The following is a 56290-nucleotide window of genomic DNA, read 5'->3' as shown; positions in this document are numbered from 1 at the left end:
TGAAGCCGAACAAGCGCATTTTCGACAACTCGAAGATCAGCGACCACTTCGCCATCATCCCCACGCTGCAGGCGCCGAAGTCGCTCTCGGAGCCCGAGCAGAAGCTGTACGACCTCGTCGTGAAGCGCTTCCTCGCCGTTTTCTTCCCGGCGGCTGAATATCGCGTCACCACGCGCATCACCGAAGTCGCCGGACATCACTTCAAGACCGAAGGCAAGGTGCTGGTCGAGCCGGGCTGGCTGCAAGTCTATGGCCGCGACGCGGGCGGCGACGACGCCAACCTCGTGCCGGTGAAGAAGGACGAGAAGGTCAAGACCGACAAGATCGCGGCGCACCAGCTCGTGACCAAGCCGCCCGCGCGCTACAACGAAGCGACGCTGCTCTCGGCCATGGAGGGCGCGGGCAAGCTCGTGGACGACGAAGAGCTGCGCGAGGCCATGGCCGCCAAGGGCCTGGGCACGCCGGCCACGCGCGCGGCGATCATCGAAGGTCTGCTCGGCGAAAAGTATCTCGTGCGCGAAGGCCGCGAACTGATCCCGACGGCCAAGGCGTTCCAGCTCATGACGCTGTTGCGCGGTCTCGGCGTGGAGGAACTCACCGCGCCCGAACTCACCGGCGAATGGGAGTACAAGCTTGCGCAGATGGAGCGCGGCAGGCTCCCGCGCGACGCGTTCATGCAGGAAATCGCCCGCATGACGCAGACCATCGTGAAGCGCGCGAAGGAATACGACTCGGATACGATCCCCGGCGACTACGCGACGCTGCAAACGCCGTGTCCGAATTGCGGCGGCCAGGTGAAGGAAAACTACCGCCGCTTCGCCTGCACGAAGTGCGAGTTCTCGATCTCGAAGATTCCGGGCGGCCGTCAGTTCGAAATCCCCGAAGTCGAAGAACTGCTGCAGAACAAGACGATCGGTCCGCTCTCGGGCTTCCGCAGCAAGATGGGCCGGCCGTTCTCGGCCATCCTCAAGCTCTCGTTCGACGACGAAATCAAGAACTACAAGCTCGAGTTCGATTTCGGCCAGGACTCTGGCGCCGAAGACGGCGAAGCGCCCGACTTCTCGCAACAGGAGCCGGTGGGCGCGTGCCCGAAGTGCAAGGGACGCGTGTACGAGCATGGCATGAGCTACGTGTGCGAGCACTCGGTCGCGAATCCGAAGACTTGCGACTTCCGCTCGGGCAAGGTGATCCTGCAGCAGGAGATCGCGCGCGACCAGATGGCGAAGCTGCTGGCTGAAGGCCGCACCGACTTGCTGACGAACTTCAAGTCGTCGCGTACGGGCCGCAACTTCAAGGCTTTCCTCGTCAAGCAGCCGGACGGCAAGATCGGCTTTGAGTTCGAGAAGAAGGAGCCGAGCGCGAAGACGGCGGCCAAGACGGCCGCGAAGAAGTCGACCGCTGCGGCTGAGGCAACGAACGAGGCCGCGAACGACGCGGGGCAGTCGGCTGAAGAAGGCAAGGCGAAGCCCGCGCGCAAGACGGCGGCCGCCAAAGCCGCCCCGGCGCGCAAGACCGCCGCCCGCAAGACGCCGGCGCGCAAGACGGGGTCGTAAAACGCTCCTGGCGTGGGCCGTCGCCGGCCCGCCGCCCGCTCCCAGCACGCAAAAAGGCGCTGCTTCTCACGAAGCTGCGCCTTTTTTATCGCCCGATGAACGGCAATATTGGCCTTATAACGGCGAAATCGCCGAAGTGCGGGTACGCGCCGCTGAAGCGCGCGCGGCCTTCGGCGCGCGCTCGCCGTCCCTGCCGTCGCGCTCGCCGTCGTGCAGCGTTGCGCCCGGCGCAGGCTGCACGCCATCGTAGTCGTCGCTCGCAACACCATTGCGCGCCGCCAGGGCGGGGCGCGCGAGACCATCCTTGACCCACTGCTCGCCGAGCTGGCTGTTCGGCGTCTGGCTGAAATGCTCGACGAGATGGTCGATGAACGTGCGCACCTTGGCCGGCAGGTGACGCCGGCTCGGATACGCGACGTTGATCTCCACCTGCGGCAGACGATAGTCGCCAAGCAGCCGCACAAGGCGCCCGCGCGTCATGTCGCGGCCGATCAGGTAGCTCGGCAGGATCGCGATGCCCATGCCGAGCAGCGCGAACTGACGCAGCATCTCGGTGTTGTTCGCCACGATCACGTTGGTCGGGCGCACGCGGATCTCGCCGTCCGGACCCGTGAACACGCGCTCGTCACCCCAGTACTCGGAGGGCAGCGAGAGGCTCGGGTGCTCCATGAGGTGCTCGGGGCGGGTGGGCGTGCCGTGCTTTTCGAGGTACGCGGGCGTGGCGCACACCGTCATGCAACCCGTGGTGAGGCGGCGCGTGACGATGCTGGCGCTGCGCATCTGGCGCGCGGTGACGACGCCCAGATCGAAGCCCTCTTCGACGAGATCGACCTGACGGTCCACCAGCGTGACGTCGGGAATGACCTGCGGATAGCGCTGCGTGTAGGTCTGCAGCACCGGCGCGAGGTTGTGGAGCCCGAACACGACCGGCGCGACGATGCGCAGCGTGCCGACAGGTTCGTGATTGCGCGCGACGACCATCTGTTCGACATCCTCGAGCTCATCGAGGATCTGGCGGGCGCGCTCGAGATAAACCTGACCCGATTCGGTCAGGGAGAGACTGCGGGTCGTGCGATTGAGCAGACGCGTGCCGAGTCGACCTTCCAGGTCGGCAACATGCCGCGTCGCTACCGCGTTGGAGATATCCATCGCAGAGGCGGCCCGGGCGAAACTGCCCAGGTCGGCCACTTTGACGAATACTCGCATCGACTGCAAATGATCCATGAGACAACTCCTGCCTGTTGCTACCCCGCTGTCAATCAGCGGAGGAAACCGCGAATTCTCCTACGACAGCGGAAATCCTGCAGAAGTTGCCTCCGAAGCCCTTATTTTCTTTGTGAATTCTTCGACTGCACCCCAAAATGCATCAACAGAGGTCGTATTGTTACTGTGAACGAAACAATTTTGCGCGATGCAGCGAAATAGGCGATCGAACGCTGAACAGACGGGGCTGTGCAATGCACCAACGCATTCGACCCTGAAAATAAAAAATGGCCGCCCGTAGGCGGCCATTTAGTTAGCGAGCGCTCACATCACCGAGTTACAGCCGCCTTTCCAGCGTCTCGCGAGCGTCCTTCAAGACTTGCGGCAAGCCATGAGCGAGTTTGTCGAACAGTTCGGCGTGCAGCGCGAGTTCGGCGCGCCAGGCGTCGGCGTCGACCGAAATCACCTGTTCGAACTGCGCCTCGCTAAAGTCCAGGCCACTCCAGTCGAGATCGCCGTAGCGCGGGGAGACGCCGAATGCGTGCTCGTCGCCCGTGGCCTTGCCTTCGATGCGGCGCACCATCCACTCGAGCACGCGCATGTTTTCGCCGAAGCCCGGCCACACGAACTTGCCATCCGGCCCCTTGCGGAACCAGTTCACGCAGAAGATGCGCGGCACCGTCGCGCCGGCCTTCGAAAGGCGTTCGCCCACGTCGAGCCAATGGCCGAAGTAGTCGGCCATGTTGTAGCCGCAGAACGGCAGCATCGCGAACGGATCGCGCCGCACGACGCCCTGCTGCCCAGCGGCCGCGGCCGTGGTCTCGGAGCCCATGGTCGCGGCCATGTACACGCCCTCGGTCCAGTCGCGCGCCTCGGTCACGAGCGGCACCGTGGTCGAGCGGCGGCCGCCGAAGATGAACGCATCGATGGCCACGCCCTTGGGGTTCTCCCACTCGGGATCGATCGACGGGCACTGCGACGCGGGCGCCGTAAAGCGCGCGTTCGGATGCGCGGCCTTGCGGCCAGTTTCCTTGCCGATGGCGGGCGTCCAGTCGTTGCCGAGCCAGTCGATCGCGTGCGCGGGCGGCTCGTCGGTCATGCCTTCCCACCAGACGTCGCCGTCGTCGGTGAGCGCGACGTTCGTGAAGATCACGTTCTCCCTGAGCGTCGCCATGGCGTTGAAATTGGTCTTCTCACCGGTGCCCGGCGCCACGCCGAAGTAGCCGGCCTCCGGATTGATCGCGTAGAGACGGCCATCGGGGCCGGGCTTGATCCAGGCGATATCGTCGCCGATCGTGGTGATTTCCCAGCCGTTCATGGCGGGCGGCGGAATCAGCATGGCGAAGTTGGTCTTGCCGCACGCCGACGGGAACGCCGCCGCGACATGGTACTTTCGGCCTTCCGGCGAACGCACGCCGAGAATCAGCATGTGCTCGGCGAGCCAGCCTTCGTCGCGGCCCATGGTCGAAGCGATGCGCAGCGCGAAGCACTTCTTGCCGAGCAGCGCATTGCCGCCGTAACCCGAGCCGTAGCTCCAGATCTCGCGGCTTTGCGGGAAGTGGACGATGTACTTCGTCTTGTTGCACGGCCACGGCACGTCCTTTTCGCCCGCGGCGAGCGGCGCGCCCACGCTGTGCACGCATGGCACGAACGGGCCGTCTTCGCCGAGCACGTCGTACACGGCGCGGCCCATGCGCGTCATGATGCGCATGTTCACGGCCACGTAGGGGCTATCGGAAAGCTCCACGCCGATATGCGCGATGGGCGAGCCGAGCGGGCCCATCGAGAACGGCACGACATACATCGTGCGGCCGCGCATCGAGCCTGCGAACAGGCCGTCGAGCGTCGCGCGCATTTCGGCAGGCGCGACCCAGTTGTTGGTGGGGCCGACGTCCTCTTTGTTGGGCGAGCAGATAAAGGTGCGGTCTTCGACGCGCGCGACGTCCGAGGGATCGGAGCACGCGAGATACGAATTCGGGCGCTTCTGCGGATTGAGGCGGCGCATCGTGCCGGCTTCGACCATCTGCGCACACAGGCGGTCGTATTCCTCCTGGGAGCCGTCGCACCAGACGACGCGATCCGGCTGCGTCTGCGCTGCGATTTTCTGCACCCAGTCGATCAGTTTCCGGTGCCGGACCCAAGCGGGCACCTGTGCGGCGGCCTGGGCTTGGTAATCGGGATGGTTCATCGAGCTGTCTCCGTTTTTAGGGCTGTAAAAGGGATCGGCCCTTTTCAACGCTGCACGCGAGAGGCGCAACTCATGCGAACCGGATGTCGATGCAGATCGACAATGCGAATCGGTCCGCGCAGTTGGGCAGGTCGTCAAGGTCCTTTAACCTGGGGGTTCGAAACCGTCTGTAAAGCGGCTTGCATCGAAGCCCGACAAGCTGTTAAAAGGTGCAAATTCGCGGCTGATTACCGCGGCAAAATCCTGCGCGCGTAGCCTCGGGCTTGCGCAATTGCAATGCCTGCTGCCGCTCGCGGCGAGCGACGTGAAGGCTCCCTGTATTCATACCAGCCTTCCCGGCGCTGCATAGTGGGATAACCACCAGATGAACACCGAAGTCGCGCTACGAAAGGCGCGATGCAACACACGCAAAACAACCCGCTGCCATGAAAATTGCCATCCTTGACGACTACCAGGACGCCGTCCGCAAGCTCGACTGCTTTCAACTGCTCGCCGACCACGAGGTCAAGGTTTTCAACAACACGGTGCGCGGCCTCGGCCAGCTCGCCAGCCGCCTCGCCGAAGTCGACGCGCTCGTCCTGATTCGCGAACGCACGCGCATCACCTCGCAACTGCTCGACAAGCTCCCGCATCTGCGCATGATCAGCCAGACGGGCAAGGCCGGTCCGCACATCGACATCGAGGCCTGCACCGAGCGCGGCATCGCCGTACTCGAAGGCACCGGTTCGCCCGTCGCGCCCGCTGAACTCACGTGGGCGCTCATCATGGCCGCGCAGCGCCGCATTCCGCAGTACGTCGCCAACCTCAAGCAGGGGGCGTGGCAGCAGTCGGGCCTCAAGACCTCGGCGATGCCGCCCAACTTCGGTCTCGGCCAGGTGATGCGCGGCCAGACGCTCGGCATCTGGGGCTACGGCAAGATCGGCCGGCTCGTGGCCGGCTACGGCAAGGCTTTCGGCATGCGCGTGCTGGTGTGGGGCCGCGAGCATTCGCTCGAAGCAGCGCGCGCCGACGGTTACGAAGCCGCTTCAAGCCGCGAGGCGCTGTTCGAGGAGAGCGACGTGCTGTCGCTCCATCTGCGCCTGCACGATGACACTCGCGGGATCGTCAAGCAGGAAGATCTGCTGCGCATGAAGCCCACGTCGCTGCTCGTCAACACGAGCCGCGCGGAGCTGATGGAAGAAAACGCGCTGCTCGGCGCGCTTTCGCACAACCGGCCGGGCATGGTCGCGATCGACGTGTACGAAAGCGAGCCCATCCTGCAGGGCTACAGCCTGCTGCGCATGGAAAACGTGATCTGCACGCCGCACATCGGCTATGTGGAGCGCGAGAGCTACGAGCTGTACTTCGGCGGGGCGTTCCGCAACATCCTCGCTTTCGACGCGGGCGATCACGTGAGCGTCGCGAACCCCGAAGCGCTGCAGGGCGGCCGCCGCAAGTAAGCGCGGCTGGACGGGCGGCGCGCGCCGCCCTTCGTGCGTCTTTCCGGTTGCGTTTGATCCGGCCGCGTGCGCTCAGGCGTTCGCGGCCGCTTCCATGACCTCGGGCAAACGCGCGAGGAAACGCTCGCCGTCCACGCGGCCGAGGTTGTAGGCATGCTGCATCTGCTGCGGGCTCGTGTAGTCCCAGCTCGAGATCGGCACCCTGGCCGACGGCTGCACGTAAAGGCGCTGCTGCACCCCCTGCGCCGCCCGATGCCGCACCACGAACATCTGCGGACGCGGATAGAGCCGCGTCACCATCACCAGCACACGGCCCGGCGTGTCGTCGAGCGCGCCGACCGGCACGTTGTCGACCATACCGCCATCGAGCACGGGACGGCCGTCGCGCCGCAGCACGGGCGTGAACGGCGGCGTGCATGACGACTGGAGGATGAGATCGGCCAGATCCTCCACGCTCGCGCATTCCTGCGCCGTCACGAACTCCGGATGAAACCCGAGCCTGCGCCCGAGCGTCGGATGCAGCGTCTTGCGGATGTGCTTTTCGATGTTGTACGCGATGAGACCCGCCGCCACGGCGCTGCGCGCGCCGAGCCAGCGCGGCACATGCGACACGCCGATGCGGATCTCAGGCGCGTCCTGGAGCCGCGTGAACGGCTCGCCGTAGATGTCGAGCAGCGCCTGGCGATAGATGCGGTAATGCGGAAACACCGACTCGCCGCGCAGCAGATTGCCCCAATAGGCGTTGCGCTTGTTGTGGCGCAGCGCATCTTCGTAATAGCGCATGACCCAGTCGGCGTCGCGCGTGTAGAGCATGCACGCGGTGGCCGCGCCCGCCGAAATGCCCGTAATGACGCGCGGGCGAATGCGCAGTTCGGGCTGGACGATGTCCCAGAATCCCGCCTGCCACCAGCAGCGATTGCCGCCGCCGGCGAAAACCACCTGATCGAACATGCCTTCTGCGTCCTTCGAAGCGACCGAAACCGATCGGAAGCGCCAAGCTTAATCGAGCAGAGCGTAGGTCGAGGTCGCGTGAACCGCCATCCGGCCGTCTTCGTCGTAGAGTTCTATTTCACCGAACACCAGATTACGGCCCATGCGCAGCACGCGCGCCGTCACGAGCACGTCGCCTTTGCGCACCGCGCGCATGAAATTCGTGTTCAGCGCGACGGTCGTCATGGGCTTGAAGCCGCCGAGCGCGGCCGTGATCGCGACGATCATGGCCGTATCCGCCGCCGCCATGAATACCTGCCCGCAGATCACGCCGCCCGAATGGCGCAGTTCTCCGGAAAACGGCAGGCGCAAGGTGGCGCTGTCTTCCGAGACTTCGACGGGCTTCATCCCGAGCGCGCGCACCCACGGGGCCAGCACGCGCTCCAGCAGCGCGTCGATTGCATTGTCGTCCATCGTTTGCCTTTGTGGATTGCCGTGCGACGTTTCCAGCCGATTGCAGCCAACCTCGGCCAGCTTGGGCTTCGGGGAACAGGCGGTGCACAGCGACTGGCTTGGTAACCTAGTTTGACCCAGCAGTGGCGACATCATACCGGGACAGCACGGCGCCCGTGGTAAAGGCACAAAAGCCCCACGCAGACGGGGCTTACGCCGCATCGACAAACTATTTTCAGATAATCTGCAGAAGGGGCTTGCCAAGCCAAAAAAAGTCCTGCATAATCTTTCTTCTGTTGGGGGCGTTAGCTCAGTTGGTAGAGCAGCGGACTCTTAATCCGTAGGTCGAGTGTTCGAGTCACTCACGCCCCACCAGCGAATTCAGCCAAAAAGCCCGATCCTTGCGATCGGGCTTTTTGCATTTCTCCGCGGCCACTGGCCTGAATTACTTCACGCGCCTGACGTGACGCGAGGCCTGCTTCGGACGCGGCAGCCAGCGGCCGAGCGCCTCGAAGCCGTCGAGCTGGCGCAGCAGCGTGTCGACGGTCGAAAGCTGGACGTGAGTCAGATGGTTTTGCTTCAAAAGCGCATGCAGGCGCTTGCGCCAGTACGCGACACCCATCACCGGCATTTCGAAATCGCCAGCCAGCGACGGCGGCATCACGCGCGCGATGTGCGCGATTTCCTGTTCGACGAATGTCATGGCTTTCCCCGTTGGTCCCGCCGTGGTTTCTTATCGTATGAAGTACTGTAGGACGCTCCGGGGCGCTCGCCAGCCTACCCGTATGGATAGGTAACAAATAGTCCGACTAAATTGGGGATGGACGCCGCTGAAACCGACGCCTGGCCGCCCGCTTTTCGCGCTTCGCCGTTCGCCGGCGGGCCAGTCATTCACTTTCCAGGCTTGCCAGGTCCGTAACGGCATCGACGGCGAAAAACTTCGGAATCCAGACAATCGAACTCCGATCCACCCGTCTCGCTTTTCGGACCATTTTCAGCGTCACGCTCGCGACCCGGATCCTCTAACCGCCAGCGCTCAGAGGAACGGCTTGCCGTCCACCTGTTCATAGACGACGTTGCCGTCGTCGTCTTCGAACTGCTCCAGATAGTTACGGGCACCACACAGCGGACACCGGAACAAGGGCCCCTGCCCTTCGTTCTTGATCACGACCTCGCTCTGTTCCCACGGGGTGCCGCACGACTGGTTGCGGCAAACGAATGTACTCGACATGCAAACTCTCCTGACTGTTACGGGTGCAAAGCCTACCGCAAGTGCGGCCCGCGCGCCGCAAATCTCCGACTCCCGCCGCAATTACGCTCCCAGGCTGTTCACTTCCTGAGCAGTTGGCCGCCCTTCTGTTCCGGGCTGACGCAATCCTTTCTCCGACCTGAAGGCTCGCACGCAGCGCATTCGCGCGGCATGCACACGCTGGGGCGCGACTGCCTGGCGGCGCGCCGCGCTGGCATGGTTCTCGCGTTAGCGTGCCGCGGTAGCGCGGCCTCGCCGCATCCATCCAGATCGAGATCGAGAACACAGAGGAGCACGCAGATGAATCACGCGGACATGCAATTCCTGACCACCGAATTCCCGTACAAGAAGCAGTATGGCAACTTCATCGGCGGCGAGTGGGTCGCGCCGCTCGGCGGCGAGTATTTCGACGATATTTCTCCGATCACCGGCCACGCGTTCACGTCCATCCCGCGCTCGCGCGAAGCCGACATCGAACTCGCGCTCGACGCCGCGCACAAAGCGAAGGCGGCATGGGGCAAGACCTCGCCCACCGAGCGCGCCAACATTCTCAATCGCATTGCCGATCGCATCGAGCAGAACCTCCACAAGCTCGCGGTGGCCGAGACCATCGACAACGGCAAGCCGCTGCGCGAAACGCTCGCCGCCGACATCCCGCTCGCCGCCGACCACTTCCGCTATTTCGCGGGCTGCGTGCGCGCGCAGGAAGGCGGCATCTCCGAGATCGATCACGATACGGTCGCGTATCACTTCCATGAGCCGCTCGGCGTGGTCGGCCAGATCATTCCGTGGAACTTCCCGATTCTCATGGCCGCGTGGAAGCTCGCGCCGGCGCTCGCGGCCGGCAACTGCGTGGTGCTCAAGCCCGCCGAGCAGACGCCCGCGTCGTTCCTCGTGCTCACCGAACTGATCCAGGACCTGCTGCCGGCCGGCGTGCTCAACGTGGTGAACGGTTTCGGCCTCGAAGCCGGCAAGCCGCTCGCCTCGAACAAGCGCATCGCCAAGATCGCCTTCACGGGCGAAACCACCACGGGCCGCCTCATCATGCAGTACGCGAGCCAGAACATCATTCCCGTGACGCTGGAGCTGGGCGGCAAGAGCCCGAACATCTTCTTCGCCGACGTGCTCGACCACGACGACAGCTATTTCGACAAGGCGCTCGAAGGCTTCGCGATGTTCGCGCTCAACCAGGGCGAAGTGTGCACATGCCCGTCGCGCGTGCTCATCGACGAGAAGATCTATGACCGCTTCATGGAGCGCGCTCTCAAGCGCGTAGCGGCGATCCAGCAAGGCCACCCGCTCGACACGAAGACGATGATCGGCGCGCAGGCCTCGCAGGAGCAGCTCGAGAAAATCCTCTCGTATATCGACCTCGGCAAGCAGGAAGGCGCGCAATGCCTGATTGGCGGCGAGCGCAACAGCCTCGCCGGCGAACTCGGCGAGGGCTATTACGTGAAGCCCACTGTCTTGCGCGGCCACAACAAGATGCGCATCTTCCAGGAAGAGATTTTCGGACCCGTGGTGTCCGTCACCACCTTCAAGACCGAAGAGGAAGCACTGGAAATCGCCAACGACACGCTCTACGGCCTCGGCGCAGGCGTGTGGACGCGCGACGGTACGCGTGCGTACCGCTTCGGCCGCGCGATCCAGGCGGGGCGCGTGTGGACGAACTGCTACCACGCTTACCCGGCGCACGCGGCGTTCGGCGGCTACAAGCAGTCGGGCATCGGGCGCGAGAACCACAAGATGATGCTCGACCACTACCAGCAGACGAAGAACCTGCTCGTGAGCTATAGCGAGCAGCCGCTCGGGTTCTTCTGACCGCACGGTGCACCCGGCGCGTCGCGCGCGGCGTCTTGCGGCCCTGAGGCCGCAGCTGCGCGCGACGCCTCCTTCATTGCACCTTGAGAGGAGCGTCACGACATGGTCGAACGCGTTACCGCCACGCCGGCCGCGCTCGCGCTGATCGAGCAGTTGGCGCGCGAGCACGGGTCCCTGCTCTTTCACCAGTCGGGCGGCTGCTGCGACGGCAGCGCGCCCATGTGCTTTCCCGTGGGCGAGTTCATGATCGGCAATGCCGACGTTCAGTTGGGCGAAATCGGCGGGATGCCGTTCTATATGACCCAGGCGCAGTTTGAATACTGGCAGCACACCCAGCTCATCATCGACGCCGTGCCAGGCAACGGCGGCATGTTTTCGCTCGAACGACCCACGGGTCTGCGCTTTCTCACGCGCTCGCGGCTCTACGACGACGAAGAGAACGCGTGGCTCGCGGCGTATCCGGTGAAGCGCGTGAGCTTGTGACGCTCGAGCGCCCGGCACGCCAGGGGCGTCGCGCGGAGCGCGGTGCTATCTTGGTTCGCAGGCGCTGCGCAATCGCGCGCCCATCGCACCAGGAGACGCCATCATGCAAAACCACGACGTGAAACTCCTCACTCTCGAGCCGATGGACCTGCTCGCCGTCAGCCACGTGGGTCCGTACATGAAGATCGGCGATGCGTTCTACACGCTCGCGCAATGGCTCGGCGAGCGCAACGTGCGCACGTCGGGCTCGAAGATGGTGGGCATCTACTACGACGATCCCAATACGGTCGCCGAGTCGAAGCTGCGCTCGAAAGCGGCGCTGCATCTGGGGCACGAAACCGACGTGGAAATCGTGGCGCCGGTTGAAAAGTTCCAGCTGCGCGGCGGCGAGCACGCAATGGTGCTGTACAAGGGGCCGTATCAGGGGTTGGGCCAGGTATGGATGTGGTTTTACAACGAAGGGCTGAATAAGCTCGGACGCACGCCCGACTTTTCGGCGCCTTCGTTCGAGGTTTATCTGAATACGCCCGATGAGGCGGCGCCGGACGACTTGAAGACGGAGCTTTATATCCCGCTCGCATGAGGGATGCGATCCGCACGGTTTGAACGATGCCGCCGGGCCATCTTACAGCGGCATCTTCGTTTCCGATGCGAGGGTTCTAAGGTTTTAAAAACGTATGTATACGTAAACGTAGTAATAGTTAACAAGCCCCTGGGTATTCTGTGGATAACCCCGGAAAACCATTGAGTAAACAGGGCTGTGGAAAAACCATAACCTTGCGGACGTTAACGGAACAACACGAGGCAGCTGCTGGCAACTTTTCCACAGTTTGCGTGCAGACGAAGTTATCCAAGATTCATGCACAGTGATTTCCAGGGGTTTTCCGGTGGTTATCCGCTGGGGGCTGTGGATAGTGCAGGACGTGAATTTCCGCTGTCTTCCCCACGCAAAAATGGCGCCTTCAAAGGCGCTTTTTCGCTGCTGTAAATCGCGATGTTGAATCGGACCTCGCAATCTCGAATTTACGGTCTATAACTTCTGCGAGTGGGCCAGTGTCGACTATTGTTCAAATTGCGCCATGGTCCGGGTGTCGCTCGAAAAGGTGAAATAGTGAGAATCGCGAAGGCCATCGAGGCCTGCTCCGTCACTCATGGAGGCTCCGGATGAAACGCCGTGAACTGCTGGCCGCGCTGGCTGCGGGCGCAATGACCCAGGTTTCCACCGGCCAGGCGCGGGAGAGCCCGGCGAAGTACACCGATGAGATCGCACTGCCCAAGCCCAAAGTCTCCGGCACGGTCTCTCTCGAGGATGCCATCCAGCGGCGCAGGTCTGCGCGCAGGTTCAGGTCCGACGCGCTGCCTGTCGAGACCATCGGCCAACTGCTGTGGGCCGGCCAGGGCGTGACCAGCCCGGACGGCAAGCGCGCGGCGCCTTCGGCCGGCGCTTTGTTTGCGCTTGAACTCTACATGGTGACCGCCGCAGAGGTGATGCACTACGTGCCTCAAGGCCACCGCGCGCAGACGCGAGCGACGCCCGACATGCGCCCCAGGCTGCAAGCGCTTGCACTCAACCAGGCGTCTGTCGGGGCGGCGCCAGCCTTGATCGTGGTGGCTGCCGATCCCGGCCGGCTCAAGCAGCGGTATGGGGGGAGAGCCGGTGTCTATAGCGACCTCGAGGCCGGACACGCCGCCCAGAACATGCTGCTGCAGGCCGTCGCGCTCGGGCTTGTCACTGTGCCCGTGGGCGCCGTCGATGGGCCGCAGGCAGCCAGGGCGCTCGATTTGCCTGCCGGCCAGAGCGTCGTCTATGTCATCCCGGTGGGCTTCGCGGCTTGACTTGCGGCGTGAGGCCGTACAAAAACAAACGCCCGGGAAACCGGGCGTTTGTGGTTCAAAGGCAGCAGCAGACGATCAAACGTCGATATTCCCCGCCCGCAGCGCATTGCTTTCGATAAACGCCCGACGCGGCTCGACATCGTCGCCCATGAGCGTCGTGAAGATGCCATCTGCGGCGATCGCGTCCTCGATCTGCACGCGCAGCAAACGGCGCACCGTCGGGTCCATCGTCGTTTCCCACAGCTGCCCGGGGTTCATTTCGCCAAGCCCCTTATAGCGCTGCTTCGACACGTTGCGCTCGGCATCGGCGATCAGCCACTTCATCGCGCTCTTGAAGTCGTTCACGGCCATGCTGCGCTCGCCGCGTTTGATCACGGCGTTCTTGCCGATCAAGCCCTTGAACGTATTGGCCGTATTCACGAGCTGCTGATAGTCGGCGGTGAGCTGGAACTCTTCGTCGATCACCGAAACCTTCACGTTGCCGTGATGGCGGCGCTCCACGCGCAGCGAACGTTGCTCGCGCACCTGGTCGTACATCGGCACCACGCTCACTTCAGGCTTGAGCGGATCGTCGCGCAGCTGCGCTTCGAGTGCACGCGCCGAAGCCTCGGTCGAGGCTTCGCTCGACAGGTCGATCGCCACGCCGTCCATGATCGCTTCGAGCGCGCGCTCGTCGTACAGACGCGAGAGACGATCCACCACGCCGCGCGCAAGCTGGTACGAGCGCGCGAGTTCGCCGAGCGCGTCACCGGAGATCGGCGTCGCGCCTTCGTTCGGCACGAGCTCGGAGCCTTGCAGCGCGAGACGCAGCATATGCGCGTTGAGCTCCGAATCGTCCTTGAGATAACGCTCGTCCTTACCCGCCTTGAGCTTGTACAGCGGCGGCTGCGCGATATACACGTAGCCGCGTTCGATCATCTCCGGCATCTGGCGATAGAAGAACGTGAGCAGCAGCGTGCGGATGTGCGCGCCGTCCACGTCCGCGTCGGTCATGATGATGATGCGGTGATAGCGCAGCTTGTCGAGGTTGTAGTCGTCCTTGCCGATGCCGCAGCCGAGCGCGGTGATCAGCGTGACGATCTGCTCCGAAGACAGCAGCTTGTCGTAACGGGCCTTTTCGACGTTCAGCACCTTGCCGCGCAGCGGCAGGATCGCCTGGAACTTGCGATCGCGGCCTTGCTTGGCCGAGCCGCCTGCCGAGTCGCCCTCGACGATATAGACCTCCGACTTCGCCGGATCCTTTTCCTGGCAGTCCGCGAGCTTGCCCGGCAGGCCCACGCCGTCGAGCACGCCCTTGCGGCGCGTCATTTCGCGCGCCTTGCGCGCAGCGTCACGTGCGCGCGCGGCGTCGACGATCTTGCCGCAAATGGTCTTCGCGTCGTTCGGCGTTTCGAGCAGGAACTCTTCGAGCGCCTTCGCCACGACGTCTTCGACCGGCGCGCGCACTTCCGAGGAAACCAGCTTGTCCTTCGTCTGCGAGCTGAACTTCGGCTCCGGCACCTTCACCGAAAGCACGCACGACAAACCTTCGCGCATGTCGTCGCCCGAGGTTTCCACCTTGGCCTTCTTGGCGATTTCGTTGTCGGCGATGTACTTGTTGATCACGCGCGTCATCGCCGCGCGCAGGCCGGTCAAGTGCGTGCCGCCGTCGCGCTGCGGGATGTTGTTCGTGAAGCACAGCACGCTTTCGTTGTAGCTGTCGTTCCACTGCATCGCCACTTCGACGCCCACGCCGTCCTTCTCGCCTGAGATGTAGAAGATGTTCGGGTGCAGCACAGTCTTCGCCTTGTTGATGTACTCAACGAAGCCCTTCACGCCGCCCGCGAAGGCGAAATCGTCTTCCTTGCCGGTGCGCTGGTCGGTCAGGCGAATACGCACGCCGTTGTTCAGGAACGAGAGCTCGCGAATACGCTTGGCGAGAATGTCGTAGTGGTACTCCACGCTGCCGAAGATGGTTTCGTCGGCCATGAAGTGCACTTCGGTGCCGCGATTTTCGGTGTCGCCGAGCAGTTGCATGGGCGAGACCGTGTGGCCGTCGCGCTCTTCGAGCACACGGTTCTGCGGCACGCCACGGTGAAATTCCATGAAGTGCTTCTTGCCGTTGCGGCGCACCGTGAGGCGCAGGAAGCTCGAAAGCGCGTTCACGCACGATACGCCCACGCCGTGCAGACCGCCCGAGACCTTGTAGCTGTTCTGGTCGAACTTGCCGCCCGCGTGCAGCTCGGTCATGACGATTTCGGCGGCGCTGCGCTTCGGATCGTGCTTGTCGTCCATCTTCACGTCCGTGGGAATGCCGCGGCCGTTGTCGGTGATCGAGATGGAGTTGTCCGCGTGGATCACCACGCGGATGTCGTTACAGTAGCCGGCGAGGGCTTCGTCGATCGAGTTGTCCAGCACTTCGAAGACGAGATGGTGCAGACCGGTGCCGTCCGACGTGTCGCCGATGTACATCCCGGGCCGCTTGCGCACTGCCTCCAGACCTTCGAGGATCTGGATCGACGAGGCGCCATAGCTGCTGTTGTCGGGTTGCGAGTTGTTCGTATCAGTCATGGAATTTTCCGGTTCTGCGTACTGCCTGTGTTACTGCTCGAGACTTTTTCAAAAAGCCATAAAAACGCCAAAGGGGCGCAGCGCCCCCTGGTGTTCTTCTTCTGTCGCGCTTTTTAGATGCGCATCGGCATCACCACGTACTTGAATTCCTCGTTCTCGGGAATCGTGATGAGCGCGCTGGAGCTTGCGTCGCCGAGGCTCACTTCCAGCGTGTCGACCTTCAGGTTCGCGAGGACGTCGAGCAGATACGTGACGTTGAACCCGATGTCGATGGTGTCGCCCTGATAGGCGATTTCCAGTTCTTCCTGCGCCTCTTCCTGGTCGGCGTTGGTCGACATGATCTTGAGCTGGCCCGGCTCGATGATGCAGCGCACGCCCTTGAACTTGTCGGACGTGAGAATCGCCGCGCGTTGCAGCGAGCGTTGCAGTTCTTCGCGCCCGATCTGGAAGGAGTTCTGGTGCGCCTTCGGGATCACGCGCTGGAAGTCCGGGAACTTGCCTTCCACGAGCTTCGAGACGAGCTCGACCTGGCCGAACGTGAACTTCACCTGGGTCGAACCGATGTCGATCTTCAGCACGTCGTCGATGTCTTCGAGCAGGCGCTGGAGTTCGAGGATAGTCTTGCGCGGAATGATGACTTCCTGGCGCGCGAACGAGCCTTCGATCTTCATCGACGAGAACGCGAGGCGGTGGCCGTCGGTGGCGACTGCCATGAGCTGGTCGCCGTCCACGACGAGCAGCATGCCGTTCAGGTAGTAACGGATGTCCTGCTGCGCCATGGCGAAATACACCATGCCGAGCAACTGGCGGAACGTCTTCTGCGGCACCGCGAGGTTCGCGCCGAAGTCCCTGGCCTGCGCCACCGTGGGGAACTCGTCCGCGGCGAGCGTTTGCAGCGCGAAGCGGCTCTTGCCCGACTGCACCGTCAGGCGCTTGTCCGCGAGCGTGAGCGTGACCTGGCCGTCGGGCATCGCGCGCAGGATGTCGAGCAGCTTGCGTGCGGCGACGGTCGTGGCCACCTGGTCATTGCCGACGCCGAAGTCGGCGGTCGTGGTGATCTGCAACTCGAGGTCGGTCGACAGGAACGAGACGTCGGAACCGGTTTTGGTGATCAGCAGATTGGCGAGGATCGGCAACGTGTGGCGGCGTTCGACAATGCCGCTCACCGTTTGCAGCGGCCTCAGCAGGTTATCGCGTTCGGTCTTGACCAGTTGCATAGAGTTCCTTCGTTGATGTGACGGACTGCGCGCCCGCCTGGCGCCGGTTTTGCCGACGTGACCCCACGAAAGTCACGCGGCTTTGGCGCCGCTCAGGCGGTTAATACGGCACAGGCCGCTGCGTGGTTCCCGCCCCGGACCGCCGGGCGGTTAAACCCATATTGTGCCTGAAAACGGACCACTTCCCTAAATTGGGGGCGATCCGCGAAATAAACAGGGCAAAACTTTTGGGATGCGACCGGGAGCCCCGCCATTGCGCTGCCGCCGATGCCTGTTACCCCTTCAGCGTCTGCTCGAGCACGTGCAGCTCATGATTGAGCTGGGCGTCCTTGGTGCGTTCGTCGGCGATCTTGCGCACGGCGTGCAGTACCGTGGTGTGGTCGCGGCCGCCGAACAGCTCGCCGATTTCCGGCAGGCTCTTCTGCGTGAGCTCCTTGGCCAGATACATGGCGATCTGGCGCGGGCGCGCGATGTTCGCCGGGCGCTTCTTCGAATACATGTCGGCGACCTTGATGCTGTAGAAGTCCGCCACCGTCTTCTGGATGTTTTCGACCGAAATCTGGCGGTTCTGCACCGTCAGCAGGTCCTTGAGCGCTTCCTTGGTCAGCTCGATCGAGATTTCGCGGCCGTGGAACTTCGAATACGCGAGGATCTTGCGCAGCGCGCCTTCGAGTTCGCGCACGTTCGAGCGCAGGTGCTTCGCGACGAAGAACGCCACGTCCTCGTTCAGGCTCACGCCTTCCGATTGCGCCTTGCGCATCAGAATGGCCACGCGCATCTCGAGCTCCGGCGGCTCGATCGCCACGGTCAGGCCCGAGTCGAAACGCGAGATCAGACGGTCGTCGATACCCGAGATTTCCTTCGGATACGTGTCGCTCGTGATGATCACCTGCGCCTTGTTGGCGACGAGCGCCTCGAACGCGTAGAAGAACTCTTCCTGCGTGCGCGACTTGCCCGAGAAGAACTGAATATCGTCGATCAGCAGCAGGTCGAGCGAGTGGTAGTAACGCTTGAAGTCGTCGAACGCCTTGCGCTGGTAGGCCTTCACCACGTCGGACACATATTGTTCGGCGTGGATGTAGCGGATGCGCGCACCCGGCTTGTCGAGCAGAAGCTGGTTGCCGATCGCGTGGATCAGGTGGGTCTTGCCGAGGCCCACGCCGCCGTAGAGGAACAGCGGGTTGTACGAGATGCCGGGGTTGTCGGCGACCTGGATGGCGGCCGCGCGCGCGAGCTGGTTCGCCTTACCCGTCACGAAGTTGTCGAACGTGAGCACCGGGTTGAGCTTCGAGCGCTCGTAGGTCGGGTCCGGCTCGCCGCTCGAAGCGGCCGCAGCCGCGCCCTGGCCCGGACGCCATGTGCGGCGGCCGGCGGCGGCCTCGTTGGCGTCGAGGCTCGGCAGATCGAGGTCGGCGGCGTCATCGGCCGTGGCCTGCGCGGCGGCGGCCGACGCGGCATGCACCATGCCCGCGAGTCCCGTCCCGCCCGTCACGGCGGCAGGCTGCGGCGCGGCGGCTGCGCTCATGACCGATGCGGACGCAGGCGCGGCAGCCACCGGCGCGCGCGACGCGGCCGCGGGCGCCGGTGCGACGTGAGGCGCGCGCATGCCCGCCTTCGGGTCGAGGACGAACTGCACGTCGACGGGGGTCTGCCAGAAGTCGCGCGCAAGATCGGTGATCCGGCCCGAGAACTGGCTCTTGACCCAGTCGAGCTTGAAACGGTTGGGAGCGGCTATCTGCAGCGTGTTCGCCGCAGCATCGAAGGCAACCGGGGCCAACGGTTTAATCCACGTCACGTACTGCTGGGGCGTTAGCTCACGCTCCAGTAGTGCGGAACAGTGTTGCCAGAATTCGTTCATCGAGTTGCTGTGGTCGTTTTGTTTGCATGCGTTGCGGTCGCCCCGCTCTTGTCGCGCACACGCGACGAGGCCCTGACGAGGCGACGGCAATGGCTCCGGAAGCCCGCGCGGCAAAGGTCTTGCGGCAAGCAGGCGGGCCGGAGCGGCATGCAGGATTCTTGGGATAGGCGAGATTCTAACGCCGAAATCCCCTCAGCAGGAAGTTATCCACAGGGACTGATCAACGCACGCTCGTTCGCGCCCCCGCCACGGTCGATGCAGGCGGCGCGCGCCCGGTCCAGAAGGTTCGATCGCCTAACCTATTGACGGCCAACGAAAAACCGGCTTAAATAGCGGGTTCCTCGAAAACCAATCCCTAGTACCACCGGCCATTGCCTTTTTCCGCGATGCTCGCCGCGGTCATAACTCAACAGTGAGAGCAACATGAAACGTACTTTCCAACCTTCCGTTACCCGTCGTAAGCGTACCCACGGTTTCCGCGTGCGCATGAAGACCGCTGGTGGCCGCAAAGTGATCAACGCACGCCGTGCGAAGGGTCGCAAGCGCCTCGCCGTCTAAGTCGGGCAGCATCGCTATCAGCGAAATCACGGGTAGCGGCCCGCTCGCGAGCACGGCGAACAGGACGAACCCGGTAACTGATCGGGGCGTCATGCCGTCGCGAACGCAAGCCGCTTTTCCGAAAGCCGCAAGGCTACTGAAAACGGATGAGTTCTCATCCGTTTTTCGTTTGCGCCCCTGGCGCCGCACCGAGCACTTCGTCGTGTACGGCCGGCCCACCGGCAACGAGGCGCGGCTCGGGCTCGTGATCGGCAAGAAGTACGCACCGCGCGCGGTCACGCGCAACCTGGTGCGCCGGATTGCCCGCGAAGCGTTTCGTGTGCGCCGTGCGCAGCTCGATGGTTTCGACCTGCTGCTGCGCCTGCATACGAAGTTCGATCGCAAGGCACGGCCGGCGGCGTCTTCGCCGGGGCTCAAAGCTTTATGCCGCGACGAGATCGAGACGCTGCTCGAAAAGGCCGCGCGCGAAGTCACGCGGCGCGGCGGCGCTGCGCCTGCGACATCTGCGCGCACCCCTTGCGCGACGCAGGCTGCGTCACCAAGTGGGCAGGCAGCCGGGGAACCGGCGCAGGCCCAGGCCAGTAAAGATTTGCCGCCGGACGAGAGCAAGACCCGCCCATCATGAGCGGGCCGCGCGAGTCCGGCATATCCGACGTAGCCGCCGCGCAAGCGGCACGTGGTCCGTCTTCGAACGCGGCGCAGCCAGGCCGCAACGCCATGCAAACGGTATTGATCGCACTGCTGCGTTTCTACAAGCTTGCCGTGAGTCCCCTCCTCGGCAGCCGGTGCCGTTTTTATCCTTCCTGTTCGGATTACGCACGCGAGGCAATCCAGTATCATGGCGCCGCGCGTGGGACTTACCTCGCCGCGCGGCGGCTGTGCCGCTGCCATCCGTTTTCGGCGGGCGGCGTCGATCTCGTCCCGCCTGCATCTCCGAAAAAGCGCTGACGCGCCATTCCATCGACACTGAGACAACGCATGGATATTAAACGCACCGTCCTATGGGTCATCTTCTTCATGTCAGCTGTCATGCTGTACGACAACTGGCAGCGCGACCATGGACGCCAGTCGATGTTCTTCCCGAACGCGACGCAAACGCAGACGCAAACCGCCGCGGGCGGCCCTGCGCCGGCTAGCGCCGCCAACGGCGCGTCCGACCTGCCGACGGCCGCCGCCGCCGCCGCGGGCCAGGCGCCGACGAACACCGCCCAGCCGGCTGCAGCCGCAGCACAGCTCGTTCATTTTCGCACCGACGTCTACGACGGCGTGATCGACACGCGCGGCGGTACGCTCGTGAAGCTTTCGCTCGTGAAGGAAAGCGCCGACGGCAAGGGTCCCGACCAGTACATCACGCTGTTCGACCACACCAACGACCACACGTACCTCGCGCGCACCGGCCTGCTCGGCGGCGACTTCCCGAACCACAACGACGTGTTCACGGCGGTCGAAGGTCCGCGCGAGCTGACCGGCGACGCCAACTCCTTCCAGATCGCGCTGCAGTCGCCCGAGAAAGGCGGCGTGAAGGTCACCAAGACCTACACGTTCACGCGCGGCAGCTACGTGATCGGCGTGGACTGGAAGGTGCAGAACGTCAGCGGTGCGCCGGTTTCGCCGACGCTCTACATGGAAATCGTGCGTGACAGCCAGCCGGTCGAAACGCCGCGCTTCTCGCACACGTTCATCGGGCCGGCGGTCTACTCGAACGAGCATCACTTCCAGAAGATCACGTTCGGCGACATCGACAAGAACAAGGCTGACTTCGTGAGCCAGGCCGATAACGGCTGGATCGCGATGGTGCAGCACTACTTCGCGACCGCGTGGATTCCGCAGCAAGGCGTCAAGCGCAGCATCTACGTCGAGAAGTTCGACAACTCGCTCTACCGCGTGGGCGTGAAGCAGCCGCTCGGCACGATCGCACCGGGTGCGACGGATACCGTGCAGGCGCGCCTCTTCGCAGGTCCCCAGGAAGAGCGCATGCTCGAAGGCATCGCACCGGGTCTGGAGCTCGTGAAAGACTACGGCTGGGTGACGATCATCGCCAAGCCGCTCTTCTGGCTGCTCGAGAAGATCCACGGCTACGTGGGCAACTGGGGCTGGTCGATCGTGCTGCTCACGCTGCTCATCAAGGCCGTGTTCTTCCCGCTCTCCGCCGCCAGCTACAAGTCGATGGCGCGCATGAAGGAAATCACGCCGCGCATGCAGGCGCTGCGCGAGCGCTTCAAGAGCGACCCGCAGAAGATGAACGCGGCGCTCATGGAGCTGTACAAGACGGAGAAGGTGAACCCGTTCGGCGGCTGTCTGCCGGTGGTGATCCAGATCCCGGTGTTCATCTCGCTGTACTGGGTGCTGCTCTCGTCGGTGGAAATGCGCGGCGCGCCGTGGATTCTCTGGATTCACGACCTTTCGCAGCAGGACCCGTTCTTCATCCTGCCGGTGCTGATGGCCGTCTCGATGTTCGTGCAGACCAAGCTGAACCCGACGCCGCCGGACCCCGTCCAGGCGAAGATGATGATGTTCATGCCGATCGCGTTTTCGGTCATGTTCTTCTTCTTCCCGGCCGGCCTCGTGCTGTACTACGTCGTGAACAACGTGCTGTCGATCGCGCAGCAGTACTACATCACGCGCATGATGGGTAAGGGCAAGAAGAAGCCGGCCTGAGTGCCCGGGCGGCAGTGATGCCGCCAGCTGAATCAAGGCTCAAAAAAGCCGTCCGGTGCGAACCGGACGGCTTTTTGCATTATCGGAGCGCCATTTCCTTGACGGCGCAGAGCGCGGCGTTCGCGCGAGCGCGTCAGTTCTTTTCGGCGTCGCCGTAGAATTGGGCGACCAGCTCCTGCACGAGATAGCGGTGATGAGCGCTGAGTGACTCGATCTTCGAGGCCAGTTCGAGCGTTTCCTCGGAAACCGGATATTTGCCGTCGGGCTTGCGCGGCCGCGGCACGCCCGCGCCTGCGTTGCCCGGAGGCCCGTAATGCAGCCAGTGGATGTCCACGTCGAACCATTTCGCCAGCGTTTCCAGCTTGTCCTGCGTGGGAATGGTGCGGCCGCTCAGCCACTTGTGAGCGGTTTGTGGCGAAACCGGATGCTCGCCGTGATGGCGCAGGTTGAACCGGTTCGCCAGATCGGTGCTGCCGCGTAGTTTTTCGGGCGCGCGCTTCATGGCGAACTTGAGACGTTTGGCGAAAGCGGCTTTTTCGTTGGGGGTCGGCATGGGCCAAATTGTGCAACCCGAAATTGCCGAAGATGACAACCGGTTAGGCTACATTTAACGTATAAAAGCGATAATTCACCTGCTTCTGGCCGCCTTATGACTTCGGTCGAGATCGCCGTCCATTCCCTTATGGCAAGACATTGGCGAAATGCGGCGCCCGAATTATCCGAAATCTGACGGAATTCCTTAAGACTAATCTTAGCTAAATTAAGATAAAGCGAGACGATTCCCGGGCGGCAGTTCAGCCGGAAAACGCTCTGCCCGGCGCGTTACAATGCCTCGCGTTTTGCGAGTGCTCGTAAGAGCGCAGTGAGTCGCCACACTCCATCCCGATTCCAGCCCTGCTCTACGGTCCGCCTATCATGCTCGCCACCGACTCCGATCCCATCGTCGCCATTGCTACTGCGCCCGGCCGCGGCGGGATTGGTGTCGTGCGCGTCTCGGCCGGCCGTGCCGGCGCGGCGGCGACCGCTGCGTTGATGCAGGCCCTCACGGGCCAGGACCTGGTTGCACGCCACGCGAGCTACGTGCCGTTCCTCGACGGCGCCGGCACGGTGCTCGACCGGGGTATCGCGCTGTCCTTCCCTGCGCCGCATTCGTACACCGGCGAGCACGTACTCGAACTGCAGGGCCACGGCGGCCCGATCGTGCTGCAACTCGTTTTGCAGCGCTGCATCGAGGCCGGCCGCGAGTTCGGACTGCGCCTCGCGGAACCTGGCGAATTTACGCGGCGCGCGTTCCTCAACGACAAACTCGATCTGGCCCAGGCGGAAGCCGTGGCCGATCTGATCGAGGCGAGCACCGAGGCGGCGGCGCGCTCGGCCGGGCGCTCGCTCGACGGCGCGTTCTCGCGCGACATTCACGCACTCGTGGACGACGTCGTGACGCTGCGCATGCTGGTGGAGGCGACGCTCGATTTCCCCGAGGAAGAGATCGACTTCCTCGAGGCCGCGGATGCCCGCGGCAAGCTCGCACGCATTCGCGAGCAGCTCGACCACGTGCTCTCCGAAGCGCGCCAGGGCGCACTGCTGCGCGAGGGACTTTCGGTCGTGCTCGCGGGACAACCCAATGTGGGCAAGTCGTCGCTTTTGAACGCGCTGGCAGGCGCGGAACTCGCGATCGTGACGCCTGTGGCCGGCACGACGCGCGACAAGATTTCCCAAACCATCCAGGTCGAAGGCATTCCGCTGCATGTCATCGACACTGCAGGTTTGCGCGACACCGAGGACGAGGTTGAAAAGATCGGCATCGAGCGTACGTGGAGCGAGATCGGCCGCGCAGACGTGGTGCTGCATCTGCTCGATGCGCGCACGGGCATGAACGCCGAAGACGAGGTGATCGCCGCGCGCTTTCCCGCCGGTGTGCCGGTCGTGCGTGTGCTCAACAAGACCGACCTGACCGGTGTGCCGCCCGAAGTGGCGAAGCGTCGTGCCGGCAACGGCAGCGAAGTTTGCGAGTTGCGCCTTTCGGCGAAACAGGGCGACGGCGTCGGGCTGCTGCGCGCCGAGTTGCTGCGTATTGCGGGCTGGCAAGCGGACGCGCAGAGCGTGTATCTCGCGCGCGAGCGGCATCTCATTGCGCTGCGCGCGGCGCGCGAGCATCTCGCGCAGGCGGCAGCGCATGCCGATCAGAACTCGCAACTGCTCGATCTGTTCGCCGAAGAACTGCGGCTCGCTCAGGAATCGCTGAATTCGATTACCGGCGAATTCACGTCCGATGACCTGCTGGGCGTGATTTTCAGCCGCTTTTGTATCGGGAAGTAACCCTCAAGAGCCCCTCGCCCCGCACCATTCTTCTCCAGCCTGGAACAATCCCTTCGAAGGCCGAGGGTTAACCCTCGGCGGCAATGCTCCTAGACTTTCGCTCATCGGATGCAGACACGTCGTCGCACCGAATCAAAAGCCAAAGGAGGTAGTTAGCATGAAGTCCCTGATCCAGACCGTAGCCGTTGCCGTTGCACTCGTGGTGCCGATGGCATCGTTCGCGCAATCGAATGCTCCCGTGACCCGCGCCCAGGTGCGCGCCGAACTCGAACAGCTCGCGAAGGCGGGCTGGCATCCGGGCGCGGGGGCGGACCCGCACTACCCCGACGATCTGCTCGCAGCCGAAGCCAAGGTAGCCGCCGCGAACGGCGCAACGAGCGGCTATGGCGGCGTGGCAGCCGGCAACTCGGATGCCGGCCGCCCGGCGGTGCCCAAGGCCGACTGGAACGCCATGTATAACCATCCGTAACACGGCAATACTGCTGAAACGCCTGCGATGATCCCGCGCAGTCGTTTCGCATACCTGAACGAATACCTCCGCCGTCGTTGACGCGACGGCTTCGCTCGGGCCCGCGGGCCTGGGCGCTTTTTCCAGCGACCGTAGAGTGAATCGGCGACGCTGCTCAAAAGCAAAGCTTCTTCAGCCATACTTCAGCGCACTACGAGCTGAGTGCAACGTCATTTAATTCGTAGTGCGATCAATCCATAAGCCCCCAAGCAGGCGGCTGACTTGCGCGGGCCTCAATGCTTGCGCTCGCAAACACGCCCTTGCCTCACTCCGCAAACGCACAGCGGCCTTGTGTGCGGCTGTAATTTGTGGACACACATCGTTGCTTTTCCAAACCCTTGCCTCGGCGTGGCTCGCCGACAATTAGAGGTATAGGAGAACGACGATGAAAACACTCTTCTGCGTAATCGCTCTGGCCGGCTTGTCGGCCGGCCTCACGGGTTGTGTCGTGGCGCCGCCGTACGCGTATGCACCTGCGCCGGCCTACGGCTATGCGCCGGGCTACTATGCGGCGCCGTCGGTGGATATCGGCGTTGGCGTGGGAGGCTATTACGGCCACGGCTGGCGACGCTAAGGGTCCGTAACAAGCCGTCTGAAAGGTTGACGTCAGACCTTTGCACTCGACCTATCCGATGTGATAGCTGGACACGCGCCGCCGCCGAACTAAAGTGGCGAGACACGTTTTCACAAGACGTTGGACCAGCGCACGGGGGCACTCATGAGATTCATCGACGACGAGATCGCGCATATCACGCGCGCAATGGCGCCCTCGTTATCCGCTGGCACGACGCCCGCCGTCTTTTCATTCGATTACTGGTACGAGCGCCTTTGCGCGTTGCTCGGCCTCGCCCAGATCACGCCGTCGCAGTTCCGCACCGTCGACGCGCTCATGGTCGAACTGGAATCCCGCCAGGCTTGCACCGGCGCTGCGCGCGAGGCGCTGGCCGCCTGATTCACCGGTTCACACGTTTGCTTTGCGAGCGCCCGGCGCCGCGAATTCCCGCTTAACCTCGCCATGTCACCCGAGCATGGATTAGCCCGCGCGAGCGGGCTTTTTTCTTTTGCGGGGCGCTCGCCAACCGGCCGGCAGACGTAGAAAGACCACGCACGGCAGGGGCCGCGGTCAAGACCGGCGTCTCGGCCGACTCGGCGCGCGCTCTTGAAAACGTCGCGCGCCCCCTGCATGTAGAGCCCACTTTTTCGGAGATTCAGATCGTGGGCAGACGACCTTCCTTCATTGACGATCTGGCTCGCGGCGTCCCTCCCGACGGCGCGGGCCAGCGCCCGGGCTTCGACGACGACGCGCTCCTCGACGCCTATTCGCGGACCGTGATCGGCGCACTGGAGCGCGTGCAGCCGGCTGTCGCGCACATTGCCGTCGAGCGCCGCGCATCGGGCCAGGCGCCTGCGCGCGGCGGCAGCGGCTCGGGCTTCCTGTTCACGCCGGACGGCTACTTGCTGACTAATAGCCACGTCGTGCATGGCGCAAGCAAGCTGAGCGTGACGCTTGCGGACGGCACGACGCAGAGCGCCGACCTCGTCGGCGACGACCCGAGCACGGATCTCGCCGTGCTGCGCATCGGCGCGGCAGAGGCGCTCCCGCACGCGCAGCTGGGCGAATCGGCGGGCCTGCGCGTCGGGCAGATAGCGATCGCCGTGGGCAGCCCGCTCGGCCTCGCGCAAACGGTGACGGCGGGGGTGGTGTCGGCGCTCGGCCGCTCGCTGCGCTCGGAAGCCGGCCGCATGATCTACGACGTGATCCAGACCGATGCCGCGCTCAATCCGGGCAACTCGGGCGGGCCGCTCATCAATTCGGCCGGTCAGGTGATTGGCGTGAATACGGCGATCATTCCGGGCGCGCAGGCCATCTGCTTCGCCACGGCCATCGACACGGCAAAGTGGGTCATCACGCAGCTCTTCGCGCACGGCCGGGTGCGGCGGGCCTATATCGGCATTGCCGGCACCACGGTGCCGATCGCGCGCAAGGTGCAGCGCTACTTCAGCCTGGGCGCGACAACCGGCGTGCGCGTGATGGAGATCGTCAAGGGCAGTCCCGCTGCGCTCGGCGGCCTGCGCGTGGACGACACGATCGTGACGATCGATGGCGTGCCGGTCGACGGTATCGACACGCTGCAGCGTCTGTTCGATGTCTCGCGCATTGATCGCATGGTCGAAATCGGTGTCATCCGCCTGACACAGCGACTGAACCTGAACGTGACGCCCGTCGAGCAGGCGAGCTAGCCAAAAGGAAGGACAGGTGAGGGCGGCGCACCGTGGCGTGCGCCGCTGCATGCGTTACCAGCCGCCGCCGGGCTGCGCATAAACCGGCTGTTGTCCGTAGCCGGGCTGCGCATAGCCGTCGTCATACTGCGGCGGCGGAGGCGGCGCGGGCTGGACCGGCGCGCAAGGCACGTAACGGCCCGAATACTGGTCGAAACACGCCGCGCCGGCCGGGGCGGCGGCATAAACCGGCGCCGGCTGGGCATACACCGGCGCGGGCTGCACGTAAGCCGGCTGAGCCGGGTAGGCCACGGCCGGGCCGCTGTTCAGCACGGCGCCCACCGCTGCGCCAATCAACGCGCCGCCAACCAGGGCGCCAACCACGTCACCGCCGTGATCGTGCGCACTCGCGGGGCCAGCCGCCACCGCAACCCCCGCCAGCACCAAAACGGCTGCCATCTTTCGCATGTCGTTCTCCCTGAGAACCTTTGAAAACATGCGAGCGATTGTCAGCCCGATTGCTGGATACAGGTGCTGCAAGTGGTAACGCCGAATTACGCAAAGGTGTGGCTTGCCAGCGCGCTGGCCGGGAGCGAATCCCGTCAGCGTGCATGATCGCCGTCGTGTGCGTCTGCCTCGTGTATGCGCGGCGTGCTACCGCGCTGCGCGGCGGACGGACAGAGGGGTGAGCGCGATGGATGACACCATCAGCACGAACAATGCGACGAAGTACGCCATCAAGGAGAGCTCGAAATCCACGAGTGCACCCACGTGCTTCGGCGCGTTCATCCGCGCGATCGTTGCTCCCGCTCAGTGATGCAGGAAGCTGCGCAGCGGATGACGCCAGTCCATATGATGTCCGTCTCCCGCTTCTACGCGCTGTCGATGCTCCTCGAGGATTTCGTCGGAAAACAGGAAGACGACAATGACAAGGGGAATCACCAGAAACGCGCCCAGTATTACGTGTTCGATCACGATTACCTCCTGGTTGTCAAGCGGTTTGCAATTGCATTGTAGCCAAGACGCGACAGTTTGCACATCGGGCGCGCACTTAAGCTTGGAAACAATGTTCGCCAACCATCACAAGCCCCCGGAGCACCCTGCGTGCCCGAACTAAGGCGCGTAATCGCGGCCCGGTTCGCGGCTCTCAGGATGACCCCGCGTCAGGGTCGCCGTCGATCCGGATCCGCCGCTTATGTCGCCGACTTTCTCCAGGCGGCGGCAAAGAGCCCGGCGCCTATTAGCAGCGTGCCGCCGGTACGATTAACCGCGCGCTGCACGCGGGGGCTGCGCACGACCTTGCGCGCGGCCGCCGCGAGCATCGCGTAGGCGAGAGCGTTGAGCGTCGCCAGCACGAGGAAGGTGGCTTCGAACACGACGATCTGCGATGTCATGGCCGTATGCGGATCGATGAACTGCGGCACGAAGGCGACGAAGAAAATGATGCTCTTCGGGTTGAGCGCCGTGACCGCGTATGCATGCGCGAAGATGCGGCCGGTGCGAGTCTCGGAGGTATCCGGTGCGTCGCCAACGCCAACGGGCGCGCGCCAGAGCTTCACGCCCAGATAGATTAGATAGGCGGCGCCAATCCATTTCAGCACCGAGAACAGCGTGGCGGAAGCCGCGAGGATCACACCGAGTCCGAGCATGGAGGCGGTCATCGCCGTGAAGTCGCCGAGCGCGACGCCGGCCGTGGTTGCGAGCGCGTAGCGCCGGCCGTGGCCAAGCGCATAGGAAACGACCAGCAGCACGGTCGGGCCGGGAATGGCGACGAGAATGGCCGACGCAATCGCGAACGGCAGCCAGTGAGCGAAAGTCATGGGGTTCCTCCATTGGGAAGCCCGATTTATCCACGAACCTTTGCGCGAGGCAAGCGCGGCGTACCGCTTTGTTTCGAGAGCCGCAAGGGCGCCTGGCATCGTTTTTATTCTGTCGCCAATCCATTAATGCCGGCTTTGTCAATTCGCGCCCCCGTGACTTTGGGTGCGCCGCGTCATTGGCTGCCCGGCGATCTACTGGACCGTTTAAATCAAACGCAACCCGACCATCCTTATTCCCGTTATAACCGGCTGTGCCTTGTGGAATAAGGCGTGGGACTCTGTAATCGATGCTTCGGAGTGCTGCTGGACGCCCTCTTGTGCCGAGCTGCATGGCATAGCCGCGCTCGGCACCCTGCCGCACGCCTCGAAGACTGTTGCAAGCGCACACAAGTCGGGCTTGCAGTCTTTCACCAGTTTTCTATGGTTAACGACGCGGGTGAGGCATGAAAGTTAAATACATAGCTAACCTGAGCAAAACCCGCAGGAGGCAATCATGAAAAGGCTATCCGGTATGGTCGTCGCGGCGGCGAGCCTTGCTTGCGTCGTCGCGGTGCAGGCTCAGGATGTGAGCGTCAAGCCGCAGCAAACGGTGCAACTCAAGCCGGGCTCCTATGGCTGCCTCACGAAAGACAAGCTCGACGCCGTCGCGCTTCACGAGCAGGCCGGCGAGCATCAGCAGATGCAGGAATACTTCACGGGATTCCAGTGTTTGTCCACGCCCGACAACCAGTCGTTCCGCGTCGTACAGGTGGTGGGCCACGACGTCGAATTCGTCAACGCGGCGAATACCGACGAGCAAGGTCTCTGGACCACGGATCGCTTCATCAAGCAGTAAGGCTGCCTCTTCCAACGCGCCTCTCGACATGGCCCGGCGCACGCGCGCCGCGGCCCTCGTGCTTGCCGGGTGCGCGGCCGTGACGTAATGCAACACGTCGCGCGCCGCTGTCAAACCCCCGTCATTTTCTCGTCAGACCATCCGCATTGCGTCGCGCGCCGCTCGACCCACGCTGCGCGTCGACTCGACCGGCACATCGCTTGCTAGAAATTTCGCTATCATGTGCGGCTTTCGCGCGACCGGAATTCGGTATGGCACTCAAATCGACCATCTACAAGGCAGAACTGCAGATCGCAGACATGGACCGGCACTACTACGCCGACCATGCGCTCACGATCGCGCGCCATCCGTCCGAAACCGACGACCGCATGATGGTCCGCATCGCGGCGTTCGCATTGTTTGCGGGCGAGCGGCTCGAATTCTGCAAGGGCCTGTCCGACACGGACGAGCCCGATCTCTGGTGCAAGGACTACACGGGCGCGATCGAAACGTGGATCGAGGTCGGCCAGCCCGACGAGCGCCGCATTGCCAAGGCAAGCGGCCGCGCGGGCGAAGTCATCGTGATCGCCTACGGCGGGCGCACCTCCGACATCTGGTGGCAAGGCGTGCGCAACAAGGTCGAGCGCCTGCGCAACGTGACTGTCTGGTCGCTGGGCGAGGGCGTTGCCGCGTCGCTCGGCGCGCTGGCCGAGCGCACCATGCGCCTGCAATGCACGGTGCAGGACGGCGCGGCGTGGATCGGCAATACCAGCGCCGAGCCAGTGGCTGTCGAATGGAGCGTGTTCAAGGCGCCCGAGAACGTCTGAAAGCCGGCTGCCCGCGTTCAGGCGTGCGGCGGCCCCTTGAGTTCCACCATGTTGCCTTCCGGGTCGAACAGATACAGCGACGGCCCCATACCCTCCGCCCCATAGCGTTCGACGGCATTGCCGGGACGCGCGCCATGCTGCGTCAGATGTGACGCGAGCGCCTCGGCGTCGAACGGCTCGACGCGCAGACAAAGATGATCCATGTTGCCGCTAGCGCCAGAGGGCGGCGCGCCGGAACCCCGGTCCAGCGGGCCGCCGATCGTCACCAGATCGATGAGCGAGCGTCCCGCGCGCAACTGCACGAGGCCGAGATCGCGCTGTTCACGCTCCGGCTCGCAACCGAGTACTTCGCAGTAGAACCGCGTCATGGCGTCCATGTCGGCTGCCCGGATAACGACGTGATCGATCTCGCGAATCTGGATCCGCATGGCGTCCTCGAAGTCGTGCTGGGATTCTCATGATGGACCTGTGAACGCGCGGCTGCGCAGATGGCGCGCATTCAGCGAAACTCGCGAGCCGGAATCGGCCGCAGCGGAACAATGAGAAGCAGCGGAAAATAGCAGAAAGCAGTGGAGTGGCGGGTGCGCCGAGAGTAGGGCGAGTTGACGTATGGAAAACGCTGGACGAAAAAAAGCCCGCTGCTGTGAGCGGGCTTAATCCATATCAGGAGGAGACATGGAGGAGACAGGAACCACTATACCGAGTCGGCTGTCGCGACGCAACAGTTTTTTAAGGGAAAACCCGCAAACTTGCCATTTTGTCGCACGGGAATCGACAAGACGCCATCAGGGATTCACCGAAGACCATAAAAGGACCCGATCAGGGCGCTTTCACGGCACGTGTGGACTGCAATGACAGCGCAAGATCCGGCGCGCCGTCGTTCCTACCCAAAGTTAGAGTAACGGCATACAGACAGGCACTTCGAGGAGCCCTCAAATGAGCGCCGTCCCTGCAATGAAACCAGCGATGAAACCCGCCGAACCCGGCCACACGCCAGCCAGCGAATGGACGAACGACGCCGACCGTTGGCAAGCCGTCACGTCGCGCGACGCCCGCGCCGACGGCGCGTTCTTCTACGCCGTGCGCACCACCGGTGTGTTCTGCCGCCCGTCGTGCGCCTCGCGGCTGCCGCGGCGCGAGAACATCGAATTCTTCACCGAGGCCGACGACGCGCGCGCGGCCGGCTATCGCGAATGCAAGCGCTGCCGCCCGGGCGGCCTGCCGCGCGAGCTGGAGATCGTGCGGCGCGCGTGTGCGGCGCTGGACGCCGACCCGCAAGAGCGGCTCACGCTCGCGCAACTGGGCGAAGCCGTGCACCTGAGCCCGTTTCACCTGCAGCGCCTTTTCAAGCGCGTGCTGGGCGTCTCGCCACGCCAATACCAGGCGGCGCGGCGCGGGGCGGTGCTGCGCGACGCGCTGGGCGGGGGCGCTGACGTCACGCGCGCCAGCGCCGACGCGGGCTTCGGCTCGTCGTCGCGCCTCTATCACAGCGTGCCGGGCGAACTGGGCATGGCGCCTTCCGCCTATCGCCGCAAGGGCGCGGGGCTGACGATCCACTACGCCGCCACGCCCACGCCGATCGGCTTCGTGCTCATCGCGGCAACGGAGAAGGGCATCTGCCGGATCGCGTTCGGCGACGATGCCGAGACGCTCACCGCCGCACTCACCGCCGATTTCGCGAACGCGCAGTGCATCGAGGACAAGGCCGCGATCGCGCCGTTCGCCGCGCAGATCGACGCGTATCTGCACGGCCGGCGCGAGCGTTTCGATCTGCCGCTGGACATTGCCGCGACGGCATTCCAGCAGCGCGTCTGGGACGCGCTCCAGCGCATTCCCTATGGCGAGACCCGCAGCTACTCGCAGATCGCCGAAACGCTCGGCGCGCCGAGCGCGGTGCGGGCCGTGGCGAGCGCATGCGCGTCGAATCCGGTGGCGCTGGCGATTCCGTGCCATCGCGTCGTGCAGAAGGGAGGCTCGCTCGCGGGTTATCGCTGGGGTCTCGAGCGCAAGGTGGCGCTGCTCGACTGCGAAGCACGCGCATCGCAAGGCGCGCAAAACGGCGCAAAAAACCCGAAAAACAACCGTTCGACCTCGAACCGCGCCGACACGCCGGAGACCGCCACTTGAGCGCCATCGCCTCGCAGTCCGCAGCACAACCCGAGGCGCCGACGCGCGGCGCCACACTCGAACTGCCGTTTCGCGCGCCCTACGACTGGCCACGTGTGCTGCGCTTCTTCAGCGGCCGCGCAACGCCGGGCGTCGAGGCGGTGGAGGACGGCGCGTGGCTGCGCGCAATCGATTTCAACGGCGCGAGCGGCACGCTCGCCGTGCGCCGTCACGCGCGCAAGCATTGCCTCGTCGTGCAGATCGACGGACCCGTGAGCGCGCATGCGGCGGCGCTCGCCGCACCGCTCTCGCGCATGTTCGACCTGCAGGCCGACCCCGCCGCCGTTGCCGCGCATCTGCGCAGCGACCCGTGGCTTGCGCCGCTCGTCGCGGCCGTGCCGGGGCTGCGCGTGCCCGGCGCGTGGTCAGGTTTCGAGCTCGTGGTGCGCGCGATCGTCGGCCAGCAGGTCAGCGTGAAAGCGGCGACGACCATCATCGGGCGCCTCGTCGAACGCGTGGGCAAGCGCATCGACGACCATGCGCACGCGCGCACCGCGTGGCGCTTTCCCACACCCGCCGCGCTCGCCGCCGCCGATCTCGCGGGCATCGGCATGCCGGGCAAGCGCGTCGCCGCGCTGCAGGGCTTTGCGCAGGCCGTGGCGAGCGGCGCGGTGATCATCGAACGCGACTACGCAGAGAACAATAAAAACAAGCCGCGCGGCAAGCGTCAAAGCAGACAAATCGACGCGATCGCGCCGGAGTCCGCCGACCTCGACGCCATGCGCGCGGCACTGCTCGCGTTGCCCGGCATCGGACCGTGGACCGTCGAATACGTCGCGATGCGCGCATGGCGCGACGCGAACGCGTGGCCCGCGACTGATCTCGTGCTGATGCAGGCCATCGCGGCGCGCGATCCGGCGCTCGTGCGCGCGACCCAACAGCGCGCCCGCACTGACGCATGGAGCCCCTGGCGCGCGTACGCGGCCATGCATTTGTGGAACGAAATCGCCGATCGCGCGGGCGCGGCGCGAGGAGGCTAGGGCAACGGAAGGCCGCGCCAGGAACGGGGTGCCACCACCGCGAGAAGCGCGCGCCGACCGGCCAAAACCGCGCCCGAGGCAGGCCCAAGCAGGTCTTTCGGCGAGATGTTAAAGTGCCCGCTACCGAAAAGAATCCCGGCCAGCGAGCGCTCTCAGCACGGCGCCGCCGGCCCGAGCCCGACTTGCCTCAATGTCAGACACGACCTCTACACGCACGAACGACGTTCTCGCGCAGCGCCTTTCCGTGCTGGGCGACGGGCCACATCGCGGCGCGCTCACGCGCGGTCTGCGCGGCATCGAGAAGGAGAGCCTGCGCGTGACGCGCGACGGCCGGCTCGCCATGACGCCGCACGCGACAGCGCTCGGTTCGGCGCTCACGCATCCGTCGCTGACCACCGACTATTCGGAAGCGCTGATCGAGATCATCACGCCTGCCGAGCCCGACGCCTCGATCACGCTCGCGCAACTCGACGAGCTGCACCGCTACGTCTATGCGGTACTCGCGCGTGACGGCGAGATGCTCTGGAACGAATCGATGCCGGGCCTCCTGCCCGACACCGACGACGGCATTCCCATCGCGCGCTATGGCAGCTCGAATATCGGTCGCCTCAAGTACGTGTACCGCATGGGCCTCGCGCTGCGCTACGGCCGCACGATGCAGTGCATTGCCGGCATCCACTACAACTACTCGCTCAGCGAAGAAGTGTGGCGCGTGCTGCATGCGCATCATCAGTCCACGGCCTCGCTCACCGACTATCAGTCGGAGCGCTACCTCGCGCTGATCCGAAATTTCCGCCGCACGAACTGGCTGCTCATGTACCTGTTCGGCGCCTCGCCCGCGCTCGACGCGCGCTTCCTGCGCGGCCGCGAGCACAAGCTCGAAGCGCTCGACGCCGACACGCTCTATCTGCCGTATGCGACGAGCCTGCGCATGAGCGATCTTGGCTACTCGAACACGACGGGCCAGTCCGCGTTGCGCGCCGATTACGACACGCTGGCAGGCTATCTCGACGCGCTCGCGCAGGCCGTGAGCCAGCCGTATCCGCCCTACGAGGCGATCGGCACGCATCGCGACGGCGAGTGGGTGCAGATCAATACGAACGTGCTGCAGATCGAGAACGAGTTCTACTCGACGATCCGCCCGAAGCGCGTGACGCATCCGGGCGAGCGGCCGCTGCATGCGCTTGCCGCGCGCGGTGTGCAGTACGTCGAGGTGCGCTGCATGGACATCGACCCGTTCGAGCCAATCGGCATCTCGCTCGAAACCGCACGTTTTCTCGACGCCTACCTGCTCGCCTGCGCGCTCGATGAAAGCCCTTTCCTGCCTGACGACGCCTACGCCGAATCGAATGAAAACTTTGGCCTGGTGACGAAAGAAGGGCGCCGCCCGGGTCTCGCGCTCAAGCGCGACGGCAAGGACGTGCCGATGCACGAGTGGGCCGAAGCGCTGTTCGAAAAGATCGGCCACGCGGCTGCCGTACTCGACGCGGCGCACGGCAGCGACGAACACAAGCGCTCGCTCGCGACACAGCGCGCGAAGCTGGCCGACCCGTCGCTCACGCCGTCGGCGCGCGTGCTGCGAACCATGCACGATAGCAAGCAGTCCTTCCTGCAATTCGCACGTGCACAGAGCGAGCACCACGCGGCGCAATTTCTCGCGCGTCCGCTCGACGCCGCGGCTACGGCCGAGTTCGAAACGCTCGCGCGCGAATCGCTCGCGGAGCAGGCGCAACTCGAGCGTGACGAAGTGGGCTCGTTCGACGCGTTCGTCGCCGCCTATCGCGCTTATACGCTCAATCGCTTCAGCGTCTGAGCCGCGCGCCGGTGCGCCGCTGCGGCGCCCCCCTCCCATCGATATTCGTCCCAGGCACCGCATTTGCTCGCAACACCAGCCTGCAGATGCGGTCCAACCAGGGTAGGCGCCGCGTTATCGAAGCGCGCTGACGACACGCGCCGGACGAACGAAGCTGAAAACACCAAAAATGCACGGGCCGCGTGCAATGCGGCTCACTCTGGGAGGAATCCACGCGATGAAACGAATTCTTGCGATCCTGCTGTGCGCGACGGCTGCGGCCTGCGCGTCGCGCGGGCAGGTCGAACCCGACGTCATGCAGATCGCGACCGCGCCGCTCACCTGTTCGAACAAGACGGAATGCGATCTCTGGTGGCAACGCGCCCAGGACTGGGTGCGCAGTCATTCGAAGTACGAAGTGCAGACCGTGACCGACACGCTGATTCAGACGTCGGGCCCGGGCGGCGGCCGGCGTCTGCTCGCCTATGAAATCACGAAACAGGCCAACGCCGACGGCACGGCCACGATCGGCTTCGCCGCGCACTGCGACAGTTCGCTCGGCTGCAAGCCCAACCCGTGGTCGGCGGGCGCGGCGTTCAAGCAGTTCGTGCGAACCGGCGTCGATGCGCCGATTCCCGGCGACACGACCACGGGCGCAGGCGGCGACACGGCCGGCGTGAGCGGCGCAGCCGTGGCGGAGCCGGCTTCGAGCGCGCATTGATCGGCACGTGGCCGATTTTGGGCATTGTCTGATTGAGGGAGGGGTTGAGGAGCCCGTATCTTGGGCTGGTTTCGGCCGGCTTAGTCCGGGCCGTTCGACCTCATCCACAACTCGAATCGACAATGAAACTGCGCCTTCTGTCTGCCAGTGCCGCGGCTGCCGTCATCGCCGCCGCCGCTGGCTGCACCACCGCCTCAGGCCCCACCCACAATCTCGACATCGTCACGCTCGCTAACGGCTCGCAAGCGTATCGCGTGCAATGTCTCGGCCTGTTCGAAAGCTCCGGGACCTGTATGAAAAAGGTCAACGAGGTCTGCGGCAGCAAGACGCCGGTGCGCGTCTCGTCGGTGGACCGCGCCGTTGCCGGCTTCAAGCCGGAAGACGACCCGCGTGAAATCACGTTCACCTGCCAGCCGCCGCAGCAGCCAGCGTCGGCGCCAATCGGCGAAACGCCGCCCCAGGTTCAGCCGCGCACGATCACGCTGAACGCCGACGCCAACTTCGCGTTCGATAAGGCCGCTCTGCTGCCCGAAGGCAAGCGCGCGCTCGACCAGTTCGTCAGGCAAAGCGACGGTGTGAACATCGGTACGGTCGTGATCGACGGCCACACCGACTCGGCCGGCTCGAAGGCCTACAACGATCGCCTCTCGCTGCGCCGCGCCGAAGCCGTTCGCAGCTATCTACAGTCGCGTGGCCTCCACGCTGGCCAGTATGAAGTGCACGGCTACGACTTCTCGCGGCCCATCGCGTCGAATGCCACGCCTGAAGGCCGCGCGCGGAACCGTCGCGTCGAGATCCAGACGAGCGGCATTACACAGCGCTAGTCACGCAGCGCAACGCGCACCCGGTCGCCCGCTCACTTGGGCGGCCTTTCGCGGGACCGTCAATGACCCATTGCCGGTCCCGCGCCTTTTTTCGGCTTCGTCACCCACACCAGCAGGGCCAGCACGACAAACATCGCGCAGGAAATGCGGAAGAAGTCGTTGGTGGCCATCATGTAGCCTTGCGTCGTCACGACGTCGTTGAGCTGGGCGGTCAGGCTTTGACCCGCGAAACCGAGGTTCGCGAGCGCGTCCTTGTAGGCGGCGGTGTTCGGCGAAGACTGGGTCACCGATTCCGACAGCACGGCATGGTGATAGATGGCGGCGTCTTCCCAGAACGTCGTACTTGCGGCCGTGCCGATCGCGCCCGAGAGCGTACGCAGAAAGTTCGACAGGCCCGCGGCGCTCGCTAGCCGCTCGTCGGGAATGCTCGAGAGCGTGATGGTCGTCATCGGCACGAAGAAGCAGGCCACGCCGATACCCTGTACGAGACGCGGCAGGATTACGTGATCGAACGGCACGTCGAGTGTGAACGTCGAATTCCAGAGCGAGACGAGCGCGAACACGACAAAGGCGAAGCTCGCGACCATGCGCAGATCGAGCCGGTGCATGTTGCGCCCGATGAGCGGCGAGAGCACGAGCGCGAGCAGGCCCACCGGCGCGGTGGCAAGTCCCGCGAGTCCCGCCGTGTAGCCCATGACGGTCTGCAGCCAGAGCGGGAAGATCACCACCGAGCCAAAGAAGGCCATGAAGCCGAACGAGATGATCATCGCGCCGAGCGCGAAATTGCGGTCGCGAAAGAGCGAGAGATCGACCACGGGGTCTTTTTCCGTCGCCTCCCACGCGAGCATGAACGCGAGCGCGACCACCGCAATGATGGCGAGCGTGACGATGAACGTCGAATTGAACCAGTCACGGTCCTTGCCGAGGTCGAGCATCATCTGCAGACACGACACGCCGATCACGAGGAGCGCGAGGCCCACGGCGTCGATGCGCTGCTTCGTCGTTTTGGTCTCGCGGCCGCGCAGCAGCATGTACGCGCAGATGCCCGAGAAGACGCCGATCGGCACGTTGATGTAGAAGATCCACGGCCACGTGTAGTTGTCGGTGATCCAGCCGCCCATCACCGGTCCGAAGATGGGCGCGACGATCACGGTCATCGCCCACAGGCCGAGCGCGAGGCCGCGTTTGGCAGGCGGGTAGGAGCGCATGAGGATGGTCTGCGAAAGCGGGACCATCGGCCCGGAAACGAGCCCTTGCACGAGACGGAACGCAATGAGCGTCTCGAAGTTGGTGGCGAAGCCGCAGGCGGCCGAGGCCAGCGTGAACAGCAGCACGGAGAGCGTGAAGAGGCGCACTTCGCCCACGCGGCGCGCGAGCCACCCGGTGAGCGGCACCGCAATCGCCGAGGCGACCGAATACGACGAGATGACCCACGTGCCTTCGCTGTTGGCGACACCGAGGTTGCCCGAGATGGTCGGCACCGCCACGTTGGCGATCGAGGTGTCCAGCACCTCCATGAAGGTCCCGAGCGCCAGTCCGACTGTGAGCAGCGCGAGCGTGCCGCCGGAAAACGGTGCGGGTTCGGCCTGCGCGGGCACCGCGGGAGAAGCTGCCATGTTCCGTGTCCTTGTTGGTTCGGCCGTCGCTGCCGCCCCACGGGAGCAGCGCACGCCGGTTTACTTTTCGTGTCTGTGCATTTTCTGCCCAGACAGTGATTTGATCGAATTACGCCTCGTGTTGCCGCGCCGCACCCCGTGCGGCGGGGCTAGCTGCCGTCTTCCTGCGCAGGCGCTGCTGCGTCCTTGCTGGTAGCGTCCATCGATGGGCAAAGCGGTGTCGTGGAGCCGTCATTCGCAATGAAGCGCTGCAGCAAATGAACCAGCGTCGCGACTTCTTCGGGCGAGAAGCCGCGCAGCTGTTCGGACATCTCCGCGGCGATCAGGTCGGGCAATTGCTGCGCCGCCGCGCGCCCCTGATCCGTCAGTGCAAGTTCCACGACGCGACGATCCGCCTGGCTGCGCTGCCGCTCGAGAAAGCCCTTTTTCTCCAGCCGGTCGAGCATGCGCGTCATGGAGCCAGTGTCGTACGAGAGCGCGCGCGACATCTCGTTCGGCGTGCTGGCGCGCTGGAACCACAATAAAAGGATCACACCAATTTGCGACGATGTGAGTCCAAGCGGCGCAACCGCACGGTCGATGCGTCCGGCCAGCACGTTGCGCGCGGTCGACAGGAAATAGCCGAGACTTGGCTCGACGCCCAGACTGGCCGGGGCCGGGACAAAAGGACCGTCGCTCATGGCAGTTCGCTTTGCAGCATCTCAAAAAACGAGCGGATTATAACGGGTTGTTTCGCTGCTCAGGCAGATAAATCGGGCGCCGGCTTGCCAATGCATCGGCTGCGGCTATCCGGCGCGTAAAAACAACATTTGCATTGATGCGCTGCAAAGTATGTTGTGATTTGATTGCATAGTCAATATTATGACAGGCAACCAGTTTCGTTCTTCTACGTCCACCCGTTTCCGCATCATGCTTTTTCTCATCAACGCGCTTGGCGGCCTTGGCCGCTCCGTCACCGACACCGCCCGCCTCGCTTTCGCGAAGGCCGGTGAGTCGTCGCGCTGGCGCAAGCTCGCGTTGTATGCAGCCATGTTCGCGCTGCCGGGCGGCTCGATCGCGGTGGTGGCCGTGGTGCTGGCGCAGCGTCGGCGCGCGCAGCCCGAACCCGCCGCGGCTAGCGCTGTCGTGCCGGCCACGCCCGCGACCGCAACGGCACTCGCAGCAGTCACACCAGCAGCGCCTGCGCCCCTGTGCGATGGCGGCCAGCTCGCCTGCCGCGCACCGAAGCGCCGCCGTAACGACGCGTAACCGGCGCGCCTGGCGCCGTAACACCCGCCACCCCTTCCAACGCGTAAGCTTTCGGATTCCGTGTAATGACTAGCGCGTGCGCTACCATTGCCGCAACGCGACAACCCCCGTGCGCGCCCGGCCGCCTGAGCGCGCCGGTTGCATCGACAGGAATCCTTGCATGCCTTGCCGTTTCGTCCGCTCCGGCGCGACCGCTGAACCCGCCGGGTCCGTGGCGCGCCGCGCGCCCAAGCCGCTTTCCATCCTGACGCTGTGCGCGGCTGCCGCGCTCACCTTCCAGTTGACCGGCTGCGCCGTCGGCCCCGACTACCACCGGCCCAGCGCCGCCGTGCCCGCTTCGTTCAAGGAAGCGCCCGAGGGCTGGAAGGTCGCGCAACCCGCCGATACCTCCGACCGCGGCGCGTGGTGGCTGATCTACGACGACGCGCAACTCAACGCGCTAATGGACCAGCTCAACACCAGCAACCAGACGGTCGCGCAATATGCCGCCGCCTACCGCCAGGCGCGCGCGCTCGTGGGCGAGGCGCGGGCGGCGTACTTCCCGGTGATCAGCGGTTCGTTTGCGGGCACGCGCTCGTATACACCCACGCGCGTGGCCAACTCGAGCGGCGGATTGTCGAGCGGCAGCATCAAGAACAACGTCAACCTGGGGCTCGACGCCACCTGGGAACCCGATCTCTGGGGCAAGGTGAGCCGCACGGTCAGCTCGCAGGAGGCGAGCCAGCAGGGCGCCGCCGCCGATCTCGCGAATGCGCGTCTGTCGGCCCAGGCTACGCTCGCGCAAACCTACTTCACGTTGCGCTCGCTCGACGCGCAGCAGAAGCTGCTCGACGATACGGTCGTCGCGTACCAGAAGTCGCTGCAGCTCACGCAGAATCAGTACGCGCAGGGCGTGGCGGGCCGCGCCGACGTAATCCAGGCGCAAACCCAGCTGCAATCCGCCCAGGCTTCCGCGATCGACAACGGCGTGGCGCGCGCCCAGGACGAGCATGCGATCGCCGTCCTGGTCGGCCAGCCCGCCTCCGCGTTCTCGATCCCGCCGTCGCCGCTCGCCGCCACGCCGCCCACGGTGCCGCTCGCCATGCCTTCGGCGCTGCTCGAGCGCCGGCCCGACATCGCCTCGGCCGAGCGCAAGGCGGCGTCCGCCAATGAGCAGATCGGCGTCGCCATCGCGGCGTACTTCCCCACGCTCACGCTGTCCGCGAGCGGCGGCTTCGAAAGCTCGGTGATGTCGCAGTTGCTGCAGATGCCGTCGCGCTTCTGGACGCTCGGGCCCTCGCTTGCCGGCACGATCTTCGACGCCGGGCTGCGCAAGGCCCAGACCGAGGCCGCGCGCGCCGCCTACGACCAGCAGGTGGCCACGTACCGGCAAACGGTGCTGGCCGCGTTCCAGGACGTGGAGGACAACCTCGCTTCGCAGCGCATCCTCGGGCAAGAGGTCGGCGTGCAGCAGCAGGCGGTGGAGTCGGCACAGCATGCGCTCGCGATCGTGACGAACGAGTACAAGGCGGGCACGACCGATTTCCAGAACGTGCTTTCCGCGCAGGCCACGGCCTTTACCGCGCAGCAGAAGCTCGTGAGCATCGGCGGGCAGCGCATGGTGTCGTCGGTGGGGCTCGTGAAGGCGCTCGGCGGCGGCTGGGATGCCTCGCAGATGAATCACGAGACGGGCAGCGTGGCAGCGCCGGCAGTGGCTTCGGCAGCTTCGTCCCGAGCGGCAGCGATTACGGCCACGACGGCCGCCCAGCCGCAGTAATGCGTACGCGCCCGCGCAGGCGGGCGCACGCTCAGACAGCGAACCTCAGCGCATGGTCGTCAGCGCATGAACGTCAGTGCGACGGTTCCCGGCCCGACCGGCCGGCCCAGCAGATTCAGCAGGCCCGCCAGGTTGTCGCAATGATCCGGCGCCGCGCTCGCGGTGCCCTGAAACGACGCCGACGCCCGCGAGAACGCGCCACGCCCCTCGAGCATCAGCGGTCCTTTTTGCGTCGAGAGGTCGAGCGTCGACGTCGCCCCTTGCGCCTGGAGCACCACCTGATACGTGCCGAGCGGCTTCACGAGCGAAACGCGCGAACTCATGTCGGCGAGCGAGACGGTCAGTCGTCCGAACGCATCCGTGCCGAACACGCGCCACGGGCTCCACGCGAGCCGCACCTTGCCGTCCAGGTCGAGCGTGTTGAAGGGCGCTCCGAGACCGGCGAGCAGCGACGCGGGCACGGCGATCGTGCCCGCGCTCACGTTCGCGCCGCGCAACGACGCATCGACCGTGACCGCCTCGGGCATCGCCTCGGTCTGCAGCATTTGCATACGCACGCGCGCGACGAACAGCGGCCAGAACGCCGTACGCCAGACGATGCGCCCCGGCAGCAGCGTCGCGCCGCGTGCGTCCTGGCCCGCAGCGAGCATCAGCGTAGCGGAGCCGTGCCAGAGCGAGCCTTCCGGGTCGATCAGATTCACGTGCCCCTGGGTCGCGCGCGCGAACTGCGGCGCGATCCAGGCCGCGGGCAGGCGGGCAAGCAGCACGACGGCGCTCGACAGCACGCCCACGATCAGCCAGGGCAACGCGGCGCGCAGACGCCGCATCCAGTAACTCATTGCTTGTATCTCCGGCGATTCTCATTGCGCGCTATTCGATGCGCGCTTTTTCTTTTTAATGCGTATTCGCCGGTTGCAGCGAGGCCGTCAAGTCGACCTGGCCATCGGCCTTCAGCGCGGTGATGTGCGCCTCGACCACCTGCACCTTGAACTGCTTGCGCACGTCGTCGAGCCACGCGGCCCACGCCGGAAACGACACGTTCTTCATCTGCACCTGCACCGTCGTGCCGATCAGCTGAATCTGCGCGCCCGTGAGCGAGTGATCGGCGAGCGAGGCGCTCACCGCGTCCTTGAGCGCCTGGCCGCCCGGCGCCACGCTGGCCGCCGCGCCGGCCAGCGAGCGCGCCTCGTCGGCCTCGGCCGTCATCTGCGCGAGTTCACGCTGCATGCCGGGCAGGCTCTCACGCAGGCGCGCGCGGCCGTCGGCGGCGGGCTGCCACAGCACCGACCAGCCGATCGCCAGCGCAAGCACCGCGCCACCCCACGTGAGCAGCGTCTTTTCGCGCGTCGAGCGCGCCTCCCAGAAGTTCGTCCAGGCCTCGGCCCACGCGCCGCTCATAGCCGTTGTCTTCACGATGCGCTCCTGATCGTCCATTTGCCCGTGCTGGCATCCACCGTGCCCGCAAGGCCGTTGCCCGCGAGGCGTTTCGCAAGATCGGCGTCGACGTTGACGCCTGGCTTGAAGGTCACGTCCAGACGCCGGTCGTGATAGTCGAGGGCCGCGATGCCGTTCGCCGGCACCGGACCGAGCGCGCGCGCGAGGCCGTCGGAGAGCGCGAGGAAGTCGTCGGGCGAGGGCTCGCCCGCAGCGAGGCGCAACTGCTGCAACTGGCGCGCCATCTGCCCGGCGGGATCTAGCACGACGGTCGTCTTCGGGAACGCGTTGAGCAGCAGCTCGGTCATCTGCGCGCTGATCGCGTCGCGCTGGCGCGCCATCATGAGCCACTGGATATTCGCGCCGACGACCGCCACGACGAGCGACGCCGCCACGAGCACGATCGGCACCCGCAGACGGCGCAGCGTCGCGCGGTCGAGCCGCCACGGCTGCGAGGCGAACTCGAACTGGCAGAGGTCGAAGCGGCAGGCGAGCGCGCGGCGCGCGAGCGCCTCGAACGTGAGCGTCTGCGCACCCGGCAACGCGGCGGCCAGCGACGCGCGCGCGGCGGCACTCACGGGCTCGCCTGGCAGATTGGTGAGGACGTAGCCCGAAACCGGCGCGCCGCCGGCCAGCGCCGTGACGGTGGCGGAGACGCTCGCGGCGGGCACCGCGAAACCCTCGGCGAGCGCGCCGCGCACGATCGCGAGTTCGAGCGCCGCTTGCGCCGTAGCAGCCGCCGGCTCGGGCGCGACGCCGGGCAGCAGCGTGGGCGCGGTCGCAACGACATGGCCTAGCACGCATGCGGTCACGGGTTCGGGGGCGGGAGGCGCGGCAGGCGCGGCGTCGGGCGCTGCGCCCGGCGCCGCGGACCCGGCCGGTTCGGTCACCGGGACCTCCTGAACCGCTTCGACCGCCTGCGCGGCCGGCAGGCAGCGCGCCACGGGCACGGCGCGCAGATTGCGGTGCCCGGAGGCGGTGAAGCCTTCCAGCAGAAAGCGGAACCAGCCGCGGTCGATGGCCGCCACCACCTGGCGGCCGTCGGCGAGGCGCTTGGGATCGAGCGCCAGATGGCAGGTCTGCGCATCCTGGATCAGATGATCCTCGACCACGTTCGGCAGCGCCTGACGCAGCCGCGGCCCCTTGAGCGGCGGCACCGTGGCGGCGAGCGTGAGCAGGTCGCGCGCGGCGATCATCAGGACGGTGGCCGAGGCCTTCGGCAGCAGCCCGAGCGCCGAACGGCCCGCGCGCTGCGTGTTGCCTGTCTTGTCGAGCAGCACGAACGGCAGTTCCGGCAGCTGCCATTCCTGCGAGTGGACCGCCGGGTCGCGGGGCGGCATGAGAACGATCAGCGTGCTCAAACGCACCTCTTTTCGATGTTGGTCGGGGACGGATTCATGGTTCGTCGCGAACGCGCACGATGCGCGTCGTATGAGTAAGCGGGTCGCGCCAGACTAGCGTCGTGCGGTCCACCTCGGCGCGCTCGTGCTGCACGCGCCCATGGACGAGAAAATAACTCGTGTTGACGTCGATCTGCGTAGTGTCGATCGAGGCCTGCTTCGCGCCCACGCCTTCGAGCGCGAGCTGCACGTCGCTCACGTTGCGGAAAAACACGCTCTGGCGACGTGCGACGAGGGCCTGCGCGTTCGACAGGCTCATGCCCGTTACGACGGAGGCGATCACCTCGGCGCTCGCCGTGTTCATGTTCACGGGCGTCACGGTGGGCAGGATTGTCACGAACGGGCGCAGCCGCGCGACGGCGTCGGGCGTGAAGCCGGGCACGTCGAGCAGCGAATCGACGCTCGTCATCAGGAGCGGCGCGACGCCGCTGTTGTTGTCGGAGTCGGAGAGGCCCGGGTTGTCGGTGTAGTTGCCGCTGCCCGTCGACCCGCCGCCTGCGAGCACTTCGGTTTGCGAGGTGCCGCTCGTCGTGGCGGTTTGCGTCTGGAAGCGCGTTGCCGAATAGGCGAGGCCCGAGCGCAGATACACCGCGGTGTTCTTGGCCAGTTGCTGGTCGATCCCGAGAATCTGCAGCAGGCGCGCGAACGCTTCGATCTCTGTGAGATTCAGCTGCAGCGAGCCCGGCGCGTTGCTCGCCACGAGATCGCGCAGATTGAAGCGCGCCTGGGCGTCTTCGATCGAACCCGACAGCCAGGTGTCCGCGCCCTGTTGCGCGTGCGCCTCGCCGATCTGGCCGAGAAAGTCGGACAGGCGCGTTCTCGCGAGCGGCACGCCCCACGCGCCGCCGAGATACGTGATGCCCGCCGACGTATCCGCTTCGGAGCGCAGCACGAGGCGCGTCCAGTCGAGCGAGGCGCGCGCGATCCATTGCGCCTGCGCGAGCAGCCGCTGATTCTCGATGCGGCGCAGCTGCACCTGCTGGCGCCACAACATGCCCGAGACGAGGATCGCCGACAGCGCCACGACGAGCAGCGCGCTGATGATGGCCGCGCCGCGCCGTGCGCGCGTAGCGCGGCTGGATCGTCGCAATCGTCTGGCGGAAGTTCGTTGTGTGCGCAACGTCATTCCCCCACCATGAATACGCGCGTCACCGGCCGCTCGAGCGAATGCGCACCGACGCTCACCTGCACGCCCGTGACCGCGCGCGGCAGCGGCGCGTTGCCGAGCTGCGGCACCTTGAGATCGTTGTTGTTGCCGCTCACCTGCGAGCGCACGTCCTGCATGTTCGCCGTCCAGCCCGTCTTCGGCACGTACAGGCGCGCGTTGATGACGTCCACGCCGCTCATCATCGGCAATGCGCCCCAGTTGTCGCCCTCGCCGCCGCGCAGTGCACGCCGCAGCTCGCCGAGATTGGCGAGCGGGGGCGACGCATAGCGCACCACCTGGCCGCCCGACACGCGGTAACGCACCACTTGCAGGCGCGGCGCCGCGCCCGGCGGCACCGCGAACGCGCGCACGACCTGCAGCGCGCCGCCGTCGAGCGAGATGGCGACGCCGCCCGCTTCGTCGTCGGAGGTCGCTTCGCGCAAGTCGATGCGCATCTGGTCGAACATCTGCGCGAACACGCGTTCCTCTGCCATCGAGCGGGTGATGGTTTCGCGCCCGCGCACGATCTCGTCGAGGCCGCGCCACGAGAGGATCGCCACCACGGCCATGATGGCGATCGCCACGAGCAGCTCGATCAGCGTGAAGCCGCGCGCTGGCGCGGCGACGCGCGCGCGGTCACAAGGAGCGGTTCGTCTCATTGGCGAGCACCGTGACGAGTTGCGCGAGATTGCCGGAACGGCCGAGCGCCGTCACCGACACCTCGACGCGGCGGAAGACGGGGTTGGGCGTCGTCGCGACGTTCTGCGTGCAGGTCAGCCGCAGATTGCCCTGCGTGCAGTCGAAGCTGCTCTCTCCAAGGTCCGGCCACGCGTGCGCGAGACGCAGTTGCGCGAGCGTGTTGTCCGCACTCCAGCCCGCGAGCAGGCGGTCGTGCAGATCGGCTTCACTTGCGGCGAGGCTGCCCACGGCGCGCAGCGACGCGGCCAGCGCAATCGCGATGATTGCGAGCGCAACCAATACCTCGATCATCGTGAAGCCGCGCTCACGCAGCGGTCCAACCGGACGACCCGGACGAACCACGCGAGCGCGGTGGCCGCGCTTTCCCCCACGCATCGAGAGCCGCATCTCAGCGCACCTCGAAGCGGCCAGTGCCGGTGCCGACGATCGTCGCGCGGCCGGCTGCCGAGAAGAGCGTGACCTGCACCGGCACGTCCACGGCTTCGGTGCCGAAAATGAGCCGGTTGGCCTGCGTGTCGTCGCTGCCGGGGTAGGTGATCGCCACGCCGGTCACGCCGCCTTCCCAGTGGCGCGGGCCGAGCAGATCGTCGCGCAGCGGACGCCAGCCGTCCTCGGTATGGACGTCGAAGCGGAACCCGCCCGCGAGCGGCTGCCATGCAATGGGCCGGGCGCGCACCTGTGCCTCGTCGCCGGCCGATTCGAACAGCAGCGCGAGCCGCTGCGCTTCTTCGTTCAGGTCGGTGCGCGGATTGCGCGTGAGCGTGAGCGAAGCGAGCGAGATGAGAATCCCCGCGATCAGCAGCACCACGAGCATTTCGAGCAGCGTGAAGCCCGCCGCGCGCGAGGTGCGTGACGATCGGCGGTCCCGACTAGGGGAAAGGCGGCTCGGTTGCATGGATGCGGCGTGGCGGATGCCTTATTGCCAGGACCCGACGTCGGCGTCGTTGCCTTCGCCGCCGGGTTTGCCGTCGGCCCCGTAGCTGAATACGTCGATCTCGCCGTGCACGCCCGGGTTCAGATATTGGTACGCGTTGCCCCACGGGTCGTTGGGCAGACGCTCCAGATAGCCGCCGTCCTTCCAGTTGTTCGGCACGGGGTCGGTGGTCGGCTTTTGCACCAGCGCCTGCAGCCCCTGATCCTGGGTCGGATAGCGGCCGTTGTCGAGGCGATAGAGCTTCATCGCCTGCATGATCGTGCCGATGTCCTGGCGCGCGGCGACGCGGCGCGCTTCATCGGGACGGCTCATGATCTTCGGCACGATCAACGCGGCCAGAATGCCGAGAATCGCGATCACGACCATGATTTCGATGAGCGTGAAGCCGCGTTGGCGGCGCGCGCGCGTGACTTCGATTTCGGCACGGCGTTTGGCCCACATGGACATGAGTTCTTTCCTCCCTTGCTAGATATGGTGCGGTGCACGCCTGTGCGCCGCGCTTCGTCCCGCTGCAATCGAACCCGCCGCTCGAATCGAGCCGGGTCCTCGCACGCATGACGGGTCATTGTAATGTCACACGATGACGCCTTTCCGACGCCTTGCGGGCATGGCAAACGCGTACATCAAAAATTTCATAAACCTTCGTACAATGAGCGCATGAGCCCACTGCAAATCCGCCTTCTTTCCCTCGCCGCGTTTGCGGTGTTCTGCGCCACGGCCACGTGGTGGACGATCACCCTCGCCACCAACCGCGCGGCGCCGGTGCAGGCCGCCGCCGCCCGCGCGCCGGTTTCGCTCGACCAGGCCGGCACGCTGTTCGGTGGCAGGCTCGAGCGCAACCCCGTGCAGGACATTCACCTGTTCGGCATCCTCTCGCTCGCCCAGGGCGCGGCGGCCATCGTCAGCGTGGGCGGCGAACCCCCGCGGGCCATTTCGCTCGGCGGCCCGCTCGACCAGAACTCCAAACTCTTCGAAGTGCGCCCCCGCTCGATCGTCATCGACCGTCACGGCGTGCACTCCGAAATCTTCCTGCCGCCCAACGCAGCCGGTCCCACCATCTACATGCGCTGAGTTCGGCGCGCCCGCCTTCCTGCGGCTTCGTGCAGTTCGTACGCCTTACTGCACGAGGTTGTTCAGCTCGATGATCGGCAGCATCACCGCGAGCACGATCACGAGCACCACGCCCCCCATCGCCAGGATCAAGAGCGGTTCGAGCAGGCTCGTGAGGAACATCGTGCGCCGCTCGAGTTCGCGCGCCTCGCCTTCGGCTGCGCGGTCGAGCATGGTCGTCACGTCGCCCGTCGCCTCGCCAGAGCGAATCAGGTGCACGAGCACGGGCGGAAACGTCTTCGTGTTGCCAAGCGCGCGCGAGAGCGACGTGCCTTCGCGCACACGCACGATGGCTTCGTCGATGTTCGTGCGCATCGCCTTGTTCGAGAGCGTTTCGCCGGCCGCCTGCAGCGCGCGCAAGATCGGCACGCCCGCCGCGCTCAGAATGCCGAGCGTGCTCGCGAAGCGCACGGTGTTGTAGCCGCGCACGAGCTTGCCCGCGAGCGGCGCGGTGAGCATCCAGCGGTCGAATGCGAGGCGGGGGCCTGGCCGGCGCAAGGTCGAGCGCACGATCCACGCCACCACGGCCACGGCGATCAGCACCGCCCACCACCACTGCCGCACGAAGCCCGAGAGCGCCATCATCACGATGGTGAGCAAGGGCAGTTGCTGCTTAGTGCTCGCGAACACGTTCACCACTTGCGGCACCACGTAGCTGAGCAGGAACGTGACGATGCCGAACGCGATGATCGTGACGATCGTCGGATAGGTGAAGGCGAGCACGATCTTCTGCTTGAGCGCGTTGCGCTGCTCGATGTAGTCGGCCAGACGCGACAGCACGATGCCGAGCTTGCCGGTGTGCTCGCCCGCGGCCACGAGCGCACGGTAGATATCCGGGAAGTCGCGCGGATGCTGCTCGAGGGCGCTTGCGAGCGAATGGCCGCCGAGCACCTCGGCGCGAATGGCCGCCATCAGCTCGCGGATGTAGTCGCGCTCGGACTGCTCGGTGAGCACCGCAAGCGCCTCGCCAAGCGGCAAGCCCGCCACCAGCAGGCTCGCGAGCTGGCGCGTGAGGATCGCCTGCTCGCGCTGCGAGAGCTTGCGCCCGAGCGCGAGCCTTTGCTGGCGCGCGCCGCGCGTGCGGCTCGCGGCGGGTTCGACCACGAGCGGAGTGAGACCCTGGCCGCGCAGCAGCGCACGCGCGCCGCGAGCGCTGTCCGCGTCGAGCACGCCTTTTTGCGGTTTGCCCGTGGCGTCGATGGCTTCGAAGCGAAATGCCGGCATGTTGCTGATCGCCCTCGCTTTTATTGAGCGTCCATCTGGTGGTTCATCGTGCGGCCCGTCGTGCGGCGCATTACGCGCCGCCCGTCACGCGCAACACTTCCTCGAGCGACGTCCTGCCCGCTTCGACCCAGCGCTCGCCGTCTTCACGCAGCGTGCGCATGCCTTGCGCGCGGCCGGCCGCGAAGATTTCCGCATCGGCGGCGTTGCGGTGGATGAGCGCGCGAATCGGCTCGTCGATGAGCAGCAGTTCGTACACGCCGCGCCGTCCTGCGTAGCCCGAATGGCCGCAACGATCGCAGCCCACCGGATGCCAGCGCTTTCTGCCGTCGTCTTCCACGCGTTCTTCCTTGCACACGGGGCAAAGCTGGCGCACGAGGCGCTGCGCGAGGACGCCGAGCAGCGACGAGGCGAGCAGATACGGCTCGACGCCCATGTCGGTCAGACGCGTCACCGCCGAGGCGGCGTCGTTGGTATGGAGCGTCGCGAGCACGAGGTGGCCCGTGAGCGACGCCTGCACCGCGATCTGCGCGGTTTCGAGGTCGCGGATTTCACCGATCATGATGATGTCCGGGTCCTGACGCAGGATCGAGCGCAACGCGCGCGCAAACGTCATGCCGATGCGCTCGTTCACCTGCGTTTGCCCGATGCCCGAGAGGTCGTACTCGATCGGGTCTTCCACGGTCATGATGTTGGTCGTGGCCGTTTCGAGCCGCGACATCGACGCGTAGAGCGTGGTCGTCTTGCCCGAGCCCGTCGGCCCGGTCACGAGCACGATGCCGTGCGGCTTCGCGATCAGCTGGTCGAACTTGCCGAGCGTGTCGCCGGCCATGCCGAGCGCTTCGAGGTTCAGGCGCTGCGCGTCTTTTTCCAGCAGACGCAGCACCGCGCGCTCGCCGTGGCCGGTGGGCAGCGTGGAAACGCGCACGTCCACCGGACGCCCGCCCACGCGCAGCGTGATGCGGCCGTCCTGCGGCAGGCGTTTCTCGGCGATGTCGAGCTGCGCCATGATCTTGATACGCGAGATCAGCGCGCCGTGCAGCGCCTTTTTCGGTCGCACGACATCGCGCAGTGTGCCGTCCACGCGAAAGCGCACGACCGAGGCATTCTCGAACGGCTCGATATGAATGTCCGATGCCTGCTCGCGCGCGGCCTGCGTGAGGAGCGCGTTGATCATGCGGATGATCGGCGCGTCGTCTTCGGACTCCAGCAGGTCTTCCACTTCGGGAATGTCCTGCATGAGGCGCGAAAGATCGACTTCGCCTTCCACTTCGCCCACCACCTGCGCGGCGCTGCCGTCCTGGCGCGCGTACGCCTGGTTGATGGCCTGCGCGAGTTCGTCGGCCGGCACGCGCACGAGTGCGAACGCGCCGAAGTTGCGCGCGACCTCGGCGATCGCGGCCTGCGAGGTGCGCTCGCTGATCCACACTTCGAGGCCTTCGGCGCGTTGCTGGGCGACCAGGATCTGGCCGCTGCGCGCAAAGCCATACGGCACGAGGCGCGCGGCAAGCGGCGAGGGCGGCTCGCGGTCCGCTGCGCCGCTGGCCGCAGGCGCTTGCGGCGTGCTCACGGCTGCACCCGCGTGGTGGCCGGCGCCGCCTGCTGCACCGGTGTGGTTTCCACCGGCGCCGTCTGCACCGGCGCCGTCTGCACGGGTGCGGCGGGCTGCATTTGCACGGCGCCTGCCGGATTTGCGGGAGCCACGGGCTGTACGCCCAGCGCCTGTTGACGCCGCATCTGGTCGAGATCGAACAGGTTCAGCGCGGAGCCGCCCTGGCTCGGGCCCACCGGCATCGGCGGCACGACCGGGTCGTCGCGATCCTTGATCAGGTTGTTGTCGGACTTGTATGCGCCCGTCACGCCCTGGATATAGTCGTAGCGATTCGACGTGACCGCCTGCGCCGTGTCGCGGTCGCTGATGATCACCGGACGCAGGAACACCATCAGGTTGGTCTTCTCGCGCGTCTTGTTTTCCGAGCGGAACAGCTGGCCGATCCACGGAATGTCGCCGAGCAGCGGCACCTTGCTGTTGGCGACCTGATAGTTGTCCTGCATCAGGCCGCCGAGCACGATGATCTCGCCATTGTCGGCCAGCACGGTCGACTGGATCGAACGCTTGGTGAACTCGGGGCCGGCCGGATTGGTCGTCGCGTTGGTCGTGCCCGTCACGATCGCCGAGTCTTCCGTGTACAGCTGCAGCTTGAGGATGCCGCCGTCGGTGATCTGCGGCTTGATGTGCAGCGTCAAGCCCACGTCCACACGGTCGTACGTGTTGAACGCCGTGCTCGCCGTGCCGCTCGTGAGGTTCGAATACGAACCCGTCTGGATCGGCACGTTCGTACCGACGACGATCTTCGCTTCCTGGTTGTCGAGCGTGATGAGGTTAGGCGTGGACAGCACGTTGGCGTCGGCCGTTTGCGAGAGCGCCTGCAGCAACGCGCCAAGCCCCTGCACGCCGAAGATGTTCTTGATCCAGCCGACGTTCAGGCCCTGCTGGAGGCTGGAAGCCCCGAGCGCGTTGGCGAGGCCGCCGGTGCTCGCAGCGGCCGCCGCTGCCGCCGTCAGGTTGACGATGCTGTTGCCGCTGCCCGTCGCGAGATTGGTGCCCGCGTAGACGTTGCCGCTCGCGACCTGCCACTGAATGCCCAGGTTGGCGTTGGTGGTCGAGTTCAGCTCGACGATCAGCGCCTCGATATAGACCTGTGCGCGCCGCGCGTCGAGCTGGTTGATCACGGCGCGCAGGTTGCGGTACACCGCATCCGGCGCCGTGATGATCAGCGAGTTGGTCGCCGCATCGGCCTGGATCATGCCGCCCGGCTGGTTCTCGTCGCCCTTGTCCTTGTCGCCGCCGAGGAACGGGGCTTCGTTGCTGCCGCCGCTGCCGCCGCTGCCGTACGAACTGCCCCCGCCAAGCGAACTGCCCGACGACGTGCCGCCGCCAAGCGAGCTCGACGGCAGCGGCGGCGTGCCGGAGGTGCCGGTCGACATGCCGCCGCCGCCGCCGCTGTTGCCGGCCTGGTTGAAGCCGTTCGCATTGCCGGACGACGACGTATCGTTGCCGCCCTTGCCGAGCATACCGCGCAGCGTCTTGGCGAGTTGCGTGGCGTCGGCATTGCGCAGCGGCACGACGTGAATGTTGCCCGGCATGCTGGTGGGCGCGTCGAGCTGCTTCGATAGCTGGACCGCGGAGGCGAGGCGTTGCGCGTTCGAAGCGCGCAGCATCAGCGAGTTGGTGCGCGGGTCGGCGATGACCGAAACCTTCAGCGACGGGTCCGAGGCGCCGATCGAACCCGGGTCGAGCATCTTGGCGATTTGCGGCGCGATGTCGAGCGCATTGGCATTGTGCAGCGGCACCACCTGGACCTGCTGGCCGGCGGCCGAGTCCACACCCGCGATGATCGAGGCGATGCGGCGCACGTTGTCCGCATAGTCGGTCACGATGAGCGTGTTGTTCGACGGGTAGGCGGCGATGGTGTTGTTCGGCGAGATGAGCGGGCGCAACACCGGCAGCAGGTTGTTCGCCGACTCGTGCCTGAGCGTGAACACCTGGGTCACCACCTGGTCGCCACGCGCGGTGGGCGCATTGCCCACATAGGTGGGCACGCCCTGCAGCTTGGCGTCGGCTTCCGGCACGACCTTCAGGACGCCATGATCCTGCACGAGCGCGAAGCCTTGCATGCGTAGCGCCGACTGCAGGGTCTTGAGCGCCTGGTCTTCAGGTACAGCGTTCTCGGAGACGAGGTTGAGCTGGCCCTTCACGCGGGGATCGACGATGATCGTTTTGCCGGTGGCGGCGCCAATTGCCTTCGCCACCTGGTCGATGTCGGCGTTGACAAAATTGAGCGTGACCTGCGCATAGGCAAGCTGTGCCGTAATGAGTCCGCTCACGAGCAGCGCCGTGGCGACGCGACGCAAAGCCATACGATTTCTTCTCATGGGTGTCTTATCGAAGCCAGCGGCAGACGCGCGCGGCTATTCGTCCTCGACGTACGGCTTTGGGGCCGACTCGCCTGTGCTTTCCTGACTAGTGCCGGCGCCGGCTCTCCTCAGCCCGGACGTCCGTTAGTCAACAAAAGATGAAACAGTAGCAGTTTTTCGTGTCGAATTTGTCACAAAAAATGGCTCTCCGGGGAATTCTTCTAATCGCCGAGCCGCGCCAGCCGGTAATCCCAAGCTTTTTGTAAGCATGCATGCCTCATCAGCTGGCGCGCGCGGACTTCGATTGGCTCGAAGCGCAGCGTCTTGACTGAGCAGCCAACTTGACTCGTCATCGGTGACCGGTATCATACGAGCGGCCCGAAGGATGGCCAACGCACGTTTCCCCCGTCTTTATGTGGGAATTCCCGCATTGCGCGCCAGAAATCAGGCCGCCCAGCGAGAGATTGCGTCATTCTGCAGGCTGCGCCGTTCGCCTCTTTGCTTGTCCTTGCCCTTTTGTCAGCTTCCGCGCGAGTCGCCATGCCCAACGTCTGGTCCGCTACGCTTGCCGCCGCCGTGGTGCTCGTCACCGCGAGCGTCAGCACGCTCGCGCACGCGGACTGTTTCGACGAGGCCGCGCGCTACCAGAAGGTCAATCCGCTGATTCTGCGCGCCATTGCCTGGCAGGAGTCGCACAACCGTCCCGACGCAGTACACAGGAATGCGAACGGTTCGATCGACTACGGCGTCATGCAGATCAATTCCGTGCATCTGCCCGTGCTCTCGCAGTACGGCATTTCGCAAAGCACGCTCATGGAGCCGTGCAAAAACGTCTATATCGCCGCGTGGCATCTGCGCCAGAAGATGAACAAGTACGGCAACACGTGGGCTGCCATCGGCGCTTACCATTCCGAAACGCCGACGCTGCGCGACCAGTACGCGCAGCAAATCGCCGACATTTTGCGCAAGTGGCATCTCATGCAATAGCACGCTTGAACGCGTGCTGAGTGCCCCAGCGTGCTTGCGCCCTGAATGCGGCGGCACGCGTGCCCTGCGCGGGGCGCGTGCATGGTGCAAAATGCTGGCTGGCGCCGCACCCTTACGAGGATTTCGATCCTTTCGCGCGGCGCGCCTTCCGATTCACTTTCTGCACCACACTGCGATGAACCAGCCGCCACTGCCCGTCACCGTGCTCTCGGGTTTTCTGGGCGCGGGCAAGACCACGCTGCTCAACCATATCCTGTCGAACCGCGCGGGCCTGCGCGTGGCGGTGATCGTCAACGACCTTGCCTCGGTGAACATCGACGCCGCGCTCGTGCTTGACGCCTCGGCGCTCTCGCGCGTGGAAGAGCGCGTGGTCGAAATGTCGAACGGCTGCATTTGCTGCACGCTGCGCGACGACCTGCTCACCGAGGTCCAGCGCCTCGCCGACCCGGCGCGCGCCGGCCAGCGCTTCGACGCCATCGTGATCGAATCGACCGGCGTGGCCGAGCCCATGCCGATCGCGGAAACCTTCACGTTCGCCGGCGACGACGGCATCGCGCTCGATGAATTCGCGCGTCTCGACACGATGGTCACCGTCGTCGACGCATTCAACTTCCTGCGCGACTACGCGAGCGCCGACCAGCTCGCGCAGCGCGGCGTGGCGGCGAGCGAGGAAGACGACCGCGCGATCGTGGAGCTGCTCGTCGATCAGGTGGAGTTCTGCGACGTGCTCGTGCTGAACAAGGCCGATCTCGTGAGCGACGACGAACTCGCGCGCCTGCAGCACATACTCGCGCGCATCAATCCGCGCGCGGTGCAGGTAGTGAGCCGCTTCGGCAATGTGCCGCTCGAGGAAGTGGTCAACACGGGCCGCTTCGATTTCGATGCGGCGTCGAGCGCGCCGGGCTGGCTCGCGTCGCTGCATGACCATGAGCAGCGCGATGACCCGGCGCATTGCCACGATCCAGCGCATACGCATGCGCCGCGCAGCGAAGCCGACGAGTACGGCATCAGCAACTTCGTCTATCGCGCGCGCCGCCCGTTTCATCCCGAGCGCTTCTGGGCGCTGCTCAACCAGGAGTGGAAGGGCGTGCTGCGCTCGAAGGGCTTCTTCTGGCTCGCCACACGCAACGACATCACGGGCACGCTCTCGCAAGCGGGCGGCGTGTGTCGTCACGGTCCCGCGGGCACTTGGTGGGCGGCGCTGCCGCGCGAGGAATGGCCGCAGGACGCCGAACTCGAAAAGGAAATCGCCGCCGACTGGCAAGGCGATCTCGACGACCCCAGCGTCGGCGACCGCCGCCAGGAGCTGGTGATGATCGGCATCGATCTCGAGCGCGACGCGTGGCGCGCGAAGCTCGATGCATGCCTTCTCAACGATGCGGAATACGCGGCAGGACCCGAAGCGTGGCTGGGCTACGCCGACCCGTTCCCGTCCTGGGAGCTCGACGACGACGATCACGATCATGATCACGACGATCACGACGAAATCGTCCACCGTCCCGACTGACGCGAACGACGCGCTCAACGAACAACGGCGCCGCAAAAATGCGGCGCCGTTTGCTTTTGCGCCAGCGATACATGCGCGGCGCAGGCGATCGGGATAGGGGCAGGCCTCGCGGCCCGACCCCTCCCACACCACCGTGCGTACGGGTCCGTACACGGCGGTTCGGATCGGTTGATCGACTACCGGCTAACCGATGGGAGACCGAGAGAACGTAAGTACCCGTTTGACAGGGCGAGGTTCACTGCAGGACTGTGACTGAGCCGCCACGCGCTGTGCGGTGCTCCGGCGGTTTGGGCTGCAAGATTGCGTTTCGCGCCACGGGCAGTGAGTTC

General features: G+C 65.3%; 55 protein-coding genes, 1 tRNA gene and 1 pseudogene (1 of these 57 cut by a window edge). 30 read left to right on the top strand and 27 right to left on the bottom strand.

Annotated elements, in window-relative coordinates; genetic code table 11:
- Positions 1-1553: the 3' portion of a DNA topoisomerase III gene (locus M3I53_RS29685; RefSeq protein ID WP_254319371.1), read on the top strand. The gene continues 1105 nt to the left of window position 1, outside the view; the window shows 1553 of its 2658 coding nt (coding positions 1106-2658); the start codon falls outside the window, past its left edge; the stop codon is at positions 1551-1553.
- Positions 1554-1667: 114 nt separating this feature from the next.
- On the opposite strand, the gene M3I53_RS29680 is transcribed toward M3I53_RS29685, so the two are convergent.
- Positions 1668-2777: a LysR family transcriptional regulator gene (locus M3I53_RS29680; RefSeq protein WP_254319370.1), complete on the bottom strand. Its 1110-nt coding sequence runs from the start codon at positions 2775-2777 to the stop codon at positions 1668-1670.
- On the opposite strand from M3I53_RS29680, the gene M3I53_RS29675 reads away from it, so the two are divergent.
- Positions 2776-2946, top strand: coding sequence for a hypothetical protein (locus M3I53_RS29675; RefSeq protein ID WP_254319369.1), 171 nt, complete (start codon positions 2776-2778; stop codon positions 2944-2946). The two genes, M3I53_RS29680 and M3I53_RS29675, sit on opposite strands and share 2 nt — an antisense overlap.
- Positions 2947-3093: 147 nt before the next feature.
- Here the strand turns inward: M3I53_RS29675 and M3I53_RS29670 are convergent, their stop codons facing one another.
- Complete coding sequence (locus M3I53_RS29670; RefSeq protein ID WP_254319368.1) at positions 3094-4944, bottom strand: phosphoenolpyruvate carboxykinase (GTP); 1851 nt, start codon at positions 4942-4944, stop codon at positions 3094-3096.
- A 425-nt stretch (positions 4945-5369) separates the two neighbouring features.
- Here M3I53_RS29670 and M3I53_RS29665 point away from each other — a divergent pair, with 425 nt between their 5' ends.
- Positions 5370-6383, top strand: a complete 1014-nt coding sequence (locus M3I53_RS29665; RefSeq protein WP_254319367.1) for a D-2-hydroxyacid dehydrogenase family protein — start codon at positions 5370-5372, stop codon at positions 6381-6383.
- 72 nt (positions 6384-6455) lie between these two features.
- Here M3I53_RS29665 and M3I53_RS29660 read toward each other — a convergent pair whose 3' ends face one another.
- Together M3I53_RS29660 and M3I53_RS29655 are read right to left on the bottom strand one after the other, a co-directional pair.
- Positions 6456-7334, bottom strand: a complete 879-nt coding sequence (locus M3I53_RS29660) for a patatin-like phospholipase family protein (protein ID WP_254319366.1) — start codon at positions 7332-7334, stop codon at positions 6456-6458.
- Between the two features lie 48 nt (positions 7335-7382).
- Positions 7383-7787, bottom strand: coding sequence for a PaaI family thioesterase (locus tag M3I53_RS29655; protein WP_028203232.1), 405 nt, complete (start codon positions 7785-7787; stop codon positions 7383-7385).
- Positions 7788-8065: 278 nt separating this feature from the next.
- On the opposite strand from M3I53_RS29655, the gene M3I53_RS29650 reads away from it, so the two are divergent.
- Positions 8066-8141 (top strand) — tRNA-Lys (locus M3I53_RS29650).
- A 70-nt stretch (positions 8142-8211) separates the two neighbouring features.
- On the opposite strand, the gene M3I53_RS29645 is transcribed toward M3I53_RS29650, so the two are convergent.
- The gene (locus tag M3I53_RS29645) at positions 8212-8469 is read right to left on the bottom strand and encodes a hypothetical protein (RefSeq protein ID WP_051481331.1); all 258 of its coding nucleotides are present in this window, start codon (positions 8467-8469) and stop codon (positions 8212-8214) included.
- 333 nt (positions 8470-8802) lie between these two features.
- Positions 8803-8997 carry a hypothetical protein gene (locus tag M3I53_RS29640; RefSeq protein WP_069264575.1) on the bottom strand — a complete coding sequence of 65 codons (195 nt, stop codon included), beginning with the start codon at positions 8995-8997 and terminating at the stop codon, positions 8803-8805.
- A 318-nt stretch (positions 8998-9315) separates the two neighbouring features.
- Between M3I53_RS29640 and adh the strand changes: the two genes are divergently transcribed.
- The 4 genes from adh (at position 9316) to M3I53_RS29620 (ending at position 13155) form a co-directional block, all read left to right on the top strand.
- Positions 9316-10836 (top strand): aldehyde dehydrogenase, encoded by a 1521-nt coding sequence (adh, locus tag M3I53_RS29635; RefSeq protein WP_254319365.1) that lies wholly within the window; start codon positions 9316-9318, stop codon positions 10834-10836.
- A 102-nt stretch (positions 10837-10938) separates the two neighbouring features.
- Entirely contained in the window at positions 10939-11319 is a 381-nt protein-coding gene (locus tag M3I53_RS29630) for a DUF779 domain-containing protein (protein ID WP_254319364.1), read from the top strand.
- 103 nt (positions 11320-11422) lie between these two features.
- On the top strand, positions 11423-11902 hold the full coding sequence (locus tag M3I53_RS29625; protein WP_254319363.1) for a GyrI-like domain-containing protein: 480 nt from the start codon (positions 11423-11425) through the stop codon (positions 11900-11902).
- 581 nt (positions 11903-12483) lie between these two features.
- Positions 12484-13155, top strand: a complete 672-nt coding sequence (locus tag M3I53_RS29620) for a SagB/ThcOx family dehydrogenase (RefSeq protein ID WP_254319362.1) — start codon at positions 12484-12486, stop codon at positions 13153-13155.
- Between the two features lie 75 nt (positions 13156-13230).
- Here M3I53_RS29620 and gyrB read toward each other — a convergent pair whose 3' ends face one another.
- From gyrB to dnaA, 3 genes are all read right to left on the bottom strand, one after another.
- Entirely contained in the window at positions 13231-15705 is a 2475-nt protein-coding gene (gyrB, locus tag M3I53_RS29615; RefSeq protein WP_254319361.1) for a DNA topoisomerase (ATP-hydrolyzing) subunit B, read from the bottom strand.
- A 113-nt stretch (positions 15706-15818) separates the two neighbouring features.
- Entirely contained in the window at positions 15819-16922 is a 1104-nt protein-coding gene (gene dnaN, locus M3I53_RS29610; RefSeq protein WP_254319360.1) for a DNA polymerase III subunit beta, read from the bottom strand.
- Between the two features lie 274 nt (positions 16923-17196).
- Positions 17197-18780 carry a chromosomal replication initiator protein DnaA gene (gene dnaA, locus M3I53_RS29605; RefSeq protein WP_254319359.1) on the bottom strand — a complete coding sequence of 528 codons (1584 nt, stop codon included), beginning with the start codon at positions 18778-18780 and terminating at the stop codon, positions 17197-17199.
- A 423-nt stretch (positions 18781-19203) separates the two neighbouring features.
- Here dnaA and rpmH point away from each other — a divergent pair, with 423 nt between their 5' ends.
- The 4 genes and pseudogenes from rpmH (at position 19204) to yidC (ending at position 21996) form a co-directional block, all read left to right on the top strand.
- On the top strand, positions 19204-19338 hold the full coding sequence (gene rpmH, locus M3I53_RS29600; RefSeq protein ID WP_026120950.1) for a 50S ribosomal protein L34: 135 nt from the start codon (positions 19204-19206) through the stop codon (positions 19336-19338).
- A 91-nt stretch (positions 19339-19429) separates the two neighbouring features.
- Positions 19430-19852 (top strand): annotated as a pseudogene (gene rnpA, locus M3I53_RS29595) (ribonuclease P protein component); the annotation flags it as partial.
- Between the two features lie 203 nt (positions 19853-20055).
- Complete coding sequence (yidD, locus tag M3I53_RS29590) at positions 20056-20286, top strand: membrane protein insertion efficiency factor YidD (protein ID WP_028203242.1); 231 nt, start codon at positions 20056-20058, stop codon at positions 20284-20286.
- A gap of 30 nt (positions 20287-20316) precedes the next feature.
- Positions 20317-21996 carry a membrane protein insertase YidC gene (yidC, locus tag M3I53_RS29585; RefSeq protein WP_254319358.1) on the top strand — a complete coding sequence of 560 codons (1680 nt, stop codon included), beginning with the start codon at positions 20317-20319 and terminating at the stop codon, positions 21994-21996.
- Between the two features lie 133 nt (positions 21997-22129).
- Here the strand turns inward: yidC and M3I53_RS29580 are convergent, their stop codons facing one another.
- Complete coding sequence (locus M3I53_RS29580; RefSeq protein ID WP_254319357.1) at positions 22130-22549, bottom strand: helix-turn-helix transcriptional regulator; 420 nt, start codon at positions 22547-22549, stop codon at positions 22130-22132.
- Positions 22550-22911: 362 nt separating this feature from the next.
- Between M3I53_RS29580 and mnmE the strand changes: the two genes are divergently transcribed.
- The 5 genes from mnmE (at position 22912) to M3I53_RS29555 (ending at position 27061) form a co-directional block, all read left to right on the top strand.
- Entirely contained in the window at positions 22912-24312 is a 1401-nt protein-coding gene (mnmE, locus tag M3I53_RS29575; protein WP_254319356.1) for a tRNA uridine-5-carboxymethylaminomethyl(34) synthesis GTPase MnmE, read from the top strand.
- Positions 24313-24469: 157 nt separating this feature from the next.
- The gene (locus M3I53_RS29570) at positions 24470-24781 is read left to right on the top strand and encodes a DUF4148 domain-containing protein (RefSeq protein WP_069264556.1); all 312 of its coding nucleotides are present in this window, start codon (positions 24470-24472) and stop codon (positions 24779-24781) included.
- A gap of 424 nt (positions 24782-25205) precedes the next feature.
- Positions 25206-25394, top strand: a complete 189-nt coding sequence (locus M3I53_RS29565; RefSeq protein ID WP_254319355.1) for a hypothetical protein — start codon at positions 25206-25208, stop codon at positions 25392-25394.
- Positions 25395-25538: 144 nt separating this feature from the next.
- Positions 25539-25772 carry a hypothetical protein gene (locus M3I53_RS29560; protein WP_254319354.1) on the top strand — a complete coding sequence of 78 codons (234 nt, stop codon included), beginning with the start codon at positions 25539-25541 and terminating at the stop codon, positions 25770-25772.
- Between the two features lie 263 nt (positions 25773-26035).
- Positions 26036-27061, top strand: coding sequence for a S1C family serine protease (locus M3I53_RS29555; RefSeq protein WP_375542604.1), 1026 nt, complete (start codon positions 26036-26038; stop codon positions 27059-27061).
- 54 nt (positions 27062-27115) lie between these two features.
- Here the strand turns inward: M3I53_RS29555 and M3I53_RS29550 are convergent, their stop codons facing one another.
- On the bottom strand, positions 27116-27508 hold the full coding sequence (locus M3I53_RS29550; RefSeq protein ID WP_254319353.1) for an ecotin precursor: 393 nt from the start codon (positions 27506-27508) through the stop codon (positions 27116-27118).
- A 217-nt stretch (positions 27509-27725) separates the two neighbouring features.
- Here M3I53_RS29550 and M3I53_RS38305 point away from each other — a divergent pair, with 217 nt between their 5' ends.
- A complete protein-coding gene (locus tag M3I53_RS38305; protein ID WP_302057890.1) occupies positions 27726-27857 on the top strand; it encodes a hypothetical protein in 132 nt (43 codons plus the stop codon).
- On the opposite strand, the gene M3I53_RS29545 is transcribed toward M3I53_RS38305, so the two are convergent.
- On the bottom strand, positions 27851-28015 hold the full coding sequence (locus M3I53_RS29545) for a hypothetical protein (RefSeq protein WP_167334410.1): 165 nt from the start codon (positions 28013-28015) through the stop codon (positions 27851-27853). The genes M3I53_RS38305 and M3I53_RS29545 overlap by 7 nt on opposite strands.
- Before the next feature lie 218 nt (positions 28016-28233).
- The gene (locus M3I53_RS29540) at positions 28234-28860 is read right to left on the bottom strand and encodes a LysE family translocator (RefSeq protein WP_254319352.1); all 627 of its coding nucleotides are present in this window, start codon (positions 28858-28860) and stop codon (positions 28234-28236) included.
- 493 nt (positions 28861-29353) lie between these two features.
- Here M3I53_RS29540 and sap1 point away from each other — a divergent pair, with 493 nt between their 5' ends.
- The gene (gene sap1, locus M3I53_RS29535) at positions 29354-29695 is read left to right on the top strand and encodes a surface attachment protein Sap1 (RefSeq protein ID WP_254319351.1); all 342 of its coding nucleotides are present in this window, start codon (positions 29354-29356) and stop codon (positions 29693-29695) included.
- Between the two features lie 251 nt (positions 29696-29946).
- Positions 29947-30501 (top strand): YaeQ family protein, encoded by a 555-nt coding sequence (locus M3I53_RS29530; protein WP_110383224.1) that lies wholly within the window; start codon positions 29947-29949, stop codon positions 30499-30501.
- A gap of 17 nt (positions 30502-30518) precedes the next feature.
- Here the strand turns inward: M3I53_RS29530 and M3I53_RS29525 are convergent, their stop codons facing one another.
- Positions 30519-30929, bottom strand: a complete 411-nt coding sequence (locus M3I53_RS29525; protein WP_254319350.1) for a VOC family protein — start codon at positions 30927-30929, stop codon at positions 30519-30521.
- A 538-nt stretch (positions 30930-31467) separates the two neighbouring features.
- Between M3I53_RS29525 and ada the strand changes: the two genes are divergently transcribed.
- From ada to M3I53_RS29500, 5 genes are all read left to right on the top strand, one after another.
- Positions 31468-32628 (top strand): bifunctional DNA-binding transcriptional regulator/O6-methylguanine-DNA methyltransferase Ada, encoded by a 1161-nt coding sequence (gene ada / locus M3I53_RS29520; protein WP_254319349.1) that lies wholly within the window; start codon positions 31468-31470, stop codon positions 32626-32628.
- Entirely contained in the window at positions 32625-33647 is a 1023-nt protein-coding gene (locus tag M3I53_RS29515; protein ID WP_302057889.1) for an AlkA N-terminal domain-containing protein, read from the top strand. Before ada ends, M3I53_RS29515 begins: the two co-directional genes overlap by 4 nt.
- 190 nt (positions 33648-33837) lie before the next feature.
- Positions 33838-35460 (top strand): glutamate--cysteine ligase, encoded by a 1623-nt coding sequence (gshA, locus tag M3I53_RS29510; protein WP_254319348.1) that lies wholly within the window; start codon positions 33838-33840, stop codon positions 35458-35460.
- Positions 35461-35677: 217 nt separating this feature from the next.
- Positions 35678-36160, top strand: a complete 483-nt coding sequence (locus M3I53_RS29505) for a hypothetical protein (protein ID WP_254319347.1) — start codon at positions 35678-35680, stop codon at positions 36158-36160.
- Positions 36161-36282: 122 nt separating this feature from the next.
- A complete protein-coding gene (locus M3I53_RS29500; protein WP_254319346.1) occupies positions 36283-36984 on the top strand; it encodes an OmpA family protein in 702 nt (233 codons plus the stop codon).
- A 59-nt stretch (positions 36985-37043) separates the two neighbouring features.
- Here the strand turns inward: M3I53_RS29500 and M3I53_RS29495 are convergent, their stop codons facing one another.
- Positions 37044-38600 carry a DHA2 family efflux MFS transporter permease subunit gene (locus M3I53_RS29495; protein ID WP_254319345.1) on the bottom strand — a complete coding sequence of 519 codons (1557 nt, stop codon included), beginning with the start codon at positions 38598-38600 and terminating at the stop codon, positions 37044-37046.
- Positions 38601-38749: 149 nt separating this feature from the next.
- Entirely contained in the window at positions 38750-39280 is a 531-nt protein-coding gene (locus M3I53_RS29490; RefSeq protein ID WP_254319344.1) for a MarR family winged helix-turn-helix transcriptional regulator, read from the bottom strand.
- A 229-nt stretch (positions 39281-39509) separates the two neighbouring features.
- Between M3I53_RS29490 and M3I53_RS29485 the strand changes: the two genes are divergently transcribed.
- Positions 39510-39848, top strand: coding sequence for a hypothetical protein (locus M3I53_RS29485; protein WP_254319343.1), 339 nt, complete (start codon positions 39510-39512; stop codon positions 39846-39848).
- Between the two features lie 160 nt (positions 39849-40008).
- Entirely contained in the window at positions 40009-41604 is a 1596-nt protein-coding gene (locus M3I53_RS29480) for an efflux transporter outer membrane subunit (RefSeq protein WP_254319342.1), read from the top strand.
- Between the two features lie 59 nt (positions 41605-41663).
- Here M3I53_RS29480 and M3I53_RS29475 read toward each other — a convergent pair whose 3' ends face one another.
- Genes M3I53_RS29475 through gspG form a run of 8 tightly spaced genes read right to left on the bottom strand, consistent with a single transcriptional unit; the run spans position 41664 to position 47665 of the window.
- The gene (locus M3I53_RS29475) at positions 41664-42443 is read right to left on the bottom strand and encodes a type II secretion system protein N (RefSeq protein WP_254319341.1); all 780 of its coding nucleotides are present in this window, start codon (positions 42441-42443) and stop codon (positions 41664-41666) included.
- A gap of 55 nt (positions 42444-42498) precedes the next feature.
- A complete protein-coding gene (locus M3I53_RS29470; protein ID WP_375542603.1) occupies positions 42499-43038 on the bottom strand; it encodes a type II secretion system protein M in 540 nt (179 codons plus the stop codon).
- On the bottom strand, positions 43014-44399 hold the full coding sequence (gspL, locus tag M3I53_RS29465; protein ID WP_254319340.1) for a type II secretion system protein GspL: 1386 nt from the start codon (positions 44397-44399) through the stop codon (positions 43014-43016). Before gspL ends, M3I53_RS29470 begins: the two co-directional genes overlap by 25 nt.
- A 34-nt stretch (positions 44400-44433) precedes the next feature.
- The gene (gene gspK / locus M3I53_RS29460) at positions 44434-45564 is read right to left on the bottom strand and encodes a type II secretion system minor pseudopilin GspK (RefSeq protein ID WP_375542602.1); all 1131 of its coding nucleotides are present in this window, start codon (positions 45562-45564) and stop codon (positions 44434-44436) included.
- A complete protein-coding gene (locus M3I53_RS29455; protein WP_254319338.1) occupies positions 45561-46244 on the bottom strand; it encodes a type II secretion system protein J in 684 nt (227 codons plus the stop codon). Before M3I53_RS29455 ends, gspK begins: the two co-directional genes overlap by 4 nt.
- Positions 46222-46671, bottom strand: coding sequence for a type II secretion system minor pseudopilin GspI (gene gspI / locus M3I53_RS29450; protein WP_302057888.1), 450 nt, complete (start codon positions 46669-46671; stop codon positions 46222-46224). Before gspI ends, M3I53_RS29455 begins: the two co-directional genes overlap by 23 nt.
- A 1-nt stretch (position 46672) precedes the next feature.
- Positions 46673-47179, bottom strand: coding sequence for a GspH/FimT family pseudopilin (locus M3I53_RS29445; protein WP_254319337.1), 507 nt, complete (start codon positions 47177-47179; stop codon positions 46673-46675).
- A gap of 21 nt (positions 47180-47200) precedes the next feature.
- Positions 47201-47665: a type II secretion system major pseudopilin GspG gene (gene gspG, locus M3I53_RS29440; RefSeq protein ID WP_302056945.1), complete on the bottom strand. Its 465-nt coding sequence runs from the start codon at positions 47663-47665 to the stop codon at positions 47201-47203.
- 210 nt (positions 47666-47875) lie between these two features.
- On the opposite strand from gspG, the gene M3I53_RS29435 reads away from it, so the two are divergent.
- Complete coding sequence (locus M3I53_RS29435) at positions 47876-48289, top strand: general secretion pathway protein GspC (protein ID WP_254319336.1); 414 nt, start codon at positions 47876-47878, stop codon at positions 48287-48289.
- A gap of 45 nt (positions 48290-48334) precedes the next feature.
- Here M3I53_RS29435 and gspF read toward each other — a convergent pair whose 3' ends face one another.
- From gspF to gspD, 3 genes are all read right to left on the bottom strand, one after another.
- The gene (gene gspF, locus M3I53_RS29430) at positions 48335-49552 is read right to left on the bottom strand and encodes a type II secretion system inner membrane protein GspF (RefSeq protein ID WP_254319335.1); all 1218 of its coding nucleotides are present in this window, start codon (positions 49550-49552) and stop codon (positions 48335-48337) included.
- A gap of 70 nt (positions 49553-49622) precedes the next feature.
- Positions 49623-51119, bottom strand: coding sequence for a type II secretion system ATPase GspE (gene gspE, locus M3I53_RS29425; RefSeq protein ID WP_309249555.1), 1497 nt, complete (start codon positions 51117-51119; stop codon positions 49623-49625).
- Positions 51116-53470, bottom strand: a complete 2355-nt coding sequence (gene gspD / locus M3I53_RS29420; protein WP_254319334.1) for a type II secretion system secretin GspD — start codon at positions 53468-53470, stop codon at positions 51116-51118. Before gspD ends, gspE begins: the two co-directional genes overlap by 4 nt.
- Before the next feature lie 537 nt (positions 53471-54007).
- Here gspD and M3I53_RS29415 point away from each other — a divergent pair.
- Together M3I53_RS29415 and M3I53_RS29410 are read left to right on the top strand one after the other, a co-directional pair.
- Positions 54008-54454 (top strand): lytic transglycosylase domain-containing protein, encoded by a 447-nt coding sequence (locus M3I53_RS29415; RefSeq protein WP_028203273.1) that lies wholly within the window; start codon positions 54008-54010, stop codon positions 54452-54454.
- A 175-nt stretch (positions 54455-54629) separates the two neighbouring features.
- A complete protein-coding gene (locus M3I53_RS29410; RefSeq protein WP_254319333.1) occupies positions 54630-55961 on the top strand; it encodes a GTP-binding protein in 1332 nt (443 codons plus the stop codon).
- Positions 55962-56290 lie beyond the last annotated feature (329 nt).

The organism is Paraburkholderia sp. CNPSo 3272, assembly GCF_024206495.1.
Taxonomy (GTDB): Bacteria; Pseudomonadota; Gammaproteobacteria; order Burkholderiales; family Burkholderiaceae; genus Paraburkholderia.
This window is presented reverse-complemented; position numbering and strand designations above follow the sequence as displayed.

Bases quoted from the DNA above. Each gene is read 5' to 3' on its own strand.
- M3I53_RS29675 (WP_254319369.1), top strand. From the start codon at position 2,776: ATGAGACAACTCCTGCCTGTTGCTACCCCGCTGTCAATCAGCGGAGGA.
- M3I53_RS29680 (WP_254319370.1), bottom strand. From the start codon at position 2,777: ATGGATCATTTGCAGTCGATGCGAGTATTCGTCAAAGTGGCCGACCTG.
- M3I53_RS29670 (WP_254319368.1), bottom strand. From the start codon at position 4,944: ATGAACCATCCCGATTACCAAGCCCAGGCCGCCGCACAGGTGCCCGCT.
- M3I53_RS29665 (WP_254319367.1), top strand. From the start codon at position 5,370: ATGAAAATTGCCATCCTTGACGACTACCAGGACGCCGTCCGCAAGCTC.
- M3I53_RS29660 (WP_254319366.1), bottom strand. From the start codon at position 7,334: ATGTTCGATCAGGTGGTTTTCGCCGGCGGCGGCAATCGCTGCTGGTGG.
- M3I53_RS29655 (WP_028203232.1), bottom strand. From the start codon at position 7,787: ATGGACGACAATGCAATCGACGCGCTGCTGGAGCGCGTGCTGGCCCCG.
- M3I53_RS29645 (WP_051481331.1), bottom strand. From the start codon at position 8,469: ATGACATTCGTCGAACAGGAAATCGCGCACATCGCGCGCGTGATGCCG.
- M3I53_RS29640 (WP_069264575.1), bottom strand. From the start codon at position 8,997: ATGTCGAGTACATTCGTTTGCCGCAACCAGTCGTGCGGCACCCCGTGG.
- adh (WP_254319365.1), top strand. From the start codon at position 9,316: ATGAATCACGCGGACATGCAATTCCTGACCACCGAATTCCCGTACAAG.
- M3I53_RS29630 (WP_254319364.1), top strand. From the start codon at position 10,939: ATGGTCGAACGCGTTACCGCCACGCCGGCCGCGCTCGCGCTGATCGAG.
- M3I53_RS29625 (WP_254319363.1), top strand. From the start codon at position 11,423: ATGCAAAACCACGACGTGAAACTCCTCACTCTCGAGCCGATGGACCTG.
- M3I53_RS29620 (WP_254319362.1), top strand. From the start codon at position 12,484: ATGAAACGCCGTGAACTGCTGGCCGCGCTGGCTGCGGGCGCAATGACC.
- gyrB (WP_254319361.1), bottom strand. From the start codon at position 15,705: ATGACTGATACGAACAACTCGCAACCCGACAACAGCAGCTATGGCGCC.
- dnaN (WP_254319360.1), bottom strand. From the start codon at position 16,922: ATGCAACTGGTCAAGACCGAACGCGATAACCTGCTGAGGCCGCTGCAA.
- dnaA (WP_254319359.1), bottom strand. From the start codon at position 18,780: ATGAACGAATTCTGGCAACACTGTTCCGCACTACTGGAGCGTGAGCTA.
- rpmH (WP_026120950.1), top strand. From the start codon at position 19,204: ATGAAACGTACTTTCCAACCTTCCGTTACCCGTCGTAAGCGTACCCAC.
- yidD (WP_028203242.1), top strand. From the start codon at position 20,056: ATGCAAACGGTATTGATCGCACTGCTGCGTTTCTACAAGCTTGCCGTG.
- yidC (WP_254319358.1), top strand. From the start codon at position 20,317: ATGGATATTAAACGCACCGTCCTATGGGTCATCTTCTTCATGTCAGCT.
- M3I53_RS29580 (WP_254319357.1), bottom strand. From the start codon at position 22,549: ATGCCGACCCCCAACGAAAAAGCCGCTTTCGCCAAACGTCTCAAGTTC.
- mnmE (WP_254319356.1), top strand. From the start codon at position 22,912: ATGCTCGCCACCGACTCCGATCCCATCGTCGCCATTGCTACTGCGCCC.
- M3I53_RS29570 (WP_069264556.1), top strand. From the start codon at position 24,470: ATGAAGTCCCTGATCCAGACCGTAGCCGTTGCCGTTGCACTCGTGGTG.
- M3I53_RS29565 (WP_254319355.1), top strand. From the start codon at position 25,206: ATGAAAACACTCTTCTGCGTAATCGCTCTGGCCGGCTTGTCGGCCGGC.
- M3I53_RS29560 (WP_254319354.1), top strand. From the start codon at position 25,539: ATGAGATTCATCGACGACGAGATCGCGCATATCACGCGCGCAATGGCG.
- M3I53_RS29550 (WP_254319353.1), bottom strand. From the start codon at position 27,508: ATGCGAAAGATGGCAGCCGTTTTGGTGCTGGCGGGGGTTGCGGTGGCG.
- M3I53_RS29540 (WP_254319352.1), bottom strand. From the start codon at position 28,860: ATGACTTTCGCTCACTGGCTGCCGTTCGCGATTGCGTCGGCCATTCTC.
- sap1 (WP_254319351.1), top strand. From the start codon at position 29,354: ATGAAAAGGCTATCCGGTATGGTCGTCGCGGCGGCGAGCCTTGCTTGC.
- M3I53_RS29530 (WP_110383224.1), top strand. From the start codon at position 29,947: ATGGCACTCAAATCGACCATCTACAAGGCAGAACTGCAGATCGCAGAC.
- M3I53_RS29525 (WP_254319350.1), bottom strand. From the start codon at position 30,929: ATGCGGATCCAGATTCGCGAGATCGATCACGTCGTTATCCGGGCAGCC.
- ada (WP_254319349.1), top strand. From the start codon at position 31,468: ATGAAACCCGCCGAACCCGGCCACACGCCAGCCAGCGAATGGACGAAC.
- gshA (WP_254319348.1), top strand. From the start codon at position 33,838: ATGTCAGACACGACCTCTACACGCACGAACGACGTTCTCGCGCAGCGC.
- M3I53_RS29505 (WP_254319347.1), top strand. From the start codon at position 35,678: ATGAAACGAATTCTTGCGATCCTGCTGTGCGCGACGGCTGCGGCCTGC.
- M3I53_RS29500 (WP_254319346.1), top strand. From the start codon at position 36,283: ATGAAACTGCGCCTTCTGTCTGCCAGTGCCGCGGCTGCCGTCATCGCC.
- M3I53_RS29495 (WP_254319345.1), bottom strand. From the start codon at position 38,600: ATGGCAGCTTCTCCCGCGGTGCCCGCGCAGGCCGAACCCGCACCGTTT.
- M3I53_RS29490 (WP_254319344.1), bottom strand. From the start codon at position 39,280: ATGAGCGACGGTCCTTTTGTCCCGGCCCCGGCCAGTCTGGGCGTCGAG.
- M3I53_RS29485 (WP_254319343.1), top strand. From the start codon at position 39,510: ATGCTTTTTCTCATCAACGCGCTTGGCGGCCTTGGCCGCTCCGTCACC.
- M3I53_RS29480 (WP_254319342.1), top strand. From the start codon at position 40,009: ATGCCTTGCCGTTTCGTCCGCTCCGGCGCGACCGCTGAACCCGCCGGG.
- M3I53_RS29475 (WP_254319341.1), bottom strand. From the start codon at position 42,443: ATGAGTTACTGGATGCGGCGTCTGCGCGCCGCGTTGCCCTGGCTGATC.
- M3I53_RS29470 (WP_375542603.1), bottom strand. From the start codon at position 43,038: ATGGACGATCAGGAGCGCATCGTGAAGACAACGGCTATGAGCGGCGCG.
- gspK (WP_375542602.1), bottom strand. From the start codon at position 45,564: ATGACGTTGCGCACACAACGAACTTCCGCCAGACGATTGCGACGATCC.
- M3I53_RS29455 (WP_254319338.1), bottom strand. From the start codon at position 46,244: ATGAGACGAACCGCTCCTTGTGACCGCGCGCGCGTCGCCGCGCCAGCG.
- gspI (WP_302057888.1), bottom strand. From the start codon at position 46,671: ATGCGGCTCTCGATGCGTGGGGGAAAGCGCGGCCACCGCGCTCGCGTG.
- M3I53_RS29445 (WP_254319337.1), bottom strand. From the start codon at position 47,179: ATGCAACCGAGCCGCCTTTCCCCTAGTCGGGACCGCCGATCGTCACGC.
- gspG (WP_302056945.1), bottom strand. From the start codon at position 47,665: ATGTCCATGTGGGCCAAACGCCGTGCCGAAATCGAAGTCACGCGCGCG.
- M3I53_RS29435 (WP_254319336.1), top strand. From the start codon at position 47,876: ATGAGCCCACTGCAAATCCGCCTTCTTTCCCTCGCCGCGTTTGCGGTG.
- gspF (WP_254319335.1), bottom strand. From the start codon at position 49,552: ATGCCGGCATTTCGCTTCGAAGCCATCGACGCCACGGGCAAACCGCAA.
- gspD (WP_254319334.1), bottom strand. From the start codon at position 53,470: ATGGCTTTGCGTCGCGTCGCCACGGCGCTGCTCGTGAGCGGACTCATT.
- M3I53_RS29415 (WP_028203273.1), top strand. From the start codon at position 54,008: ATGCCCAACGTCTGGTCCGCTACGCTTGCCGCCGCCGTGGTGCTCGTC.
- M3I53_RS29410 (WP_254319333.1), top strand. From the start codon at position 54,630: ATGAACCAGCCGCCACTGCCCGTCACCGTGCTCTCGGGTTTTCTGGGC.